The organism is Cellulomonas chengniuliangii, from assembly GCF_024508335.1.
Lineage (GTDB): Bacteria > Actinomycetota > Actinomycetes > Actinomycetales > Cellulomonadaceae > Cellulomonas_A > Cellulomonas_A chengniuliangii.
Genome location: NZ_CP101988.1, coordinates 1,654,568 through 1,712,238 on the forward strand (window position 1 = coordinate 1,654,568; position 57,671 = coordinate 1,712,238).

The window sequence follows — 57,671 nt, forward strand, 5'->3', positions numbered from 1 at the left end:
GTTGGGTAGCATTCTCGACGTCAACCACGGTGGACGGCCTGCGGGTCGTGCTCTCGTGACGACGGGCGATTGGCTCAGTGGTAGAGCGCCTCGTTCACACCGAGGAGGTCACTGGTTCGAACCCAGTATCGCCCACCATCGTTTGCGCAGGTCAGAGGCCGGTTCCCGAGTGCGGGGACCGGCCTTCGCGCTTCCCGGGACACCCGGGCGAGGTCAGGCATCGGACGCCTCAAGCGTGGGGGCCTCGGCGGGTGTCGCCGACGACGCGGGCGTCGGAGCCGCGAGCGAGGCGAGCAGCAGGTCGTCGCGCCGTCCCAGGGGTGGACGTCGTGCCGGGCCCACAGCCCTGCGGAAGGCCTCGCTCGCGACCGAGAGCTCCCCGACGATCTGGACGACTCGCGGGTCGCCGACGTCTGCGCCCGCCGACTGGTGGAATGCGGCCACCATGCCGCCCTGCGCCTTCTCGGAGTCGGGGCACAGGGCGGCCTCGGCCGGGTCCAAGAACACAGTGCGCAACCAGCTCTCGCCGACGCGGATGTTGGGCGAGATCGCTGTGACGAGCTCGTTGGCCACATGCGGGCCGTACGCGTCGGCGGTGTCGATGTGGGTGACCCCGAGCTCGACCGCCTCTCGGATCACCCGGATGGCCTGGTCGCGGTCACGGGGCGGCCCCATCACCCCGGGGCCCGTGAGCTGCATCGCGCCGTAGCCGGTGCGGGTGACGACCAGGTCGTCGCCGAGCCCTTGCGGCTGCTGCTCGGCTCGGACGCGCACGCGTACGCCCCCGCGAAGGTGGACCTGCTCCGTGACACGCTCGGGCGGTCCCGCCTGAGCGCCGTGGCCACCGACTTCGCGATGGCCTAGTGGGCCCCACGGAGGCTTGGCGGGCATCGCGGCCCGCCGTGCTCCGGCCCCCGGCTGGCGGTGGCGCAGGGCTCTAGGGCGCCCCGCCGGACGGGTCGGGCGCCAGGCTCGGTAGCATCGGGGGTGCGCCCGCCGCATCGGCAGGCCTGAACTGAGGAGATCGCACCCGTGCCCGAGGACATCACCCTGACCGTCGACGGAACGAGCACCACGGTCGAGGCGGGCACCACGGGCGCCGACCTGTTCGGCGCCCGGCGCGAGGTGGTCGTAGTCCGCGTCGACGGCGAGCTGCGCGACCTGTCGCTGCCGCTGCCGGACGGCGCCGTGGTCGAGGCCGTGACGATCGACTCGCCCGACGGGCTGTCCGTGCTGCGCCACTCGGCCGCGCACGTGCTCGCGCAGGCCGTGCAGGAGGTCAACCCGCAGGCGAAGCTCGGCATCGGCCCGCCGATCACCGACGGGTTCTACTACGACTTCGACGTCGAGACCCCGTTCACGCCCGAGGACCTCAAGGCCCTCGAGAAGGTCATGCAGCGGATCGTCAAGGAAGGTCAGACGTTCCGCCGCTGGGACGTGACCGAGGACGAGGCGCGCGAGGCGCTGGCCGACGAGCCGTACAAGCTCGAACTGATCGGGCTCAAGGGCACCGCGGCGGAGGCCGGCGAGGGCGCGAGCGTCGAGGTGGGCCTGGGCGGGCTGAGCATCTACCAGAACGTCCGCCGCAACGGCGACGTCGCCTGGCAGGACCTGTGCCGCGGCCCCCACCTGCCCAGCACCAAGCTCATCGCGAACGGGTTCCAGCTCACGCGATCGGCCGCCGCCTACTGGCGCGGGTCCGAGAAGAACCCGCAACTGCAGCGCGTGTACGGCACGGCGTGGCCCACCAAGGACGAGCTCAAGGCGTACCTCGAGCGCCTGGCCGAGGCCGAGCGCCGCGACCACCGCCGGATCGGCGCGGAGCTCGACCTGTTCTCGTTCCCCGACGAGCTGGGATCCGGCCTGCCGGTGTTCCACCCCAAGGGCGGCATCATCCGCAATGAGATGGAGGACTACTCGCGCCGGAAGCACATCGAGGCCGGGTACTCGTTCGTCAACACCCCGCACATCACGAAGGGGGCGCTCTACGAGGAGTCCGGCCACCTGGACTGGTACCGGGACGGCATGTTCCCCCCGATGCACGTGGACGCCGAGCTCAACGACGACGGCACGGTCCGCAAGCCCGGCCAGGACTACTACCTCAAGCCGATGAACTGCCCGATGCACAACTTGATCTTCCGGTCACGTGGGCGCTCCTACCGTGAGCTGCCGCTGCGGCTGTTCGAGTTCGGCTCGGTGTACCGGTACGAGAAGTCGGGTGTCATCCACGGCCTGACGCGCGTGCGCGGCATGACGCAGGACGACGCGCACATCTACTGCACCCGCGAGCAGATGAAGGACGAGCTCACGACGACGCTGCAGTTCGTGCTGGACCTGCTCAAGGACTACGGGCTCGACGACTTCTACCTCGAGCTCTCGACCCGCAACCCCGAGAAGTCGGTGGGCTCGGAGGAGGTGTGGGACGAGGCGACCCGCACCCTCGCCGAGGTCGCGGAGGCGTCCGGCCTCGAGCTCGTGCCCGACCCAGGCGGCGCCGCGTTCTACGGCCCGAAGATCTCGGTGCAGGCCAAGGACGCGATCGGCCGCACCTGGCAGATGTCCACCATCCAGCTCGACTTCAACCTGCCCGAGCGCTTCGACCTCGAGTACACCGCCGCGGACGGCTCCCGTCAGCGCCCGGTGATGATCCACCGCGCGCTGTTCGGCTCGATCGAGCGGTTCTTCGGTGTGCTGACCGAGCACTACGCGGGGGCGTTCCCCGCCTGGCTCGCGCCCGTGCAGGTGCTGGCCGTGCCCGTCGCCGAGCCGTTCAACGACTACCTCGCCGACGTCGTGGCCCAGCTGCGGGCGCAGGGCGTCCGAGCCGAGCTGGACACCGGCGACGAGCGCTTCGGCAAGAAGATCCGCAACGCCAGCACCCAGAAGATCCCCTTCGTGCTGATCGCCGGGGGCGACGACGTGGACGCGGGCGCCGTGTCGTTCCGCTACCGCGACGGGCGCCAGGAGAACGGGGTGCCGGTGGCCGAGGCCGTCGAGCGCGTCGTCGCGGCCGTGCGCGACCGCGTCCAGGTCTGAGCCCGCGGTGAGCGACGACGAGCACCGGCTCCAGGTGGAGGACGGCGACGACCACGCGGGGGTCCCGGACGGGTTCCAGCGGCTGTGGACCCCGCACCGCATGGCGTACATCGGCGGCGAGAACAAGCCGTCGGACTCCGGGGCGGGCGATGGGTGCCCGTTCTGCCGTGCTCCGGGCCTGAGCGACGACGAGGGCCTGATCGTCGCCCGCGGCGGCGCGGCGTACGTGGTGCTCAACCTCTACCCGTACAACTCGGGGCATCTGCTGGTGTGCCCGTACCGCCACGTGGCCGACTACACCGACCTCACGCCCGAGGAGGTCGCCGAGGTCGCCGAGCTCACCCGCACGTCGATGCGCGTTCTGCGCGAGGTGTACGGTCCGGACGGCTTCAACCTCGGCATGAACCAGGGGCACGTCGCGGGGGCCGGCATCGCCGCGCACCTGCACCAGCACGTGGTGCCGCGGTGGGGCGGGGACTCGAACTTCCTGCCGATCGTGGCGCGCACCCGCGCGCTGCCGGAGATCTTGAGCGACACCAGGGCGCGCCTCGCCGCAGCGTGGCCGTCTGACCAGAGGGGATGATCGAGGCGTGCTGAACCGACTGCGGGGGTTCATGACGCGGGTCATGACGCCCCTGGCTGACGCCCTGCTCAAGCGGGGCGTCTCCCCAGACGCCGTGACGATCGCCGGCACGGTCGCCGTGGTGGTGGTGGCGCTGTGGCTGTACCCGACCGGCCACCTGCTCGTCGCCACGCTGCTGATCGCGGCGTTCGCGCTCACCGACTCGCTGGACGGGGTGATGGCCCGCCGTGCTGGCCGCTCGAGCAGCTGGGGCGCCTTCCTCGACTCGACGCTGGACCGGCTCGCGGACGCCGCGATCTTCTCCGGTCTGGTCCTGTGGTTCTTCGGCCGGGGCGACGACGCGCTGGCGGGCGGCCTCGCACTGGCCTGCCTGGTGCTGGGCTCGGTGGTGCCGTACGCGAGGGCCAGGGCCGAAGGCTTGGGCATGACCGCGTCGGTGGGCATAGCCGAGCGCGCGGACCGCCTCGCCGCGGTGCTCACCGCGACGGCGCTCGTCGGGGTGGGGCTGCCGTCGGTGATCCTCACCGTGGTGCTCGGCCTCCTCGCCGTCGCCTCCGCGATCACCGTCGTCCAACGCATGGCGACGGTGCGCGCCCAGGTCAGGGCGGCCTCATGAGGGACGTCACGGCGCCGCTGATCACCTGGTGCTGGCGGACGGCGGGCAAGGCCCCCGAGGGCCTTCTGCGCGTGGCGAGCGCCGTGGGCGCCGACGCCGTCTGGCTGCTGCACGGCGCCGGGGTGCGCCGCCTTGAGAGCAACCTCCGGCGCGTGCGCCCCCACGCCTCGCCGCGTGAGCTGCGCCGGTTGAGCCGGGCTGGCATGCGCTCGTACTTCCGATACTTCGCGGAGGCCTTCTCCCTGAGCCGGGTCACTCCCGAGCAGGTGGCCGCCCGTGTGCGGCCCGTGGGCATGGAGCCCATCGAGCGCGAGCTCGACGCGGACCGTCCCGTCGTCCTGGCCCTAGGGCACATGGGCAACTGGGACCTCGCCGGCGCGTGGGGGACCGTGCGGCTGGGGCCGGTGACCACGGTCGCCGAGCGGCTCCAGCCGGAGGAGCTGTTCCAGGAGTTCATGGACTTCCGGCGAGGGCTCGGGCTGACGATCATCCCGCTCGACGCCGACGGCGGGGTGTTCCGCCAGCTGCTCCGCGCGGCCCGCGGCCAGCGCGCGATCATCCCCCTGCTCGCGGACCGCGACCTGTCCGCCCGCGGCGGGGTCGAGGTCGACCTGTTCGGGGAGCGCGCGCGGGTGGCCGCCGGGCCGGCGTCGCTCGCGATCGCCACGGGGGCGCCGCTCGCTGCCGTCACCGTGTCCTACGAGCGCCTCCGCGGTGAGCGCCGCCGCGCGGCGGCGTCGCCCTGGGGGATCGTCGTGGAGTTCCACCCCGTGGCGCCCGTGCCCGCGCAGGGCTCCAGCGCGGAGAAGGTCGCGGCGATGACCCAGGCGTGGGTCGACCAGCTCGCCGACGGCATCGCGCGAGCCCCGCAGGACTGGCACATGCTGCAGCGGGTCTTCGTCAGCGACCTCGACCCGGAGCGGTACGCCGCGACCCAGGCGGCAGACAGCGCGGCACGCGCCAGCACGCAGGACCCCGCATGAGCGCCCCCGCCGAGGCGGTCCCGGGCTCGCGGCCGCTGCGGATCGGCATCGTCTGCCCGTACTCCTTCGACGTGCCCGGTGGCGTCCAGTTCCACGTGCGGGACCTGGCCGAGGCGCTGATCGCCCGCGGGCACGAGGTGTCGGTGCTCGCCCCCGCGGACGACGAGACCCCCATCGCGCCGTACATGACGGCGGCCGGCCGTGCGGTGCCGGTGCGCTACAACGGGGCTGTCGCCCGCCTGACCTTCGGGCCCGTCACCGCGGCGCGGGTGCGGCGGTGGCTCGCGGCGGGGGAGTTCGACGTGCTGCACCTGCACGAGCCGGTGACGCCGAGCCTCGGCATGCTCGCGCTGTGGATCGCCGACGGGCCCATCGTCGCGACGTTCCACACGGCGTTGCTGCGCTCCCGCCCCCTGCAGCTGGCCTACCCCCTGGTGCGGCAGTCGCTCGAGAAGATCGGCGCCCGGATCGCCGTCTCCGAGGACGCCCGGCGCACGCTCGTGGAGCACCTCGGCGGCGACGCGGTGGTGATCCCCAACGGCGTGTACGTCGACACGTTCGCGGAGGCGAAGCCCGACGACCGCTGGGTGGGCACCGCCGAGGCCCCGACCGTGGCGTTCCTCGGCCGCCTGGACGAGGCGCGCAAGGGCCTCGCGGTGCTGCTCAGCGCGGTGCCGGAGATCCTCCGCCGTCGGCCGGGCACGCGCTTCCTCGTGGCGGGCCGCGGCGAGACCGGGCCTGATGACGTGCGCGCCCTGATCGGCGACGAGGCGGCCCGTGCCGTCGAGTTCCTCGGGGAGATCACCGACGAGGAGAAGGCCCAACTGCTCTCGTCCGTGGACGTGTACTGCGCCCCGCAGACGGGCGGGGAGAGCTTCGGCATCGTGCTCGTCGAGGCGATGAGCGCCGGCGCGGCGGTGGTCGCGAGCGACCTCGGGGCCTTCCGGCGCGTGCTGGCGGAGGGCGAGGCGGGCGTGCTGTTCCGCACCGGCGACTCGCAGGATCTGGCGCGCACGATGGTGCGCGTGCTGGGGGACGAGGACGAGCGGCGCGGTTTGGTGGCGAGGGCCGCTGAGGCGGTGCGCCGCTACGACTGGTCCTCGGTGACGCACGAGGTGCTGACGGTGTACGAGATGGTCGTCGAGGGACGCGACACGCCCGTGGTCGAGGACCCGTCCTCGCGCAGGGGAGCCCGGATGCTCGAGCGGCGCCGCGCGCGAGGGGAGTCCCGATGAGCTGGTCTGAGGCCGCGGTGCTCGTCGCCGCGCTGATCGCGTTGGCTGTGTGGTGGGTGTGGGTGGCCGCCTCCCGCCTCGACCGCCTGCACCGCAAGGTGGCGGCGTCGCTCGCGGTGGTGGACGCGCAGCTGCTGCGCCGCGCGTCGGCGGCGTCGCAGCTCGCGGCGTCGGGGCTGATGGACCCGGTGAGCTCGCTGCTCGTCGGCGAGGCCGCTTGGCGCGCGATGGTCGCGGGCGGCCAGGACGTCCCTGCCCTGACGACCCTGCCCCTCGAGCTGGACGGAGGTGCGGCGGCGAGGGTCCACGGCGCCGATCCGCACGCTCAGGCCGACCGTGGGATGGCCGAGAGCGAGCTGTCGGCGACGTTGCGCACTGTGCTCGACGACCCCGAAGAGGTCGCGGAGCTGCGCGAGGAGCCTGTCGGCAAAGAGCTGCTCGACGCCCTCGCGACCGCCTGGTACCGCGTGCAGCTCGCGCGAAGGTTCCACAACGAGGCGGTCGCGCAGACCCAACGGCTGCGCCGCGGATGGGCCGTGCGGATGCTGCGTCTCGCCGGCAGCGCCGCCTTGCCGCAGACCCTCGAGCTCGACGACGCCTGGCCCGACGCGCTCGGCAGGCCCGGGCTTCCCGCGGCGCCTACAGGGCGGACACCCTCCGCCGGCTGACAGGCCCGTGACTAGCATGGGCGGCGAAGCGCGCAAGCGCTCATCCTCTCGTCCACCACCTGATCTGCGAGGCCAGTGTGACCAGTGACTTCAGCACGTCCGCCGCAACTGCCTCCATGGAATCGGCCGTGGGCACCGCCCGCGTCAAGCGCGGCATGGCCGAGATGCTCAAGGGCGGCGTGATCATGGACGTCGTCAACGCCGAGCAGGCCAAGATCGCCGAGGACGCCGGAGCGGTTGCCGTCATGGCCCTCGAGCGGGTCCCCGCCGACATCCGCTCGCAGGGCGGGGTGGCGCGGATGAGCGACCCCGACTTGATCGACGGCATCATCGCCGCCGTCTCGATCCCCGTGATGGCGAAGGCCCGCATCGGCCACTTCGTCGAGGCGCAGGTCCTCGAGAGCCTCGGGGTGGACTACGTCGACGAGTCCGAGGTCCTGACGCCGGCCGACTACGAGCACCACATCGACAAGTGGGCCTTCACCGTGCCGTTCGTGTGCGGGGCGACGAACCTGGGCGAGGCGCTGCGCCGGATCACCGAGGGCGCCGCCATGATCCGCTCGAAGGGCGAGGCCGGCACGGGCGACGTCTCGAACGCGACGACCCACATGCGGACGCTGCGCGACCAGATCCGTCGGTTGACCTCGCTGCCGGAGGACGAGCTCTTCGTCGCCGCCAAGGAGTTGCAAGCGCCCTACGACCTGGTCAAGGAGGTCGCCCGCACCGGCAAGCTGCCCGTCGTGCTGTTCACGGCCGGCGGCATCGCCACGCCCTCCGACGCCGCGATGATGATGCAGCTCGGCGCCGAGGGCGTGTTCGTCGGATCGGGCATCTTCAAGTCGGGCAACCCGGCGGACCGCGCGGCGGCCATCGTCAAGGCGACCACGTTCTACGACGACCCGGCCGTGATCGCCAAGGTCTCCCGTGGGCTGGGCGAGGCCATGGTCGGGATCAACGTCGACGACGTGCCCGTGGGGCACCGCTTGGCCGAGCGCGGCTGGTGACGGACGCGGATCGCGGCCCGGTCCACGCCCTGGGCCCTGACTGGGTCCTGGGCGAGGACGGGCTGCGCTTCCGGCGGGCGGCGCGCGTGATCCTGCTCGACCAGCGCGACCGCGTGCTGCTGGTGCGCGGTCATGACGCGGACCAGCCGAGCCGGAGCTGGTGGTTCACCGTCGGGGGCGGCATCGACGCGGGGGAGGATTCCCGCGCGGCCGCCGTCCGCGAGGTGCGCGAGGAGACGGGGCTGGTACTGCGGCCCGAGCAGCTGGTGGGTCCGGTGTTCACCCGCTCCGCCGTGTTCGACTTCGTGGCCGAGCACTGCCGGCAGGACGAGGACATCTACGTGGCGCGCCTCGACGCGGGGGCCGCGGCGGAGGCTGCCGCGTTGAGCCGTGCGGGCTGGACCGACCTCGAGCGCGACGTCATCGACGAGCTCCGTTGGTGGGACCTCGAGGACCTCGCCCGGGAAGAGCTCGAGGTGTTCCCCGAAGGGCTCGCGGGACTGGTGCGCAGCCTGCTGCCGGGGTGGGACGGCCGCACACGGCGCCTGGGGCTGGGCGCCGCGTAAGCGCTCGCATCGTGGTCTTCTCGGTCTCACTCGGTGAATCACCGCAGTGACGCCGCAGGCTGGGGTTACCGTGCGGTACGTGCCGTCAAACATCTCTCCAGTCCTCCGGATGCAGCGCAGCGGCATCCGGCACCTCATGGAGCTCGCGATGCTGGACCCCACCGCCATCAGGCTGGAGCTCGGCGAGCCCGACGTGCCGACCCCTCCCCACGTGGTGGAGGCCGCGGCCCAGGACGCCCGCGACGGGCACACCGGCTACACCTCGAGCATCGGATCTCTCGAGCTGCGCACCGCGCTCGCGCAGAAGGTCGGCGAGTCCAACGGGCTGGCCGTCGGCGCGGACGACGTGGTGGTCACCCACGGGGCGATGCACGGCCTCGCGATGGCCATCAACGCCACCATGGGACCGGGCGACGAGATGCTCGTGCCCGACCCGGAGTTCCCGAACTGGCGTATGGCCGCAGCGGCCGTGGGCGTGGACGTGAGCACCTACCCCGCGCGCGCCGAGGCTGGCTTCGTGCCCACTCTCGCGGACATCGAGGCGGCGATCACGCCCCGCACCAAGGTCATCCTCGTCAACTCGCCCAACAACCCCACAGGCGCCATGTACCCGGCGGAGGTGCTGGCCGGCATCGTGGACATCGCGCGTCGGCACGACCTGTGGGTGTTCTCCGACGAGTGCTACGAGGCGATCACGTTCGGCGCCGAGCACGTGAGCCCGGCCTCGTTCGACACCGACGGCCGCGTCGTCACGTTCTTCACCTTCTCCAAGACGTACGCCATGACCGGCTGGCGGCTCGGCTACGTGGTCACCCGCGACCCGTCTGTGCACGACCTGCTGGGCCAGGTGGCCGAGGCCACCGTCGCGTGCCCGTCGACGGTGAGCCAGCGGGCGGCCCTGGCGGCCCTGCGCGGCTCCCAGGAGGACGTCGTGCGGGCGGTCGCCTCCTACCGCCGCCGCCGGGACGCCGCCGTCGCACTGCTCGACACCCGGGGCATCCCCTACGTGATGCCCGAGGGCGCCTTCTACCTGATGGTCGACGTGTCCCGGGCCACCCCGGACAGCGAGGAGTTCGCCCTCGCGCTGCTCCGCGACCGCCACGTGTCGGTGTCGCCAGGCTCCGCGTTCGGCGCGGGCGGCGAGGGCATGGTCCGGGTCTCCCTCGCCTCGGACGAGGCCGCGATCCTGGCCGGCCTGGGCCGGCTCGCGGACTACGTCGACGCATGGCAGGCAGAGCGTGAGGCCGCGGTCATCGCAGTGGGGACGTCCGCGCAGCTCGGCTGAGGCAGGCCCTAGGATCTGCTGCCGTGACGGCGACGATCGGGATCTTGGCACTGCAAGGTGATGTGCGCGAGCACGCCGCCGCCCTGGCGGCCGCCGGCGCGCGCGCCGTGCCCGTCCGCCGCGTGGCCGAGCTGGACGCGATCGACGGCTTGGTGATCCCGGGCGGCGAGTCCACCACGATCGACAAGCTGCTGCGCGCCTTCGACCTGTTCGAGCCGCTGCGGGACCGACTCCGCGGCGGGCTGCCGGCGTACGGGTCGTGCGCGGGGATGATCTTGCTCGCCGACCGGATCCTGGGCGGCGCCGCCGGCCAGCAGGTGCTCGGCGGGCTCGACATCACGGTGCGGCGCAACGCCTTCGGCCGCCAGGTCGACTCGTTCGAGACAGACCTGGTCATCGACGGCATCGAGGACAGCGCGACGTCCCCGCTGCACGCGGTCTTCATCCGCGCGCCGTGGGTCGAGGAGGTCGGTCCCGCGGCCGAGGTGCTCGGGCGCGTCGACACAGGGCCTGCCGCCGGTAGGATCGTCGCGGTGCGCCAGGGCCCACTGCTCGCGACCTCCTTCCATCCGGAGGTCACCGGCGACGCGCGGGTGCATCGACTGTTCGTGCAGATCGTCCGCGACAGCCTCTGACCCCGCCCGTCGCGGCGCTGATCGGGCTTCGTGGGCGGAGACGAAGGGGTAGCGATGTCGGGTCACTCCAAGTGGGCCACCACCAAGCACAAGAAGGCCGTCGTCGACGCCAAGCGGAGCAAGCTCTTCGCGAAGCTGATCAAGAACATCGAGGTGGCCGCCCGCACGGGCGGCGGTGACGTCGCGGGCAACCCGACGCTCTTCGACGCGATCCAGAAGGCGAAGCGGACCTCGGTCCCCATCGACAACATCAACCGCGCCGTCAAGCGCGGCTCCGGCCAGGAGGCCGGCGGCGCCGACTACGAGACGATCATGTACGAGGGCTACGGCCCCGGCGGCATCGCGGTGCTCGTGGAGTGCCTCACCGACAACCGCAACCGGGCGGCGTCCGACGTGCGCGTGGCGTTCACCCGCAACGGCGGCCAGATGGCCGACCCTGGCTCGGTGTCGTACCTGTTCTCCCGCCGTGGCGTCGTCATGGTGCCCAAGGAGGGCACGGACGAGGACTCCGTGATGGAGGCCGCGCTCGACGCCGGCGTCGAGGAGGTCAACGACTTCGGCGACTCGTTCGAGGTGCTCTCCGCCGCGACCGACCTGGTGCCCGTGCGCACGGCGCTCCAGGAGGCCGGTATCGAGTACGACTCGGCGGACGTCGTGTTCTACCCGTCGATGCAGATCGAGGTCGACGTCGAGGGCGTGCGCAAGATCATGCGCCTGATCGACGCGCTCGAGGACTCGGACGACGTGCAGAACGTGTACGCCAACTTCGACGCCTCCGACGAGGTCATGGCGGAGCTCGACGCCGAGTGAGCCGTCTGGGCGCGCCGGGCGGGCCTGCCGCCCGGCGGCCCGGCGGGCTGGGAGACTGAGCGCGTGCGCGTGCTCGGAGTCGACCCCGGCCTGACCCGCTGCGGCCTGGGCGTCGTCGACGGGCTTCCCGGGCGGAAGGCGCGCATGGTCGCCGTGGGCGTGGCGCGCTCGGACGCCTCCCACCAGATCGACCAGCGCCTGCTGGCCATCTCGGTGCAGCTCGACGAGTGGATCGAGGAGCACGCCCCGGACACGGTGGCCATCGAGCGCGTCTTCGCGCAGCACAACGTCAGCACCGTGATGGGCACCGCGCAGGTGGCGGGGCTCGCGATGCTCGCGGCGGCGCGCCGTCGCATCCCCGTGGCGCTGCACACCCCCAGCGAGGTGAAGGCCGCGGTCACGGGCAGTGGGCGCGCCGACAAGGCGCAGGTCCAGGTCATGGTGCAGCGGCTCCTCGCGCTCGACGAGCTGCCGCGCCCGGCGGACGCGGCCGACGCCCTCGCCCTGGCGATTTGCCACCTGTGGCGGCCCGCTGGCGCGCTCGGGGCCCCGCAGCGGGCTCCTGGGTCGATGACGGCGGCGCAGCGAGCCTGGGCGGCTGCCGAGCAGGCCGCGCGAGCCCGCGGCTGACCGCCCGCGCACGGGCTGCCGCGGCTGGCGGTCGCGTGTCGTTCGTACAGGTGTTCGTGCGCATGGGATAGTTCTGTCGGGCGCGCGTCGGTCGCGGTCCGAGGACGAGGGAGGACCACGGGTGATCGCGTCGGTACGAGGCACGGTGCAGGCTGTGCGGCTGGACGCCGCGGTCGTGGAGGTCGGCGGTGTGGGCATGCTCGTCCAGGCCACGCCGACCACGCTCGCCGGGCTGCGCGTCGGGGCCGAGGCCCTGCTGTGGACGTCCCTCGTGGTGCGCGAGGACTCGCTCACCCTGTTCGGCTTCGCTGACTCCGACGAGCGCGAGGTGTTCGAGGTGCTGCAGACCGTCAGCGGGGTGGGCCCACGGCTCGCCCTCGCGATGCTCGCGGTGCACAGCCCCGACGGGCTGCGACGGGCCGTCGCGGGGGAGGACCTCGCCGCGCTCAAGCGGGTCCCGGGGATCGGGCACAAGGGCGCCCAACGGATCGTGCTGGAGCTCGGCGGCCGGCTCGGGGCGCCCGCGACAGCGTCGGACGGGGCGTTCACGCCATTGCCCGTGACGGACCGGCGGGCGCAGGTGGTGGACGCGCTCGTCGGCCTGGGCTGGAACGCGCGCGCCGCCGAGGACGCGGTGGCGCAGGTCCTCGAGGCCGACGGCGGGGTGGACGCCAACGATGTGGCCGGCGTGCTGCGGGCCGCGCTGCGGTCGCTGGGCGGCGGCCGTGGCTGAGCTCGACGACGACATCCGCGACCTGGGACGTGACGGCCTGGCGTCGTCCGACGCCGAGGCGTCCGTCGTGCGGCCGGACGCGTCCGACCTGGAGCGCGCGGCGGAGGCCGCGCTGCGCCCGCGCCGGCTCGACGAGTTCGTCGGCCAGCACGTGGTGCGCGACCAGCTCTCGCTGATCCTCGACGCGGCCGCAGGGCGGGGGAAGGCGCCGGACCACGTGCTGCTGTCCGGCCCGCCCGGCCTGGGCAAGACGACGCTGGCCATGATCATCGCCGCCGAGCTGGGCACGTCGCTGCGCGTCACCAGCGGTCCCGCCATCCAGCACGCCGGCGACCTCGCGGCGGTGCTGTCGTCGCTCGAGGAGAACGAGGTCCTCTTCCTCGACGAGATCCACCGCCTCGCGCGACCCGCCGAGGAGCTGCTCTACGTGGCGATGGAGGACTTCCGGGTCGACGTGGTGGTGGGCAAGGGCGCCGGCGCGAGTGCGATCCCGCTGTCGTTGCCGCCGTTCACGGTCGTGGGCGCCACCACGCGCGCCGGCCTGCTGCCCGCCCCGCTGCGCGACAGGTTCGGCTTCACCGCCCACCTCGACTTCTACTCCGCCGAGGAGCTCGAGCGGGTGCTGTCCCGATCAGCGGGGTTGCTGGGCGTGCCCCTCGACGCCGAGGCCGCGGGCGAGATCGCCTCGCGGTCCCGGGGCACCCCGCGTATCGCCAACCGCCTGCTCCGCAGGGTGAGGGACTGGGCGCAGGTCCGTGGCGATGGACGGCTGTCCCTCGAGGCAGCCCGGGCGGCGCTCGAGGTCTACGAGGTCGACCCGCTGGGGCTCGACCGGCTCGACCGGGCGGTGCTGACCGCGCTGTGCATGCGGTTCGGCGGCGGGCCTGTCGGGCTCACAACCCTGGCCGTCGCCGTGGGGGAGGAGCCGGAGACCGTCGAGACCGTGGCCGAGCCATTCCTGGTGCGCGAGGGCTTGGTGGGCCGGACTCCCCGGGGGCGCATCGCGATGCCCGCGGCCTGGGAGCACCTCGGCCTCACGGCGCCCGCAGCCTCGGGGACGCTGTTCACGTAGTGCCCGCCGCCTCGGAACTGTGGGCGCGTGTGAAACGTTATGCAAGCCGTCGTGCGCGTTCCGCGTGCGGAGAAGGCCGCGAGAGGTTAGGCGCGCGCAGGTTGGGCGCCTAGACTACGGCGGACATCACGATCAGACCGGAGACGCACCCTTCATGGACTTCTCGTTCATCATCATCTTGGCCCTGGCCTTCGGAGCCATGTGGCTCATGACGAACCGGACGCGCAAGCAGCAGCGTCAGGCGGCTGACTTCCGCGCGAACCTCGAGGTCGGCCAGGAGGTCATGACCGGCTCGGGACTCTTCGGCACGGTCGTGGACATCGACGACGACATCATCACCCTGGAGTCGACGCCCGGCAACGAGTCCCGGTGGCTGCGCGCGGCGATCGCGAAGCTGGTCGAGCCCCCCGTCGACGAGGACGACGACGAGGAGTACGACGAGGACGAGGACGAGGCGGACGACGACGAGTCGTACGGCTCTGAGGAGGACTCGCAGGACGCCATCGACGTCCCCGACGACCTCTCCTCCATGCCGCCCGCCCGTCCGAGCAGCGACGACGACGACACCGAGAAGAAGTAGCTAGCCCTCAGCCCCGCGACGCCCAGCGCCGAGCGGGAACGGTCCCACCGCCCGGCGAGAGCCGGGCGGTGCGCGCACGAGAGAAGACACTCCGTTGGCTCAGCCACCCAGCCGCCGGCCCCGCCCGGTACGCACCCTCGCCGTGCTCGGCGCCGTCATCGTCGCGATCTTCGGCTCGCTCTTCGCGGGCACGCAGATGTCGGACGACGCCGCTTGGACGCCGAAGCTGGCCCTCGACCTCGAGGGCGGCACCCAGCTCATCCTGACGGCGGTGACGGAGAACAACGAGCCGATCACGTCGGAGACGATCTCGCAGGCGATCAACGTCATCCGGCAGCGCGTCGACTCCTCGGGTGTCGCCGAGGCCGAGATCACGAGCCAGGGCGGCCGCAACATCGTGGTCTCGCTGCCCGGCAGCCCCAGCGAGGAGACCATCGCGCTGGTGAGCAAGTCGGCGCAGATGACGTTCCGGCCGGTGCTGGCCATCGGGGCCCCTCAGGCGACGAGCGCCGACGGGACGACGGACGGCGCCACCGCGCCGCCGTCGGACGAGACCGCAGCTCCGGCGGACGGCGCCACCGACGGCGCCCCTGAGGCCGAGGAGGCGACGCCGCCGTCCGACACGCCGTCGAAGGCCGCCCCGGACAGCCCGAGCGACGTCGAGTACTACGTGACGCCCGCGGTCGAGTCGGCGTTCGACTCCCTCGACTGCACCAACCCCGACAACCTCATCGGCGGCGAGGTCGCCGACCCCGACAAGGCGCTGGCGACGTGTGACGAGGACGGCACGGCCAAGTACCTGCTCGGCCCGGTCGAGATCAAGGGCTCTGAGGTCTCCTCGGCGACCTCCGGCCTGCGGACCACGTCCACCGGGGCGACGACCAACGAGTGGGTCGTCGACATCAAGTTCAACTCGGAGGGCACGAAGCTCTTCCGCGACACCACGACGCGCCTGCAGAGCCTGGCCGCCACACCCCCGCAGAACCAGTTCGCGATGGTGCTCGACGGCCTCGTCATCTCGGCGCCGTCGCTGGACGCGGGCGTCATCATCAGCAACGGCGAGGCGCAGATCTCCGGCAGCTTCAACCGGGAGAGCGCCGCGACGCTCGCCAACCAGCTGAACTTCGGCGCGCTGCCGCTGACCTTCGACCTGCAGAGCCAGGAGCAGATCTCCGCGACGCTCGGCACCGAGCAGCTGCAGAAGGGCCTGATCGCCGGCGCCATCGGCCTGCTCCTGGTCGTCATCTACTCGCTGTTCCAGTACCGCGCGCTGGGCCTGGTCACGGTCGCCTCGCTGCTCATTGCCGGCATCGTCACCTACGGCGTCATCGCGGTGCTGTCCTGGACGCAGGGCTACCGCCTGTCGCTGCCCGGCGTCGCCGGCCTGATCGTCGCCATCGGCATCACCGCCGACTCGTTCATCGTGTACTTCGAGCGCATCCGCGACGAGCTGCGTGACGGCAGGAGCCTCGCGCCCGCCGTCGACCGCGGGTGGGACCGTGCCCGTCGCACGATCCTCGCCTCGGACGCGGTGAACTTCCTCGCGGCCGTGGTGCTGTACTTCCTGGCCGTCGGCGGCGTCCGCGGGTTCGCGTTCACGCTCGGCCTGACCACACTGATCGACCTGCTCGTCGTGTTCTTCTTCACGCACCCGCTGATGACGCTCCTGGCGCGCACCCGGTTCTTCGCGTCGGGCCACCGCTTCTCGGGGCTCGACCCGCGCCGTCTGGGCGCCGCCGCCACGCGCTACGTCGGCCGCGGCAAGGTCGTCCCCGGCGCGGCGACGGCCGGAGACGCGCACACGCTCGAGACGCCCGGGTCCCGGGTCCCCGTGGCCGCCGGTGTCCGCTCGGGCGCGGCGACGATGACCATCGCCGAGCGGCGCGCCGCGGAGCGCGCGGCCGCACAGGGATCCGGCTCGGAGCAGACCGCCCGTGACGAGCCGCAGCCCGGCCACGGTCGCGACAAGCCTGACGGCACGACACCCCCGGACGCGTCCGGTGAGCGCGGGTCCGACACGACCGAGGGGACTGAGAACTGATGGCTGTCGGATTCGCCCAGTGGGGCAACGACCTGTACACCGGGCGCCGCTCGTACGACATCGTCGGACGCCGCCGCACCTGGTACCTGATCTCCGCGGTGATCGTGCTGCTGTCGGCGGTCCTGTTGATCAAGCCCGGCCTCAACCCGGGCATCGAGTTCCGTGGCGGGTCGCAGTTCGTCGTGTCGGGCGTCTCCACGACCGACCAGACCCTGGCCGCGGACGTCGTCTCGGAGGTGGCTCCTGAGGAGGCGCCCCGGGTGACCACGGTCGGCGGCTCGGCGCTGCGCATCCAGACCCTCGCCCTTGACGAGGCGCGGCTCGCCGAGGCGCAGAAGGCGCTGGCCGAGGCCTTCGACGTCCCGGTCGAGAACGTGGCGAGCTCGTTCGTCGGCCCGTCGTGGGGCAAGGACGTCACCCAGAAGGCCCTCAACGGCCTACTCGTCTTCCTCGCCCTCGTCACGGTCGTCATGACGCTGTACTTCCGCAACTGGCGGATGGCCGCCGCAGCGCTCATCGCGCTCTTCCACGACCTGATCATCACCGTCGGCATCTACGCCGCTGTCGGGTGGGAGGTCACCCCCGCCACGGTGATCGGGTTCTTGACGATCCTCGGCTACTCGATCTACGACACGGTCGTGGTCTTCGACAAGGTGCGCGAGAACACCGCTGACGTGCTCGACCAGACGCGGTACACCTACGCCGAGAAGGCCAACCTGGCGGTCAACCAGACGCTGGTGCGGTCCATCAACACCTCGGTGGTGGCACTGCTCCCGGTGAGCGCGATCCTGTTCATCGGGGCGTTCCTGCTGGGCGCGGGCACCCTGCGCGACATCGCGCTCGCGCTGTTCATCGGGATGGCGGTCGGCACCTTCTCCTCGATCTTCCTGGCGACGCCCGCCGAGGTCACGCTGCGCGAGCGGGAGCCCAAGATCATCGAGCACACCGCCAAGGTCCTGGCGGCCCGCACGGCGGCGGAGGGCTCGCCGGAGGGCGCGCCCGTCGCGCCGGCCGTGGTCCACGTCGGCCAGCTCCGTCCCGGCGCCCATCTGGGGTCCGCGGCCCAGCCGAAGCGACGCAAGTCAGGGAAGAAGTAGCACCCCCATGCCTGCAGCAGCACTGCGCGGAGACGCGCTCATCACACGTATGCACGAGCTCATCCGCGACGTCCCCGACTTCCCGTCGCCCGGCGTCGGGTTCAAGGACATCACGCCCCTGCTCGCGGACGCTAAAGCGTTCGCGGGGGTCGTCGAGGAGATCGCCTCGCGGGTCGACGGTCCCGTGGACCTGGTGGCCGGCACGGAGGCGCGCGGGTTCATCCTCGCCGCGCCCGTGGCGGTGGCCCTCGGCGCCGGCTTCGTCCCGGTGCGCAAGCACGGCAAGCTGCCCGGGCCGACCGCCGCCGAGGAGTACGCGCTCGAGTACGGCACGGCGACGGTGGAGGTGCACCCGTTCACCGTCCCGCGCGGAGCCCGGGTCCTCATCGTCGATGATGTGCTGGCGACCGGGGGGACCGCGGGGGCGACCATCCGGCTGTTCGAGCACTGCGGCGCCCAGGTGGTCGGCCTGTCCTTCCTCGTGGAGCTCGAGTTCCTGCATGGGCGAGATGTGCTGGCAGGCCACCGCGTCGAGTCCCTCCTTGCGGTGAGTTGACAGGTCGGCGACGTAGACTCGTGCGGATCGGGCCCTCGGGCCCGCGGTGGTGATGTGACGCTCGTCCCCACCGGCGCCGGCCTCGCACCCAGCGAGGGACGGTTCATGGAGCTGCGGGAGGGGTGAGATGAGCGAGAACGTACGGACGACGCGCTCGGACGTCCCCACGGTCCCGACGGACGGCCAGTCCGCCAGCCGGGTGCGGTCGCGCCTGGCGAGGTTCGGCACACGTGGGCCTGCGACGTCCCCTGCGCTGGAGCCGCTGCTCCAGGCGATCCACACCAACCATCCGAAGGCCGACCTGTCGGTCATCGAGCAGGCGTACGTCGTCGCGGAGCGCGCGCACCGGGGCCAGCTGCGCAAGAGCGGCGACCCGTACATCACGCACCCCGTGGCGGTGGCCACGATCCTCGCCGAGCTCGGCATGACGCCGCCGACCCTCGCCGCCGCACTGCTGCACGACACGGTCGAGGACACCGACTACTCGCTCGACCAGCTCCGGGCGGAGTTCGGCCCCGAGATCGCGATGCTCGTCGACGGCGTGACCAAGCTCGACAAGGTGGCCTACGGGGACGCCGCGCAGGCTGAGACCGTCCGCAAGATGGTCGTCGCGATGTCGCGGGACATCCGTGTGCTCGTCATCAAGCTCGCCGACCGGCTGCACAACGCGCGGACCTGGAAGTTCGTCGCGTCGTCCTCCGCCGAGCGCAAGGCTCGCGAGACCCTCGAGATCTACGCCCCGCTCGCCCACCGCCTGGGCATGAACACCATCAAGTGGGAGCTCGAGGACCTGTCCTTCGCGACCCTGTACCCGAAGGTCTACGAGGAGATCGTGCACCTCGTGGCCGAGCGCGCCCCGGCCCGCGAGGAGTACCTCGCGGTGGTCCGGGACCAGGTCGGCGCGGACCTGCGGACCGCGAAGATCAAGGCCACGGTCACCGGCAGGCCGAAGCACTACTACTCGATCTACCAGAAGATGATCGTCCGCGGCCGTGACTTCGCGGACATCTACGACCTCGTCGGCGTCCGGGTCCTGGTGGACTCGGTGCGCGACTGTTACGCGGCGCTCGGCGCCCTGCACGCGCGGTGGAACCCCGTCCCCGGACGGTTCAAGGACTACATCGCGATGCCCAAGTTCAACCTCTACCAGTCGCTCCACACCACGGTGATCGGCCCTGGCGGCAAGCCGGTGGAGATCCAGATCCGCACCCACGACATGCACCGGCGCGCGGAGTACGGCGTCGCGGCTCACTGGAAGTACAAGGAGAGCGCGAAGAACGCCCAGAGCGGCGCCACGGACCCGGCCGGGAACGACATGACGTGGCTGCGGCAGCTGGTGGACTGGCAGAAGGAGACCGCCGACCCGAGCGAGTTCCTGGACTCCCTGCGCTTCGAGATCGCCGGCGCGGAGGTGTACGTCTTCACGCCGAAGGGCGACGTGGTCGCCCTTCCCGCCGGCTCCACCCCGGTCGACTTCGCCTATGCGGTCCACACCGAGGTGGGGCACCGCACGATGGGCGGCAGGGTCAACGGCCGGCTCGTGCCCTTGGACTCGGCCCTGGAGAACGGCGACGTCGTCGACGTGCTGACGTCCAAGTCCGAGACAGCAGGCCCGAGCCGGGACTGGCTGGGCTTCGTCAAGAGCCCGCGCGCGAGGAACAAGATCCGCCAGTGGTTCTCGAAGGAGCGCCGCGAGGAGGCCATCGAGCAGGGCAAGGACGCCATCGCCAAGGCGATGCGGAAGCAGAACCTGCCCATCCAGCGCCTGCTGTCGCACGAGTCCTTGGTCGCGCTCGCCAACGAGATGCGCTACGCGGACGTGTCCGCCCTGTACGCGGCGATCGGCGAGGGCCAGGTGTCTGCGGCGACCGTGGTGCACCGGTTGGTGCAGGCGATGGGCGGGGAGCCTGGGGCCGAGGAGGACATCGCCGAGACGGCGCGGCCTGGCAACACGGCCCGCCGGGTTCGCACCGGGGACCCGGGCGTGGTCGTGCGCGGCGTCGACGACATCTGGGTCAAGCTCGCCAAGTGCTGCACCCCGGTGCCCGGGGACGAGATCATCGGGTTCGTCACGCGAGGCCAGGGCGTCAGCGTGCACCGCACCGACTGCGTCAACGTGGACCAGCTGCGCGCGCAGCCGGAGCGGATCGTCGACGTGGAGTGGACCCAGGGGAGCAGCGCGCTGTTCCTGGTCCAGATCCAGGTCGAGGCGCTCGACCGCAGCCGCCTGCTCTCGGACGTGACTCGGGTCTTGTCCGACCATCACGTGAACATCCTGTCCGCGTCTGTGTCGACCTCGCGGGACCGTGTCGCCATGTCGAGGTTCGTCTTCGAGATGGCCGAGCCCTCGCATCTCGCGTCGGTGCTCTCGGCGGTCCGGAAGGTCGAGGGCGTTTTCGACGTCTACCGGATCACCGGCGCCAAGGCCGCCGAGGAGCCGGTCATCCGCGCCTGAGCCTCGGCTCGTCGCACAGGGCGGCGACGCGCGTCAGCGTCGAGCGCGCGTCCCGCACCCCGGCGTGCCCGGGCAGCGCGTCGAGGGCGCGCAGCGCCGCGGCCGGGTCGAACCCGGCCGCGCAGAGTCGCAGGAGCACGCGTCGCGCAGTCTCAGGTGACGCCCACCGCGCCACGTCGAGACCTGTGCGCTGCACGGTGGTCACCCTGACGCCCGCGACCACGACCACGTCCTGAGGGCCGAGGGCGCACTCGTGGGTCACCCGCAGCGGGTGCGGGTCTGGGCGCCGCCGACGCGGGCCGACGATCACCTCGGCCCGCGAGGGGGCCCGGCCGCCCGTGTGCACCCAGGCGGCCGTGCCGCGCCCGAGGACGGCGCGGGACGGGACCAAGGAGCCGAGGGCCGCGGCGCGGTGCTCGGCGGAGACCGCCACCCCTGCCGTGACGGCGAGCCCGCCCCACACGCGCAGCGCGTGGCCGTCCCGGAGCAGCGCGTCGAACGCCACCTCCCCGACCACCGCGGGGGACGTCGCGTCATCGGCGGGCGGCACAGGGGGACGAGGCATCCAGGGGGCGCTCACGCTGCCAGCATGCCCGCCGGCGGACGCGCGAGGCGTGGGGGAGAGGCGGCTGTGGACAGCGCGTGAGGCGCCGGACATGACGCGGCCCGGGGCGCCGCAGCCATCGCCGCGCCCCGGGCCGTGAGCCTCAGGCTCAGCCGCGCGCGTCCTGCGCGGCCCGCTGGACCTGCTCGAGCCAGGCCCGGCGCGCGTCGAGGGCGGCCTGGGCCTCCTCGACCTTGCGCTTGTCGCCCTTGGCCTGCGCGCTCGCCAGGTCGGCCTCGAGCGCTGCGATGGCGCTCTCGAGCTGCGCCGCGGCGCCCTCCGCGCGGGCACGCGTCTCGGGGTTGCTGCGCCGCCACACCGCCTGCTCGGCGTCGCGCACCGCGGTCTCGACGGCACGCATGCGCCCCTCGACCCGCTGCACGTCGCCACGCGGGACCTTGCCGGCGGCCTCCCAGCGGTCCTGCAGGGTGCGCAGCGTCGACTTGGCGGAGGCCAGGTCGGTCACCGGCACGAGGCGCTCGGCCTCGACCAGGATGGCCTCCTTGACCTCGAGGTTGGCCTGGTACTCGGAGTCGGTCGCGGCGGACTCGGCGTCGCGGGCGGCGAAGAACGCGTCCTGGGCGGCGCGGAAGCGGGCCCACAGCGCGTCGTCGTCGGCACGGCTGGCGCGCCCGGCAGCCTTCCACCGGGTCATCAGGTCACGGTAGGCGCCTGCCGTGTGGCCCCAGTCCGTGCTGGTCGAGAGCTTCTCGGCCTCCAGGACGAGGGCCTCCTTGGCCTGCTTGGCCCCGGCATTGCGGGACTCGAGCTCGGCGAAGAAGTGCCGGCGCTCACGGTCGAACGTCGTGCGCGCGTGGCTGAACCGCTTCCACAGCGCCTCCTCGGTCGGCCGGTCGATGCGCGGCCCGGACCGCTGGGCGTCCTTCCACTGCTCGAGCAGGAGTCGGAGCTGCTCGCCGGCGGGGCGCCACTGGATGCGCTCGGGGTCTGTCGAGGCGATCTTCTCGGCCTGCTCGACGATGTGGGTGCGGGCGGCGACCGCTGCCTCGCGTGCCGCGGCGCGCTCGGCCTCCGCCGCTGCCCGGCGCTCGGCTGCGAGCGTGCGCAGACCGTCCATGCGTGCCCGCAGGCCGTCGAGGTCGCCGACGGCGGCCGGCGCGGCCAACTCCTCCGTCAGACGAGCCAGCGTCTGGTCGATCTCCTTGATCGCCAGGTCGCGGGCGGTGAGGCGGGTCTCGAAGAGCACGACCTTGGCCAGCAGGTCGAGGTAGCGACGGACGTACAGCGCGAGCGCCTCGTCCGGCGTGGCGCCGGGGAACTGCCCGACGACGCGCTCGCCCGACGCCTCGCGGACGTAGACCGAGCCCTCCTCGTCGACGCGGCCGAACGTGGCGGCGTGCGCGGCCTCGGCGGCGTCCGCCGGGGGGACGACGCGCGCGGGCGCCTCCGCGGCGACGGCCGCCGGGGTGGGGGCGGCTGCCGGGCGGGGCCGCGGCATGGGCCGGGGCACGGGCCGCGGCGTGGGGGAGGCGCTCGGCGCCGCCGGCTCGGCAGCGGGCTCGTCGGCCGCCTCGGCGGCAGGCTCCTCGACGACCTCGTCGGCCGGCGCGGCGTCGGCGGCGGGGGCCTCCGACGTCGTCTCGGCCTCGGCCGCGGCCTCAGTGGGCTGAGGCGCCTCGACCTCCGCGGTCGCCGCCTGGGGGGCGTCGCCTTCCGCCACGATGGACTCGGCGACCTCGTCGCGCTCGCGCTCCTGGGCGGCAGGGTTCTCGGTCACTGGGTCTCCACTCCCTCGATGATGACGTCGAGGGCGGGAGCGACGCCGTCGCTCCCGTTCCCCGCGTCAGCGATTGCCTGCACCACGTCCAGACCGGACGTGATGCGGCCGAACACCGTGTATCCACCTGCCGCGTCGGACGGGATGGTCGAGTCCTCGTAGACGAGGAAGAACTGGCTGCCCATCGACGCGCCGTCGCCGCCCACGCGGGCCATGGCGATCGTGCCCGCGGGGTAGACGTCGTCCGCGGGGGCGTTCTCGATGGGGCCCCACGTGTAGCCGGGTCCACCGGTGCCGGTGCCCGTCGGGTCGCCGCACTGCAGCACGTGGATTCCCGTGGTCACCAGACGGTGGCACGCGGTCGAGTCGAAGAACGAGTCCTGAGCGAGCGAGACGAAGTTCGCCACGGCCTGGGGCGCACTGGCTCCGTCGAGCTCGAAGGCGACGTCGCCCTGGCTCGTGCGCAGGCTCCCGGTCCATGCGCGGCCCTCGGCCAGCGCGGGATCGGGCGCGAGCGCGTCAGAGGCCGGGGTCGAGGCGTCGGCCGCGGGGGGCGCGTCATCCGAGCCGCCGAGCGTCACGAGGGCCGCGGCGACGCCGACGCCCACCACGAGCACGCCCACGACGCCGGCGGCGATCAGGGCGCGCTGGCGCCGGCGACGCGCCTCACGCGCCGCCTGCCGCTGCTGCCACTTCTCGTACCGACGACGCTCGTACTCGCGCTTGCTCGGTGACACGCATACTCCTCGACGACGGGCGGCCTGCTGACACCGTGATCAGCGGTCCCGCGCTCCTGACCCCGACAGTCTAGGCAACCCGGGGCCCTGCGACGCCACGCCACGACGGGAGAGGCCTGGCGCGTTCGCCGGAAGCGTCGCCTCGCGCGCTCGGTACGGTGGCCTGATGCAGCTCATCACCGTCGTCGCCCCGGTCTTCGGGGCCAACTGCTACGTCCTGGCCGCTGACGACCGCACGTGCGTGATCGTCGACCCGGGCGGGGGGGCGGCCGCTGGGGTGCGGCGCGCTGTGCGGGAGCAAGGCCTGACCCCCGTGGCGGTCCTAGCCACGCACGGCCATGTGGACCACACCTGGGACGCCGCCGAGCTGTCCGAGGAGTTCGACGTCCCGGTGCTCCTGCACCGCGCCGACCAGTACCGCCTGGCGGACCCGTTCGGCACCCTGGGGCTGGGCGGCGCGCAGGATCCGGCTGGCCCGCTCGCGCAGTCGCTGCAGTCCCTGGGCATCGCCCCGGAGGACTACCGCGTCCCCGCGCGAGTCGAGCCCTTCGGCGGGGAGCCCGGGGCGGATGGCAGGTCCGCGGACGAGGTGCTCGACCTGGGCGGGCTGCGCCTGGTGGCGCGGCACGCGCCCGGGCACACCGAGGGCGCGACCCTGTACCTGCTCGACGTCCGGCCGGCGCCGGTGGCCTTCACCGGCGACGTGCTCTTCTCCGGCACCGTGGGACGCACCGACCTGCCGGGCGGCGACGACGAGGTGATGGCCCGCACACTGCGGGAGGTCGTGCGGACGCTGCCGGGCGACACGGTGGTGCTCCCCGGCCACGGCCCGGGCACCACGATGGACGACGAGCTGGGCCGTAATCCGTACCTGGCAAGATAAGGCCTCATGGCACGCCCCACCCCCCTGTCCGGATTCCCTGAGTGGTTGCCCGATGGGCGCATCGTCGAGCAGCACGTCCTCGACGTGCTGCGCCGCACCTTCGAGCTCCACGGCTTCGCCGGGATCGAGACCCGTGCCGTCGAGCCGCTCGACCAGCTGCTGCGCAAGGGCGAGACCTCCAAGGAGGTCTACGTGCTGCGTCGTCTCCATGACGACCCGGCCGCTGCGGAGGACGACCGCTCGGGCCAGCTGGGCCTGCACTTCGACCTGACGGTCCCCTTCGCGCGGTACGTGCTGGAGAACTCCGGCCACCTGGCGTTCCCCTTCCAGCGCTACCAGATCCAGAAGGTCTGGCGTGGCGAGCGCCCCCAGGACGGCCGGTTCCGGGAGTTCACCCAGGCGGACATCGATGTGGTGGGCGCCGGGGCGCTGCCGTACCACTACGAGGTCGAGCTGCCGCTGGTGATGGCCGAGGCACTCGGGTCGCTGCGCGACATCGGCGTGCCGCCGGTGCGCATCCTGGTGAACAACCGGAAGGTGGCCGAGGGCTTCTACCGCGGCCTCGGCCTCGAGGACGTCGAGGGGGTGCTGCGCTCGATCGACAAGCTCGACAAGATCGGCGCGGACGCCGTGGCGGCCCTGCTGGTCGCGGAGACGGGCGCCTCCGAGGATCAGGCTCGTGCCTGTCTCGAGCTGGCGGCGATCTCCGGCGCTGACGAGTCCGTGATCACGCGCGTGCGCGAGCTGGCCGAGTCCCGGTCGGTGTCCTCGGAGTTGCTGGACGAAGGGCTCGAGGAGCTCGGCGCCCTCGTCCGGGCCGCGGCCGAGCGGGCGCCCGGCGTCGTCGTCGCCGACCTGAAGATCGCGCGCGGCCTCGACTACTACACGGGGTCGGTGTACGAGACGGTCCTCGTCGGCCACGAGCAGCTCGGGTCGATCTGCTCGGGCGGCCGTTACGACACACTGGCGTCCGACGGTTCCACCACGTACCCGGGTGTCGGCCTGTCGATCGGCGTGTCCCGGCTGGTCTCGCGCCTGCTGGCCGGGGGACTGGTGCGCGCCTCGCGCTCCGTGCCGAGCGCCGTGCTGGTCGCGGTCGTCTCGGAGGAGGCCCGCGCCGCCTCGGACGCCGTGGCGGCGAGCCTGCGCAGCCGAGGCATCCCGGTGGAGGTGGCGCCGGCCGCGGCCAAGTTCGGCAAGCAGATCCGTCACGCGGACCGACGCGGCATCCCGTTCGTGTGGTTCCCCGGCGCCGTCGGCGAGGACGGCGTGCGCGGCGCCGACCAGGTCAAGGACATCCGCTCGGGCGAGCAGCACGACGCCGACGCGGCGACGTGGCAGCCGCCCGTCGAGGACTGGTGGCCCCGGGTGCAGCCCGCCGTCTGATCCCGCGCCGGCCTCCCGCGCCGCCCTGGCCAGGGCGGTTGACGGGTGATCGAACACGTGTTCGACTGGCGGCATGCGGTGGGACGGGCAGTCGGTGCGGTCGGGGGAGGACGGGGCGCTCCCCGGCCTCGCGCTGTCGGGCCTGCTGCGCAGCGTGCGCACCCCCGATTTCGCGGGTGTGACGTTTCACGAGGTGGCCGCCAAGAGCGCCTTGAACAAGGTGCCCGAGGCATCGTCCATGCCGTTCCGATGGACGGTGAACCCGATGCGCGGATGCGTGCACGCATGCGCCTACTGCTATGCGCGACCGACCCACGAGTACCTCGAGTTGGACGCCGGGCAGGACTTCGAGACGCAGATCGTCGTCAAGACGAACGTGGTCGAGGTGCTCCGCGCCGAGCTGGCACGGCCGTCCTGGCGACGCGAGCATGTGGCGCTGGGGACCAACACCGACCCTTACCAGCGCCCGGAGGGCCGTTATCGGCTGATGCCCGGCATCATCGAGGAGCTGGCGGCGTCGGGCACCCCCTTCTCGATCCTCACCAAGGGCCCGCTGCTGCGCCGGGACCTGCCCGTGCTGGTGGACGCCGCGCGACGGGTGCCGGTGGGGGTCGCGGTGTCGCTCGCGATGCTGGACCCGGAGTTGCAGCAGTCGGTCGAGCCGGGGACGCCCTTGCCCCGGGCGCGGCTGGACCTGATCCGCGCCGTGCGCGACGCGGGCTTGCCCTGCGGGGTCTTCGTGGCGCCCGTGATGCCATGGCTGACCGACTCGGAGGAGCATCTCGACGCCTTGCTGGCCGCGCTGGCCGACGCGGGCGCCTCAGGGGTGACAGTCCTGCCGATGCACCTGCGCGGATCGGTGAAGCCCTGGTTCCTGCGCTGGCTCGCGCAGGAGCGCCCGGAGCTCGTGCCCCGTTACCGCCGCCTCTACGGGCGCGGCGCCTACGTGCCCGTCGAGTACAAGAACTGGCTGTGGGCGCGGGTCCGACCCCTGTTGGAGGCGCATGGGTTCGACAAGCGCGCAGAGCGCCAGGCGGAGGGCGCCCAGCGCCGCCCGGAGGAGGGCGCCTACCCGGCTGGCAGCATCCCCGAGTTGGCGGCCGCCGGGGGAGCGGGCTTCGACGTGGACCAGCCGGCGCTCTTCTGACCAGCGCCGCCGAGCGTCCTCGAGTGCCGCGGCGCGATAGCCGCACCGCAAACGCTGCGATCGGCGCACGGGCGGACGTGCGGGCCGACTACTCAGTGTGCACTCCTGGCCTTGCCTGATAACGGAAGCACGCGCCTCGGCCCGGCCATCCGACCTCCTGCGTCTCTGCGCGCTCCGCGCGGCCGGGGACGGCAGGAGGTGGTTCCGTTATCATTGACGCATGACCATCAGCGCCGATGCGACGACCCCGCTCGGGGAAGTGGTCCAGATGTACCTCGACCGCCTCGACGCGGCGCCCTCGACCGTCCGTCAGCGACGGTGGGCGCTCCGCGACCTGCAGGTCTTCGCCGACGATCGCGCCGGGACGTGGGGGAGCACGGTCGCGCACGCGCTCGACGCCGGCACGCTGTCGGACTGGCTGGCCTCACGTGCCGACTCCACGGTGTCCGCGCAGAGGGCCCGGGCGAGCGCGGCCAGAGCCCTGGCCGCCTTCCTGCGCGACCACCTGGGCGCCACCGACCTGGCGGAGGCGAAGGGATCGTTGGCCCTGCCCGCCGCGCCCCCGGCCGAGCGGTCCGCGACTCGTGGACGCGCGCTGCTCGCCGCGACGGCCGCCGGGCGGCCCCGGCCGGTCCTCCCGGAGGTGTGGGCGCGGTTCGTCGCGCACGTGGGCCTGCTGGCGGCGACGGGAGCCGGAGAGGACGCCCTCGCCCGGCTCCGGGTGGCCGACGCCGTCGGCTCGAGCGTGCTGGGGAGGCCCGTGCCCGACGGCGCCCGGCACGCGGTCCAGGCGTGGCTCGAGGTGCGCTCCGAGGTGGTGCGCGGATTGCAGGGCAGCGATCCCGGCTCGCTGTGGGTGCGGGTGCACGCGGGCGCGGACCGGCGCACCGGCCACGTCGCCCCGGCAGGGCTGGCGATCAGCGCGCGCGGCCTGCGCTTGTCCTTCACGACGGTGCGTGACGCGCTGGCCGCCGTGGGCCACAGGGTCGGGGATGTCCAGGTCCGTGACGTCCGAGCAGTCGCCGAGCGCCCCTGAGGACGGCTCCGCCCAACAGTGTGGTCCTCCGGGTGCTCAGTCCTGCGCGAGCCGCGCGGGGAAGCCGCCCGTCGCGATGGGGCCCCACTGGTCGATCGTGACCCGGATGAGCGACTTGCCCTGGTGCGCCATCGCGGCCCGGTACTCGTCCCAGTCGGGGTGCTCGCCCGCGATGCACCGGTAGTACTCGACGAGCGGCTCGACCGACTCGGGCAGGTCCAGGACCTCGGCCGTGCCGTCCACCTGGACGTACGGCCCGTCGAAGTCGTCCGACAGCACGCACAACGACACCGCGGGGGAACGGCGGGCGTTCACCGCCTTCGCCCGGTCCGGGTAGGTCGAGATGACGATCCGCCCGGCGCCGTCGACTCCGCAGGCCACCGGCGACATCTGCGGCGCCCCCGAGGCGCGCTGTGTCATCAGCACCGCGTGATGGCGGACGCGGAGGAAGTCGAGCAGCTCCTCCCGCGGCACGCGTCGGGCTGTGGCGATGGCACGGGGCACGGTGATCTCCAACGGCGGAGCAGGTCAGGACGCCCTCATTATGCGGCCGCCCGTCCTGCCGCGCGGTCCCGTGGGGGCGTGCCTACCGTGAGGAGATGAGCCCACGAGCGGGTGGCGGGGAGCCCGGGCAAAACCCCGCCGGATGGACCGCGCTCGTCTTCATCGGGCTCGGCCTGTCGATGATCGTCATGGACGTGACCATCGTCAACGTGTCGCTGCCGCAGATCATCGAGGATCTCGACATCAGCTCGATCGACTCGGAGTGGGTCCAGTCGATGTACTCGCTGGTGTTCGCGGCCTTGCTGATCACCTTCGGCCGCTTGGGCGACAAGGTGGGGCGCCGGACGGTGTTCGTCATCGGGTCCGTGGTCTTCGGCGTCGCCAGCGCGATCGCCACGCAGGTCGACACGGGTGCGCAGCTCATCGCGGTGCGGGCGCTGCAGGGCGTCGGCGGAGCGATGATCTCGCCGAACTCCCTGTCCTTGCTCAACTCGCTGTACCAGGGCCGGCGCCGCAACGTCGCGTTCGCGGTCTACGGGGCGATCCTCGCCGGCATGGCGGGCATCGGCCCGCTGCTCGGCGGCTACCTCACCGAGTACTACTCCTGGCGGCACTCGTTCGGCGTGAACGTGCCCATCGCGATCGTCGTCATCATCGGCTGCCTGTGGTTCGTGCCGAACACCAAGGACGAGCACGCCCTCGGACGCGACTTGTGGGGGATGCTGCTCTCGGCCGTCGGCATCGGCGCACTGGTCTTCGGGCTGATCGAGGGCCGCACCGACGGGTGGTGGATCGCGATCCGCGACGTCCACCTGCTCGGCATCACGTTCACCGAGGGCGGCCTGTCCCCGGTGCCGATCGCGTTCGCCGTGGCCGTGGTGACCCTGGTCGGCCTGTGGTTCTTCGAGGAGGGGCGTCGGCGGCGCAAGGCGGCCCTGCTCATCGACATGACGTTGTTCAAGATCAAGTCGTTCGGGTTCGGCTCGCTCGTAGCGCTGATCGTCTCGCTTGGCGAGTTCGGCATCCTGTTCGCGCTGCCGCTGTTCGTGCAGAACGCCCTCGGGTACAGCCCGCTCAGCTCGGGGGCTCTCACGGCCTCGGTCGCGGCAGGGGCCCTGGTCGCGGGCGCCACGGCTGCCCAGCTCGCCAACCGCACGAGCCCGCGCGCCGTGACCCGGCTCGGCATGGCCCTCGAGGTCGCTGGGATCGTCAGCCTCGGCCTGGTGGTCTCGGCCCACGTTCCGCGCTGGCACATGGTGGTGTGCCTCGTCGTGTACGGCGTGGGCATCGGACTCGCCCAGTCCCAGCTCGTCAACATCATCCTGGGCAAAGTGCCTGTCGAGGAGAGCGGGCAGGCCTCGGGAACCGAGGCGACCGCGCGGCGGATCGGCACCGCGCTGGGCAGCGCCGTCGTCGGCACGGTCCTGTTCGTGGGCTTGCAGTCCGACACCGAGAGGAAGGTCGGCGAGGTCGAGGGCGTGACGGCGGAGCAGGCCACCGAGATCGGGAAGGCCGTGGAGGACTCCGACGGGGTGGCCATCTCCGAGCTCGCACGCCAGCCCGGGGGAGAGGCCGTCGCCGAGGCGTCGCGGGAGGCCTTCGCGGAGGCGTTGCGACGCACCGCGTTCGTCGCCGGTGGGCTGGTCGCGGTGGGCTTGGCCACCACCGCGGTGCTGCCGTCGGGGAGGCCCGAGGACACCGTGAGGCGGAGCCCCTCGGGGCCACGCCGGAGTCCGACCCGCACGTGAGCGTCCTCGCCTTCGACGGGCACATCGCGGCGCTGGGCGCAGTGAGCGGCGTGCGCCTAGTGGTCGGGCGCTGGCTGCGCAGCCCGTTCGGCCGCTTCGCCGACGTCATGGTGTCCCTCGCCGACGGCCGGCGGCTCCTGCTGGCGCCCACCGACGCGGTCGCCGATCTCGTCGCCACCACGTACTCCTTCGACGAGGTCCACCTGGCGCCCGTGGTGGTGGGCGCCGATCCGCGGCTCCGGACGTGGCGGGTGACAGCGGGACCGCTCGAGGCCCGGTTCCGCATCGGCGGACGCACCGCGCTGGGCCGGGTCCTGCACGCCGTGCCCGGCCAGGTCAGCGGCAGCCGCCTGTTCGCGGGCGCCGTCGACCCGATCGCGCGGGCCGTCCTCCCCGGGGTGCGCACGTCCGGAAGCGCCGGCCACGGGCGTCACGAGTGGTACGCGGCCTCTGACCAGCACGCCATCACCGACGCGCAGTGCTCGTGGGGAGGGCGGGACCTGGGGGGGCTCGCCGACGTCCACCCGCCGGTCGCCTTCGGATTCGGCTCGGCGCCCCGCCAGCCGTCCGTGACCCGGCTGACGACGTACGTGCGGGCGCCGGACGCGACCAGCGCCGTGCGTCCGCGCAATGCCGGACAGCGACGCCCCGGACCTTGACTAGGATCAGGTGGGCGCGTCCCCGCGCGCCTCCCCGTTCGTCCCGGAAGGACTCTTCGTGCTCCGCACCCACACCGCCGGCTCGCTCCGAGCCGAGCACATCGGCACCACCGTCACCCTCACGGGCTGGGTGGACCGGCGACGGGATCACGGTGGGGTGGCTTTCATCGACCTGCGCGACGCCTCGGGCATCGCCCAGGTCGTCATTCGTGACGAGGCCGTGGCCCACGGGCTCCGCAACGAGTACGTGCTGCAGGTGACCGGCCAGGTCGGCCGGCGCCCCGAGGGCAACGAGAACCCCAACCTCGCCACGGGCGAGATCGAGGTCGTGGCCGACGACGTCGTGGTGCTCAACGAGGCGGCGCCGCTGCCCTTCCAGGTGTCGTCCGCGCTCGACGAGTCCATCGGTGAGGAGGCGCGCCTCAAGCACCGCTACCTCGACCTGCGCCGCCCGGCCCCCGCGCACGCGATGCGGCTGCGCTCCAAGGCGAACCAGGCCGCGCGCCGCGTGCTCGACGCGCACGACTTCGTCGAGATCGAGACGCCGACCCTCACGCGGTCCACGCCCGAGGGCGCCCGGGACTTCGTCGTCCCCGCGCGACTGGCGCCCGGATCCTGGTACGCGCTGCCGCAGTCGCCCCAGCTGTTCAAGCAGCTGCTCATGGTCGCGGGCATGGAGCGCTACTACCAGATCGCCCGCTGCTACCGCGACGAGGACTTCCGCGCCGACCGGCAGCCCGAGTTCACCCAGCTCGACGTCGAGATGAGCTTCGTCGAGCAGGACGACGTCATCGCGCTGGGCGAGCAGATCCTGGTCGCCCTGTGGGAGCTGATCGGGTACACGATCCCCGCCCCGATCCCGCGCATGACGTTCGCCGACGCCATGAACCGCTTCGGCAGCGACAAGCCCGATCTGCGGTTCGGCCTCGAGCTCGTCGAGCTGACCGACTACTTCACCGACACCCCGTTCCGGGTCTTCCAGGCGCCGTACGTCGGCGCCGTGGTCCAGCCTGGCGGCGCGTCGACGCCGCGCCGTGGCTTCGACGCCTGGCAGGAGTGGGCCAAGCAGCGCGGCGCCAAGGGCCTCGCCTACGTGACCGTCTCCGAGACGGGCGAGCTCGCCGGCCCGGTCGCGAAGAACCTGTCGGAGGCCGAGCGCGCCGGGCTCGTCGAGGCCGTCGGCGCCAAGCCTGGTGACGCTGTCTTCTTCGCCGCGGGCAAGCGCACCCAGGCCCAGGAGCTGCTGGGCGCCGCCCGGCTCGAGATCGGGCGCCGCGCGGGCCTCATCGACCCGGACGCGTGGGCCTTCGTGTGGGTCGTCGACGCCCCACTGTTCAAGCCGACCGGCGAGGACGACGACGTGGCCGTCGGCGAGGGCGCCTGGACTGCGGTGCACCACGCGTTCACGTCCCCGACGCCCGAGTGGATCGACACGTTCGAGCAGGACCCGGGCTCGGCGCTGGCCTACGCCTACGACATCGTGTGCAACGGCAACGAGATCGGCGGGGGCTCCATTCGTATCCACCGCCGGGACGTGCAGGAGCGCGTCTTCCGGATCATGGGGATCGGCGAGGAGGAGGCCCAGGAGAAGTTCGGCTTCCTGCTCGACGCCTTCCAGTTCGGCGCGCCGCCGCACGGTGGGATCGCGTTCGGCTGGGACCGCATCGTCGCCCTGCTGACCCGGTCGGAGTCCATCCGCGACGTCATCGCGTTCCCGAAGTCGGGCGGCGGCTATGACCCGCTCACGGGAGCCCCGGCCCCGATCACGGCCGCGCAGCGCCGTGAGGCCGGCGTCGACGCCAAGCCGAAGCCCGCGGCCGTCGAGGCGGAGTGACCCGGGGCTGACCAGCGCGCTCTGCGGGGCCGGGAACCGCGTCACGCGGGTCCCGGCCCCTCAGCGTCGGCTCGATGGGCTCAGCCCGCCCGAGGGCGGCGAACGCCCGGACTAGAAGAGCGTGTCAGCGGTCCACGGGTCCACCGGGTCGGTGACCGCCGCAGCGACGAGGGGCGCCGCGCCGGGCGCCTCGTCGGAGGACGCACCGCGGGACGCGGCATCGTGGGGAGCGGCATCGCTGGCGCTCTCGGCGGGCTGCGGGGCGCCTTCGCGCGCCGCCGGCGCCCATGAGGAGGCGCCACGGCGGGGCGCGGGCTCGTCGACCCCGCACAGCACCCGCCCGGCGTACCCCACCAGAGAGGTCAGCTCGAGGGCGGCGAGGGCTGCGGTGACCTTGCCATGGTCCAGCGGCAGGTGGCCGACCCCGGCAGGCTCCCAGCCCAGACCCAGGGGGATGTCGGTGCGCATGGTCATGATCTCGACGTTGCCCCAGAACGCGGCCCGAGCCTCTGGGCTGGCCAGCTTCCCGACGACGGCCTTGCCCACCTCTGCGGCCACCCGCGCGCCGGCGTTCGTGTCGATGTCCGCGAGCGCGGCCTCGACGCTGCCGAAGGCGTTGAGCAGCTTGGTGGCGGTCTTCTCGCCGATGCCCCGTACGCCGGTGAGGTTGTCGGAGGTGTCGCCGCGCATCGCCGCGTACTGCCGGTACTGGCCGGGCTGGATGCCGATCATCATCGTCAGCCGCTCGGGGGTGAGGAGGGGGGAGGCCTCGATGCCGCCGTTGATGACGCGCAGCACGGAGGTGCTGGGGTCGATGAGGCCGAAGGAGTCGCGGTCGGAGGTGACGACGACGGTGGACCAGCCGGCGGCCCGGGCCTGCGCGGCCGCTGAGGCGAGGACGTCGTCGGCCTCGAGGCCCTCAGGGACCACGACCTCGACGCCGGCGTCGCGGAGCAGGTCGGCGGTGAGCTGGAGCTGGTGGACGAGCTCGGGGGCCTTGGGGCCGCGTGTTGCCTTGTAGTGGGGGTGGGCGGCCTTGCGGGCGCTGGTGGTGTGGTCGTCGAAGCCCACGACCAGGGCGTCGGCGCCGACCCGGTCGACTGCGCCGAGCAGCTGCGACACGAAGCCCTTGACGGCCCAGGTCGGGCGCCCGTCGCGGGTGGCGAGCTGGGTGCCGAGCAGGGCGTGGAACGAGCGGTGGACGAGGGAGTTCCCGTCCACCGCGAGGAGGGTGCGTGTCGCGGTCATGTCTCGGCTCTGTCGCAGGAGGGGTGTCGCAGGGTGCGCTGGGGTGTCAGTGGGTGATGGAGAGCTTGTCGTAGACCCGGCGCAGGAACGCTGGCGCCCACCAGTTGACGTTGCCGAGGATGGTCATGGTGGCGGGGACGAGCAGCATCCGGACGATGGTGGCGTCGATCAGCACGGCGACGGCGAGTGCGAAGCCGACCTCTTTGATGACCAGGAGCTTGCCGGCGATGAAGCCGGCGAAGACCACGATGATGATGAGCGCGGCGGAGGTGATGATGCGTCCGGAGCGTTGCAGGCCGAGTCGCACCGCGTCGTCGTTGGACAGGCCGGCGTCGTGGAGCTCCTTGATCCGGGAGAGCAGGAAGACCTCGTAGTCCATGGCCAGGCCGAAGGCGAACGCGACGACGAGGGCCACGACGTAGGTCTCGATGCCGCCGGTGGACGTGAAGCCCAGGAGGCCGGAGAGGTGGCCGTCTTGGAACGCCCAGACAAGAACGCCCAGGGAGGCCGCGATGGACAGCGCGTTGGTGAGGAGCGCCTTGATGGGGATCGCGACGGATCCGGTCATGAGGAACAGCAGCACGAGGGTGGCGACGGCGACGATGCCGATGGCCCACGGCGCGCGGTCGGCGAGCGCGGCGGTGAAGTCGATCTGGCCTGCTGCCTGTCCTGTGACCCAGCTGGGGAATGGCGGGTCGAGGTCTCTGATCTCGCGCACGACGTGCTGGGAGGTGCGGTCGCCAGGGTCGCTGGTGTCCGGGCGCACCCCGATGACCACGTAGGAGCCCATGGGGGTGGGCGTGTCGACCGAGGCGACGTCGTCGAGGGTGGCGATGTCGCCGGCCCAGGCGGTGGCCTCGTCGAGGGACGCCTCGGCGACGACCGTGACGGCCGCGGAGGTGGCCGCCGGGTAGTCGTCGGCGAGGGTGGTGACGTAGTCGCGCTGGGTGCTGCCGATGGGGAGCAGCTGGGTGGTGGAGTTGCGGAGCTCGATGTGGGCGAGGGGGGAGGCGAGGGCGCCGAGCAGGACGACGGTGCCGAGCACGACCCACCAGGGGTGGCGCTGCACCCTGGCGGCGAGCCGGGAGAAGGCGCCCTCCTCGGAGCGGACGTCGGCGGTGTGCCGGAGGATGCCGCGGGCGCCAGGGACCTTGGACAGCAGCCCTGGGCGTGCGAGGCGCCGGCCGAAGATGACCAGCAGCGCGGGGACGAGGGTGAGCGCCGTGGCGACGGCGACCAGCACGATGAGGACGCCGGCCGCGCCGAAGGCCCGCAGGATCTCGGGGCGGAAGGCCAGCAGGCCGGCGATCGAGATGGCGACCGTGAGCGCGGAGAAGGTGACGGTGCGCCCCGCGGTGGCCATGGTGCGGGTGAGGGCGGTGACCACGGTGCCGTCGCCGCGGCGGCGCCGGGCGCGCTCCCCGCCGTCGTCGTCGACGAGGTGGTGCAGCTCCTCGCGGAACCGGGAGACGATCAGCAGGCCGTAGTCGATGCAGAGCCCGAGTCCGAGCAACGTCACGACGTTGACCACGGACGAGTCGAGGTCCATCACATAGGAGATGCCCAGCAAGGCCCCGAGCCCGAAGGCGATGGACGCGATCGCGCCGACCATCGGCATGGCCGCGGCGAGGAACCCGCCGAAGACCAGCACCATGATCGCGAGGGCGACGGGAAGGGCGATGGCCTCGCCGGTGGCGAGGTCCTTCTCGACCTGGCTGGTGATGGCCTCGAAGATCAGGGTGGTGCCGCCGACGATGCCGGTCGCGCCCGGGGCGACCGCCTGCAACGTGCCCGGGAGGGTCTCGAGCACCTGCTCGACCTCGTCGAGCGCGACCTCCTCGTCCTCGGGGGACAGGTCCGGCTCGAGGGCGACGACGATGAGGAACCCGTCGCCGTCCTTGGCGATGAGCGGGGCGGCCGCGGGGTTGGCGGCGCCGTTGGGCAGGGCGAGCGGGTCGATGACGGACGCGACCCCGGGGATCTGCGCCAGCTCGTCGCGCGCGGGGGCCAGCGCCGTCGCGACCTCCGGATCGGCGGGATCGACCCCGCTGACCGCCAGATTGAGGACGGCGCCCGAGCCGTCGGCCTCGGCGAGGATCTCGTCGGCCTCGGCGCTCTGCGATCCGGGCACGGCGGGCGCGCCGGTGGCGAGCCTGTCGAAGAGGCTCTCGCCGTGGACGCCGAACACGGCGAGGCCGAGCCCGAGTGCGGTGAGGACCACCCAGACCAGGATGGTCAGTCGTGGGTGGTGGGCGACGCGGCGGCCGAGGCTTTCGAACACGCGGGCCAGCATCGCAGCATCGAGCCTCGGCGCGCACATCTGGGGGCGTGGTGGGACCTGTCGGGGGACGTGCGTAGGCTCGCGCCATGGACCTGTTCGACTCCGTCATCTCGACGGGGCAGGGGATCCCCGCGCCCGGCGCCGGCTCCCCCCTCGCCGTGCGCATGCGACCGCGCACCCTGGACGAGGTCGCCGGGCAAGGGCATCTGCTCGTGCCCGGGTCTCCGCTGCGTCGGCTCGTGGAGCCGGGCGACGGGGCTGCACGGCGCGCCGCCCCGAGCTCGGTGGTGCTGTGGGGGCCGCCCGGCACAGGCAAGACCACGTTGGCCTACCTCATCGCGACGACGTCGGGGCGGCGTTTCGTCGAGCTCTCCGCCGTGACGGCGGGCGTCAAGGACGTGCGCGCGGTCATCGAGGCCGCCCGCCGCCGGCTCGCCTCGGACGGGTCGGAGACGGTCCTGTTCATCGACGAGGTGCACCGCTTCACCAAGGCCCAGCAGGACGCGCTGCTGCCGAGTGTGGAGAACCGCTGGGTGACGCTCGTGGCCGCCACGACCGAGAACCCGAGCTTCTCCGTGAACTCCCCGCTGCTGTCCCGCTCGTTGCTGCTGACGCTGCGCCCGCTCGAGGTGGAGCACGTGCGGGCCCTGGTGCGCCGCGCGGTGGCCGACGAGCGCGGGCTGGGCGGCGCCGTCACGTTGGCGGACGACGCCGAGGAGCACCTGCTGCGACTGGCGGGAGGAGATGCCCGCAAGGCCCTGACGATCCTCGAGGCGGCCGCCGGCGCGGCCCTGTCCGACGGGGCCGATCGGGCTGACGGCGACGAGCCGGCGCCCGTGGGCATCGACCTGGCGACGATGGAACGGGCGATCGACGTGGCCGCGGTCCGCTACGACCGCGACGGCGACCAGCACTACGACGTGATCAGCGCTTTCATCAAATCGATGCGCGGATCGGACGTGGACGCCGCGCTGCACTACCTCGCTCGGATGATCGCCGCGGGGGAGGACCCGCGGTTCATCGCCCGGCGCATCGTCATCGCCGCCGCGGAGGACGTCGGGATGGCGGACCCGAGCGCGCTGCAGACGGCGGTGGCCGCCGCGCAGGCGGTCGCGCTGATCGGGATGCCCGAGGCCAGCCTCATTCTCGCCGAGGCGGTCGTCCACCTGGCCACCGCCCCCAAGTCCAACGCGTCCTACAAGGCCATCAACGCGGCGCTGGCCGACGTGCGCGCCGGGCGCATCGGCTCGGTGCCCGACCACCTGCGCGACGCGCACTACCCCGGGGCCGGCGCCCTGGGCCACGGCCGCGGGTACGTCTACTCGCACGACGAGCCGCACGCCGTCGCGGCCCAGCAGTACCTGCCCGACGAGCTCGCGGGATCGCGCTACTACCAGCCGTCCGACCGCGGGTTCGAGCGCTCCGTGACCGACCGCCTCGAGCGGATCCGGTCCATCCTCGACCAGGGCCGCTGACAGCGCCGCCCTTGCCGTGGCGGCCGATTGGGCCGTGCGGCGTCCCAGCCGGTAAGGTGGACCGGTCGTCAGGCGCGCATGCGCCCTGCGACCACCCTGGGGCCTCAGCCGCTACCACCAGGAACCTCCCTCAGCAGGATCAGGGGAGTGCCTGGCGTCCATGGTCGGCCCCACCCCGCGACACAGCTCCTGTGCGCGGGTGTGACGTCTACAACGACAGGAAGTACATCTGTGAGCAGTGTCACCCGCTCGCGTCGCCAGGTGCGCCTCTCGCGCGCCCTCGGCCTCGCGCTGACGCCCAAGGCCGTCAAGCACTTCGAGAAGCGCCCCTACCCCCCGGGCGAGCACGGCCGCGCCCGTCGCCGCACCGAGTCCGACTACGCGGTCCGTCTGCGCGAGAAGCAGCGTCTGCGCGCGCAGTACGCGCTGCGTGAGAAGCAGCTCGCCCGTGCGTACGAGGACGCCCGCAAGGCCCCGGGCCTGACCGGTGAGGCTCTCGTCGAGAACCTCGAGACCCGCCTGGACGCGCTCGTCCTGCGCGCCGGCTTCTCCCGCACGATCCTCCAGGCCCGCCAGACGGTCGTGCACCGCCACGTCCTCGTCGACGGCAAGATCGTGGACCGTCCCTCGTTCCGGGTGAAGCCCGGCCAGACGATCCAGATCAAGGCCAAGAGCCAGGCCACCGTGCCGTTCCAGGTCGCCGCCGCCGGCGCCCACCGCGACGTGCTGCCCACGCTCCCCGGGTACCTCGACGTGCAGCTCGAGAAGCTGACCGCCGTGCTCGTCCGCGCCCCCAAGCGCGCCGAGATCCCCGTGACCTGCGAGGTCCAGCTGGTCGTCGAGTACTACGCCCGCTGACGCGAGCCGCTCGTCATCCGAACGCCCCGTGTGCGCCGGCCTCTCGGCGCACACGGGGCGTTCGGCTGTCCGGGTAGGGTTTCGCAAGGCCGGGCGACTGCCCGGCACCGACGCACCCCGGCGCCACCGTCCACCAGGGACACGCCGGCGCCGGCGGCATAGACGATCCGGGCCTGGGCCCAGGGAGGACAGCACATGTCACTCGGAGACGTGGCGAGCCTGATCGCCGCGATCGCGTTCGTGCTGCTGGTCGGCCTGCTCGCGCTGCCGTTGGTCAAGCTCGGCAAGGTCCTCGACGAGACGAGGGCCTCCGTCAAGGAGCTCACCGACCACACCCTCCCCGTGCTCGACGAGACCGCCAGCGTCGTGGCGTCCACCAACACCCAGATCGAGCGCGTCGACACGATCACCACGTCGGCGGCCCAGGTCTCGGAGAACGTCTCGGCGCTCACCTCGCTGTTCGCCGCGACGGTCGGCTCGCCCATGATCAAGCTCGCCGCGTTCTCCTACGGGGCACGGCGGATGTTCTCCGGGGCGGCGGACGGGCTGCGGGGCAAGCGATGAGACGGCTGGTATGGGTGGCCGTCGGCGTCGGCCTGACCATCGTGGTGATCCGCAAGGCCGGTGACGTCGTCGACCGCTACGCCCCGCCGGGAGCCCGGCAGGCCGCCGGCGCGCTCAACCAGGCCACCACCGTCGCGAAGGGGGCCAAGGCCGAGTTCCTCGCCGCGATGCGCGAGCGCGAGGAGCAGCTGCGCCGGGACCTGGTCGGAGACGTGGACGTCGACGCCGTTCGCGAGGACCGCGCCAAGCACCGCGCCTCGCAGGCCGAGACGCGGCGGCAGCGAGCGGCAGCCCAGCGCTGGGCCGACGAGCCCACCGAGGACCCCGAGGACGACGCGAACGTGCCCTACTCGTTCTTCTGACGGGCGGGGCGGAACACTGGGGCGGCTCCGAGCGCTGCACCACATGAGGAACGACGGCTGGCCCCACGGCCGGCTTCACCGGAAACACGAACACCGAGGACATCATGCGCACCGCCGAGATCCGTAAGCGTTGGCTCGACCACTTCGAGGCCCGCGGCCACACCGTCGTGCCGTCCGCCCCGCTGATCTCCCCGGATCCGTCGACCCTGTTCGTCATCGCCGGCATGGTGCCCTTCATCCCGTACATGCTCGGCGAGCAGACCGCGCCGTGGCCGCGCGCGACCAGCGTGCAGAAGTGCGTGCGGACGCTCGACATCGAAGAGGTCGGCAAGACCACCCGGCACGGCACGTTCTTCCAGATGAACGGCAACTTCTCGTTCGGGGACTACTTCAAGGAAGAGGCGATCACCTTCGCCTGGGAGCTGATCACCAACCCCCAGGACCAGGGCGGCTACGGCTTCGACCCCGAGAAGATCTGGGTCACCGTCTTCCACGACGACGACGAGGCAGCCGCGCTCTGGAAGAAGATCGCCGGGATGCCCGACGAGCGGATCCAGCGACGCGGCATGAAGGACAACTTCTGGTCCACCGGCGCCCGGGGACCGGCGGGGCCCTGCTCCGAGATCTACGTGGACCGCGGACCCGCGTACGGCGCCGAGGGCGGTCCCGTCGTCGACGAGGACCGGTACATCGAGATCTGGAACCTCGTGTTCATGCAGTACGAGCGCGGCGATGGAGGCGGCAAGGACGACTTCCCGATCCTCGGCGAGCTCAAGCAGAAGAACATCGACACCGGCATGGGCCTCGAGCGCGTCGCCTACCTGCTGCAGGGCGTCGACAACATGTACGAGATCGACGAGGTCTTCCCGGTCATCCAGGCCGCGCAGGAGCTCTCCGGCCGCCGCTACGGCGCCGACCACGAGGACGACGTGCGGATGCGCGTCGTCGCCGACCACGTGCGCAGCGGGCTCATGCTCATGGGCGACGGCGTCACGCCCTCGAACGAGGGCCGCGGGTACGTGCTGCGCCGCCTGCTGCGCCGCGCGGTCCGCGCGATGCGGCTGCTCGGCGTCGACGAGCCGGCCCTGCCGTCGCTGCTCCCCGTGAGCAAGGACGCGATGAGCGCCTCCTACCCCGAGCTCGCGCAGAACTTCGAGCGGATCAGCCGGATCGCCTACGCCGAGGAGGACGCGTTCCGTCGCACCCTCGTCGCGGGCACCACCATCCTCGACACCGCGGTGCAGGAGCTGAAGGGCTCGCAGCCGACGGCCGACGCGCGCCCGCTGCTCTCCGGCGCGCAGGCCTTCCAACTGCACGACACCTACGGCTTCCCGATCGACCTGACCCTCGAGATGGCCGCCGAGCAGGGTGTGGCCGTCGACGAGACCGCGTTCCGCTCCCTCATGCAGGAGCAGCGCCAGCGCGCCCGCGCCGACGCCCTGGCCAAGCGCGCCGGGCGCGCGGACACCGCCGCCTACCAGGAGCTGCACTCCACGCTCAGCTCCTCGCAGGGCGGCCCGGTCCAGTTCCTCGGGTACACCGACCTGACCTCGCGCTCGCGCGTCGTCGGGCTGCTCGTCGACGGCGTGCCCGCCCCCGCGGCGGTGGCCCCCGCCGACGTCGAGGTCGTGCTCGACCGCACCCCCTTCTACGCCGAGGCCGGCGGCCAGCTCGCCGACCACGGCGTCATCGTGCTCGACGGCGGCGCGCGGATCGAGGTCGACGACGTGCAGGCGCCGGTCAAGGGCCTGTCCGTGCACCACGGCCGCCTCGTGGACGGGACGCTGACGGTCGGCGAGTCCGGCACGGCCACGATCGACGTCGCGCGCCGCAAGGCCATCAGCCGCGCCCACACGGCGACGCACATGGTGCACAAGGCGATCCGCGAGGCGCTGGGCGACACCGCCACGCAGGCCGGCTCGGAGAACGCCCCCAGCCGCATCCGCTTCGACTTCCGCTCGGGCGCCGCGGTGCCCGCCGGCGTGCTGTCCGAGGTGGAGGAGCGGGTCAACACCCAGCTCGCCGAGAACCTCGAGGTCACCGACCAGGTCATGCCGATCGCCGAGGCGCGCGCCCTCGGCGCGATGGCGCTGTTCGGGGAGAAGTACGGCGACCGCGTCCGCGTGGTCTCGATCGGCGGCGACTGGTCCCGCGAGCTGTGCGCCGGGACGCACGTGCAGAGCTCGGGGCAGCTGGGCCTCGTGACGCTGCTCGGCGAGGCGTCCATCGGCTCGGGGGTGCGCCGCATCGATGCGCTCGTCGGCGCCGGAGCCTACGGCTTCCAGGCCAGGGAGCACGCGCTGGTGGGGCAGCTCAGCGGCCTGCTGGGCTCGCGCCCGGACGAGTTGGGCGACCGTGTCTCCTCGCTGCTGACCCGGCTCAAGGAGTCGGAGAAGGAGCTCGCCGCGCTGCGCCAGGCGCAGGTGCTCGCCGGCGCCGCGGCGCTCGTGGCGTCCGCCTCCGACGTCGACGGGGTGCGTGTCGTCGCCCATGACGCGGGCGAGGTCGGCTCGGCCGACGACCTGCGGACGCTGGTCCTCGACGTGCGCGCGCGCCTCGGAGACTCCACGCCCACGGTCGTCGCCGTCGGCGGCGTCAGCAAGGACCGGCCCGTCGTCGTCGTCGCCACCAACGCCCCGGCACGGGAGCGCGGCATCCGCGCGGGTGTCCTGGTCAAGAGCGCCTCCGGCGTGCTCGGCGGAGGAGGCGGCGGAAAGGACGACCTCGCGCAGGGCGGCGGCTCGGATGCGGCCAAGCTTCCCGAGGCGCTGGACGCGGTCCGCTCCGGGGCGCGTGCGGCGGGCTGACGTGGGCGACGAGCTCGTCGTCCGGGGCGCCCGACTGGCGGTCGACGTCGGCAGCGTCCGAGTCGGGGTGGCCGCCAGCGACCCGGACGGCCTGGTGGCGACACCGGTCGAGACGCTCGCCCGCGACACCCGTCGTCCCGCGCCCGGCGCCCTGCCCACCGACTTGGCCCGACTGGTCGACGAGGTCACCGAGCGACCGGCGGCCGTGGTGTACGTGGGGCTCCCGCGGCATCTCTCTGGCCAGGAAGGCGCGGCATCTGCTGCCGCACGCGCGTACGCTGTGACGTTGGCGCAAGCGATCGCACCGGTTCCGGTGCGGCTCGTGGATGAGCGGATGAGCACGGTGTCCGCCCATCAGGCGCTGCGAGCGGCCGGCAGGTCGAGTCGCCATCACCGGCAGGTCGTCGACCAGGCGGCCGCGGTGGTGATCTTGCAGACCGCGCTCGACGCGGAACGCGCCACGGGCCACCGGCCCGGCGAACGGGTAGTCGTCCCGATCGCAGGCGCCTCCGACGGGCGCGAGGGGGGCTGCGGGGTCGAGCAGGACCAGCAAGCAGAGAGTCTGCCTGCCCGGCAGCATGCCGACGACGCACCGGAGGGTCGACCAGGTGAGTGACCTCTTCCTTGGGACGGTGTCCCAGCACGAAGCCGAGCAGCCGCTCCCGACCCGCAGGAGCCGTTCCCGGCAGGACGGCAAGGCGCGCCGCAATCGGCAGCGTCGCAACCGCCGCCGTCGTTCTGTGCTCGTCATCATCATGGCGATCTGCCTCGTCGGCGGCGCCGGGTACGTCGTGACCAGCATCTTCAGCGACTTCTTCGGCGGCCTGTTCGGCGGCTCCTCGGACACCGCGGAGATCTCCGATTACGAAGGCCCGGGCACCGGCGAGGCAACGGTCACCGTGGTCAGCGGCGACACCGGCGGCGCCATCGGCGAGAAGCTCGTGGAGGCCGGCGTCGTGGCGACGACGTCCGCCTTCACCAAGGCCTACGCTGCCAACCCGCTTGCCACGCAGATCCAGCCCGGCGCCTACAAGCTGCGCCTGCAGATGCGCGCGTCAGACGCGGTCGACGCGCTGCTCGACTCCGCGAACCGGGTGTCGCTCAAGGTCACGGTCAACGAGGGCCTCGCGATGTCGCAGATCTTCGAGAAGGTCTCCGGCATCACGGCCATCCCCGTCGCGGACCTCGAGGCTGCCGCCGCGGACCCCGCGGCACTCGGCCTGCCCGCCGAGGCGAACGGCTCGCTCGAGGGGTGGCTGTTCCCCGCCACCTACCAGATCGAGCCGGGCGCCACCGCCACCGCACTTCTCTCGCACATGGTCGGGAAGACCGTCGAGGTGCTCACCGCCAACGGCGTCCCGCAGGACCAGTGGGAGACCGTGCTGATCAAGGCCTCGCTCGTGGAGCGCGAGGGCAAGTCCCCCGAGGACAGGGCCAAGATCGCGCAGGCGATCGAGAACCGTCTGGACCGGGGCATGCGGCTGGAGATCGACGCCGTCCTCGCCTACGGGCTCGGCAAGCCCGGCACCGCGCTGACGAACGCCGACAAGGAGGTCGACAGCCCGTTCAACTCGTACCGGAACATCGGCCTGCCGCCGTCCCCGATCGCCTCGCCTGGCGAGGTGTCGATCCAGTCCGTGATGAACCCGACGCCGGGGCCGTGGATCTTCTGGTGCACCGTCAACCTGGAGACCGGGGAGACGAAGTTCGCCGAGACCTTCGGCGAGCACCAGCAGAACGTTGCGGAGCTGCGTGCCTGGGAGGCAGCGAACTCCAAGTGACCGCGACCTCCTCCGCGCCGCAGCCGGCGCGCCGGGCCGCCGTGCTCGGGCACCCCATCGCCCATTCGCTCTCCCCGACGCTCCACCGCGCCGCCTACGCGGCGCTGGGCGTGACGCACTGGCGCTACGACGCCGTGGACGTCACCGAGGACCAGCTCGAGGGCTTCGTCGCGGCACTCGGCCCCGAGTGGGCCGGGCTGTCGCTGACGATGCCGCTCAAGCAGACGGTCCTGCCGCTGCTCGACCACATCGAGCCGCTCGCCGAGGTGGTCGGCGCCGTCAACACGGTGCTCATCCAAGCCGGCGGGGGAGGGCGGCCCATCCTCACCGGGGCCAACACCGATGTGCACGGCCTGGTCGCGGCGCTGCGCGAGGGGCTGCCGAGCGCGGAGGCGCCCGGCGCGACCCGCACCGCCGCGGTGCTGGGCGCCGGAGCGACGGCCGCCTCCGCCCTCGCGGCGCTCGCCCAGCTCGGCTGCACCACCCCGGTGGTGTACGTGAGGTCGATGGGCCGCATCGGCTCCCTGATGCGCTCCGCCCACCGGATGGGGGTCGAGCCCCGGTACGCGCTCCTCACCGCGGCAGCCGCGGAGATCCCGCGCGCCGACCTCGTCGTCTCGACGCTGCCGCCACGGGCTGCCGACCAGATCGCCGCCGAGCTCACCGCCGCAGGCGCGCGCGCCGCGGGTGTCCTGATCGATGTCGCCTACGACCCGCGGCCCACCGAGCTGTCCACGGCATGGGCAGCCGCGCACGGCGTCATGGTGCAGGGGGAGCGCATGCTCCTGCACCAGGCAAGCGAGCAGGTCCGGCTCATGACCGGGCATCCGGCGCCGCTGGCAGCGATGGACGCGGCGCTCACCGCCCGACTCGTCTAAGAGATCACCCCGCCGGGGCTCACGCTCGCGGGGCAGCCTGCCGATCAACTCAACGGGCATCACGCGCGAACCCGGCGCGACCCGGACGAGAGGACGATCGGTGAAGCAGCTCGGCGAGATCCTGCTGGACGAAGGACTGGTCACCGAGGCCCAGCTGATCGCGGCGCTCGACGAGCAGAACAGCCGTGGGCAGTCGATGGGCCGCACGCTGGTCGAGATCGGGGTGCTCACCGAGGGGCAGCTCGTCTCGGCGCTGGCGCGGCAGGTCGGCATGGACTTCATTGACCTCGACGAGTACCCCGTGGACCGCGTCGCGGTGGCGCTGGTCCCGGCGAGCCTGTGCCGGCGGTACACCGTGCTCCCGGTCAGGCTCGAGAACGGCACGCTCATCCTCGCCACGGCCGACCCGGGCAACGTGGTGGCCGTCGACGACGTCCGCACCGTGTCGGGCATGCAGGTGCGCCCCGTGGTGGCGACGTTCGACAACCTGTCCCGCGCGATCGACCGGTTCTGCCGCGCCGACGGCGAGATGGAGGACCTCTCCTCGGCGTTCGAGGAGGAGTCGCGGCAGACAGCCGCCGAGGCAGACCTGTCCCGGATCGGCGACTCGATCGACGACGACGCGCCCATCGTGCGGTACGTCAACCTGCTCGTCACCCAGGCCATCACCGACCGCGCCTCGGACATCCACATCGAGCCCACCGAGCACGACCTGCGCGTGCGCTACCGCATCGACGGCGTGCTGCACGAGATGCAACGCTCGCCCAAGCAGATCCAGGGCGGCGTGATCAGCCGCGTGAAGATCCTGTCCGACATCGACATCGCCGAGCGCCGCAAGCCGCAGGACGGGCGCATGTCCGTGAACCACAACGGGCGCAAGATCGACCTCCGCGTGGCGACGCTGCCCACCGTGTGGGGCGAGAAGATCGTCATGCGTATCCTCGACAACTCCACGGCGAGCCTGGACCTGCGCGACCTGTCGTTCCTCGACGAGAACTACGCCACGTACCACGAGGCGTTCACCAAGCCCTACGGGATGATCCTGGTGACCGGCCCCACCGGCTCCGGCAAGTCCACGACCCTGTACGCGACGCTCAACGCCGTCTCCAAGCCGGAGATCAACGTCATCACCGTCGAGGACCCCGTCGAGTACCGGCTCGCGGGCATCAACCAGGTGCAGGTCAACCCCAAGGCCGGCCTGACCTTCGCTGGGGCGCTTCGCTCGATCCTGCGCTCGGACCCCGACGTGGTGCTGCTCGGTGAGATCCGCGACCACGAGACCGCGCAGATCGCGATCGAGGCGGCCCTCACCGGCCACCTCGTGCTGTCAACGCTGCACACCAACGACGCCCCGTCCGCCGTGACCCGGCTCGTCGAGATGGGCATCGAGCCCTTCCTCGTCGGATCCGCGCTCGACGCCGTCGTCGCCCAGCGCCTCGCGCGCAAGCTCTGCGACAAGTGCAAGGTGCCGTACACCCCCTCCGAGGTGGAGATGGTGGGCGCCCGCTTCCCCTGGGTGCCGGGGGAGCCGATCCCCGAGCTCTACCGCCCTGGCGGCTGCGTCACGTGCTCGAAGACGGGTTACCGCGGGCGCATCGCGCTCCACGAGGTCATGCGCGTCACCGAGGACATCGAGCGGCTCGCTGTCGCGCACGCCTCCGCCGCCGAGATCGGCGCCACCGCGCGCAAGCAGGGGATGATCCAGCTCCGCGACGACGGCTGGCACAAGGTCGCGCTCGGACAGACGTCGATCGAGGAGATCCTGCGCGTCGTCGCGTGATCGTCCGGTTTGTCTCTCAAGGGGCGCCAGCGCTCCGCCGATGAACCCCATGACGGCCGTGCAGGCCTCGCGCAGTGTGCGCTGAACGTGCCCAGAGGTGGAGGCAGTGCTGTGAACAATCCGTACTGGAGCCCGGCAGGTCAGCCGGCAGGTCAGCCGGCAGGGCCGCCGGCGACCTTCCTGCCTGCTGGGCCGCCGCCCCCGGCTCCGGCCATGCCGGCCGCGGCCCCGGTGGCGCCTGCGGCCCGGCCGGCTGTGCCCGCTCAGTCCCCGGTCCGGGACCGCGCGGCGCGCGTGGGGATGAGCCAGGCCCGCGAGACCGAGGACGTGGCACTCGACGGGGCGTTGATCGAGATGATCCGCCTCGGCGCCTCGGACATGCACCTCACGGCGGGAGCCCCACCGATGGTGCGCCTGGCGGGCTCGCTCCGCCCGCTGGACAACTTCGAGCAGCTCGAGGCCGAGTCGCTGCGCCGCACCATCTACAACATCCTCACGCAGCGCCAGCGGGAGAAGTTCGAGGCCGAGCTCGAGCTCGACTTCGCCTACTCGGTGCGGGGGCACGCGCGGTTCCGAGTGAACCTCTACGTGCAGCGGGAGTCGATCGGGGCCGCGTTCCGTGTGATCCCCTACGAGATCAGGCCGCTCGAGGCACTTGGTGTGCCGAACGTCGTCGGCAACTTCGCCGGGCTCCCGCGTGGTCTGGTGCTCGTCACCGGCCCCACAGGCTCCGGCAAGTCGACCACCCTCGCCGCCATCGTGGACCTCGCGAACCGCACCCGCGAAGACCACATCATGACGGTCGAGGACCCGATCGAGTTCCTGCACCGGCACAAGAAGTGCCTCATCAACCAGCGTGAGGTCGGCGCCGACACGCACTCATTCGCCAACGCGCTCAAGCACGTGCTGCGGCAGGACCCCGACATCATCCTGGTCGGCGAGATGCGCGACCTGGAGACGATCTCGGTCGCGCTGACAGCGGCCGAGACCGGTCACCTCGTCTTCGCCACCCTGCACACCCAGGACGCGGCCCAGACGATCGACCGCGTGATCGACGTCTTCCCCTCGCACCAGCAGGCGCAGGTGCGCACCCAGCTCGCGGGCGCGATCCAGGGCGTCGTCTGCCAGACGCTGTGCAAGACGGCCGACGGACGCGGCCGCGCCGTCGCGACCGAGGTGATGATCGCGACACCCGCCATCCGCAACCTCATCCGCGAGGGCAAGACCCACCAGATCTACTCCTCGATGCAGGCTGGCACGGAGCACGGCATGCACACGCTCGACCAGAACCTCGCGGACCTGGTCAAGAGCGGCAAGATCACCTACGAGGTGGGCATCGAGAAGGCTCACCACGTCGAGGACTTCAACAAGCTCGTGGGCCGCACCGCTCGCATGAACCAGGGAGCCGCCATGCTCAACAACGGCGCCCTCGGGGCTCAGGGCTTCGGCGGGGGGTTGAGCTGATGGCCATCGCGCGCACCTACGAGTACGCGGTCCGGGACCGCAACGGCAAGACGGTCAAGGGCCGCATCGACGCTCCCAACGAGGGCGCCGTCGTCAATCGCCTCCGCACCATGGGCCTTGCCCCCACGTCCATCACCGAAATCACGAACACCGGTCTCCAGCGCGACATCAAGATCCCCGGGATGGGCGAGAAGGTCGGGCTCAAGGACCTCGCCGTGATGGCCCGGCAGATGGCCACGATGATCTCGGCCGGTCTCTCGCTGCTGCGGACGCTCTCGATCCTCGCCACGCAGACCGAGAACAAGATGCTCGCGAAGGTGCTGAACCAGACGCGGTCGGACGTCGAGGCTGGCGGGTCGTTCTCGGAGTCCCTGGGACGGCACACGACCGTGTTCCCCCCGCTCATGATCAACATGGTCAAGGCGGGTGAGGTCGGCGGCTTCCTCGAGCAATCGCTCCAGTCGATCGCGGAGAACTACGAGTCGGAGGTCAAGCTCCGGGCTCAGATCAAGTCGGCGATGACGTACCCCGTGATGGTGTTCGCCATGGCGATCCTCGCCGTCGTGGGCATGCTGCTGTTCATCGTCCCGATCTTTGAGCAGATGTTCACGGACCTGGGGGGGAGCCTGCCCTGGGCCACGCAGATCCTTGTGCACTTGTCGAGCATGATGAAGTGGCTCGGGCCGCTCCTCCTGGTCGTGATCGTGGCCTTCAGCGTCTGGTGGGGGAAGCACAAGAACGACGACGCCGTGCGCTCCAAGGTGCAGCCGGCGTTGCTGAAGATGCCGATCTTCGGGCCGTTGTTCCAGAAGGTCGCGTTGGCCCGGTTCACCCGGAACTTCGGCACCATGATGGGCGCCGGCGTCCCGATCCTGCAGGCGCTGGACATCGTGGGGGAGACGAGCGGCAACTGGGCGATTGAACGAGCCGTGAAGGATGTGCAGGAGAGCGTCCGCACCGGCCAGTCGCTCGCCGGGCCGCTCGCCCAGCACCCGGTGTTCCCGCCCATGGTGGTGCAGATGGTCGCCACCGGCGAGGACGCCGGGGCGCTCGAGACGATGCTTGCGAAGATCTCCCAGTTCTACGACGAGGAGGTCACCGCCACGACCGAGCAGCTGACCTCTCTCATCGAGCCGCTGATGATCGCCATCCTCGGCGTGATCGTGGGCGGGATGATCGTCGCCCTGTACATGCCGATCTTCTCGATCTTCACCCTTGTGGAGTGACTTCTTCCTCACGTGCGCTTTATGTCCGAAACCGGGTCGGATGAATACACCCGAACGGACCATCAAGTGGTCATCTCGGCGCCCCGATGAACTCTCTGTAGGACTCAACGCCGGTTGGCCGGCATTTCTCAACGACTCAGACAAGAGGGATCATGAACGCTCACATCCGCTCGACCATGGAGAAGCGCGCACGGGGCGAGAAGGGCTTCACCCTGATCGAGCTCCTCGTCGTCGTCATCATCATCGGCATCCTCTCCGCGATCGCCATCCCGGCGTTCCTCAAGCAGCGTGAGAAGGCCTGGGCCGCCCAGGTCACGTCGGACATGAAGAACGCGACGACCGCCGCCGAGGCGTACGCCACCGAGAAGAGCGGGACGTACACCGGTCTCACGCTCGACAAGCTCAAGGAGAACGGCTACACGGCGACCCCCGAGGTGACCATCGAGCCGACGCCCACCGGCACGGGCGACGTGAGCTACACGCTCAAGGGCACGCACGCGAAGCTGAGCGGTTCCGAGTGGACCTACAACAGCACGGACGGCCTGATCAAGAAGACCCCCTGACCTATCGGTCAGATGTGCGGGGCGTCGCCATGGCGGCGCCCCGCACGTTCGCCAAAGCGGCATTGCCCGGACGAGAGGTGGGACGCGACAGTGCGACTGGTGCGTGAGCGGCTGGCCCGTCCGGACGACGAGGACGGGATGAGCCTGGTCGAGGTGATCGTGGCGATGTTCATCTTCGCGATCATCTCGAGTGGGATCATCTACGCGATGTCCTCGGTGCTGGTGCTGACCCGGGACTCCCGGGCTCGGCAGGTGGCGGCCAACCTCGCCGCCGAGGAGATCGACCTCGTGCGCGACTCCGCCGACCTCTTCGCCCTCCTCGACGCCGACCGGGTCGAGACGCTCAACGGGGACAAGTTCACCGTCCACCGAGCGACGCAGTGGGTCACCGACCCGGCGCAGGAGATCGTCTGCGGGGCCGGTGGCGGCGGCGCGCTGCGGTACAAGCGCGTCAATGTGACCGTCACCTGGGAGAACATGCGGACCGGCACTGACCCGGTGCGCTCGGACACCGTGGTGCAGCCGGACGACAAGATCAACGACCCCGCGAAGGGCACGATCCTCGTCTCGGTGCTTGGCGCAACGGGCACGGGCTCATCCGGGGTGACGGTCACGGCCACGCCGGGCTCGCCGGCGAACGGAGCCACGCCGCTGACCACTGCTCCTGCGAACACCGACGCGCAGGGCTGCACGTACATCCTCAAGGTCAACCCCGGCAACTATGACGTCAAGGTGTCACGGCCTGGATACGTCGACTCCGACCAGAAGACGTCATCCGTCCAAACCATCGGTGTGGCCGCAGGCGAGTCGGCCGCAGTCTCCTTCCAGTACGACAAGCAGGGGACGTTCGACGTCACCTACGCCGCGGGGTACACCCCCGCGCCCGCGGAGACGCTGCGTGTGCCGGCAGTGCCGACCACGAGCTTCGTGAGCACCTACGGGGTCTTCACCGCCACCCCGGCCTCCAGTGCAGGCCGAACGCGGTCGCTACAGCTCCACCCGTTCGCCTCCGGCTATGACGTCTTCGCAGGCACCTGCGCCGCCGCCGACCCTGCCGCCTGGCCCGAAGGCACGGATGACCTCGGTCAGGTGATCACAGCGGAGCGGATTGCTGGTGTGTCCGCTACGCCGGGCGGCAACGTGGCGGTGGAGGTGCCGATGGGCGTGGTCAAGCTGGCGTTGGGGCCGCAGGGGGCGACCCGGTACCTGCGGGCGGTCTCCGCCAACGCGCCAGCGACCGGCGACCCGGGATGTGACTCTCCTGTCGAATACTCGTTCGGCGCTGCCAGCGGCTACGGCATCCCTGCGAACGGGAACCTGACCGTCGCTCTTCCCTACGGTTCGTGGAAGCTCTTCTCCGGGACAGGGGGCACGCCGTCGAACTGGAACACGGTGGTGGGCGCAGGCCAGATCACCCCAGTCGGCATGCCTGCCCGCACCACCGTTGACGCGGCTGGAGTGGTGACTTTCGACCCGCGGGTGGTGGCGCCGTGAACGCGTTGCGGCGTCGGTCGAGCCTCGAGGACGAGAAAGGGCTCTCGCTCGCGGAGATGCTCGTCACCATGATGGTGCTCTCGCTCTTCATGATCATGGTGACCTCCATGTTCAGTTCCGTGACGCGGACCTTCACCCGGGACCGCGCGGCGAGCGACTCGACCAGGATCGCGTCGATCGCCATGAACGAGGTCACACGGGTGCTCCGCTCAGGCACGGAGATCCAGGTCGCGAACGCTGTGAACGACCCCGTGTTCCTCCTCGCCACCGACGAGTCGGTCGTGCTGCGCGCGTACCTGGACACCGATTCCGCGGATCCGCGGCCTATTGTCGCCCGTTTCGAGGTCACAGCGGCGCGCAACCTCGTCGAGAAGCGGTGGAACGCCAACCCGTCGTCCGGCCCCTACTGGAAGTTCGTCTCTTTGCCGACGGCGCCATTCCCGGTCGCCGCGAGCTCGTGGACGAACCCGGCGTACGAGCGCATGATCGCTCAGAAGATCACCCCCGCTGCCAGCGGGGCTCCAGCGTTGTTCCAGTACTACGACGCGGCAGGCGTGCGCATCGTGCCCCCGCCTGCGGGCAAGCTCACCGACGATCAGCTCAAGACGATCGCGGCAGTGAGGGTGACCATGTCGGTCCAAGCAGACCTCACGGATCGTGCTCGGCCGGTCGTCGTCCGGAATACTGTCGGCATCCCAAATCTGGGAATCTCGCGAGTGGGGCCTTGAAATGATCAGTCGCATACGTCGTGCTCGCGCCCAGGAGCCGGAGTCCGGTCTCGCGATGATCATGGTGATCGGCATCTCAGCCATTCTCGCCATCTTCATGGTCGCGGCGATCGCATTCTCGGTCGGGTCGCACAGGTCAGCCCGCAGCACGCAGGATTGGAACAGCGCTTTGGCGGCGGCGTACGCCGGCATCGAGGAGTACCAGAGCCGGCTCGCGAACGACACGACCTATTTCCAGTACGGGAACCCGGCGGCCACCTTCGAGCCCGCTTCCGACGTGACGCTTCCCACCGGAGCCTCCACGAACCCGGCCTTCGGTGTCGGCGCGGGGGGGACATGGGCCGATGTCGCCGGCAGCAACGGCAAGGCGAGCTTCCGGTACGAGGTCGACAACTCGAAGTACTACGCCGACGGGACGCTCCGGCTGCGGTCGACTGGCATGGCGGGCGGGGAGACGCGGACGATCGTCGCGGACCTCAAGCAGCAGGGGTTCATCGACTTCCTCTACTTCACCGACTACGAGATCCAGGACCCGGAGATCAGTGGCGCGAGCGTCAGCACGTGCGTGAAGTACGGGTGGGCGGGGCGCCCGACCTCTGGGTGCTCCGAGATCGCGTTCGGAAGCGGTGACACCATCAAGGGCCCGCTGCACTCCAACGACACGCTTCGCATCTGCCAGGCCACCTTCCAGGGTCCCGTGACCACTTCCTACAACCCTCCGGCGGGCCTGAAGTACCTGAAGCAGGACTCGAACGGATCGGGCTGCAGTGGGCAGTCGCTGCTGACTGGGTACCCGGCGTACAGCCCGGTCATCGCGATGCCGCCGACCAACTCGCAGATCAAGCGCGAGGTGCGCTCGGACCGTCCCGGCGACGTCCCCCGCCCGGGCTGCCTGTACACCGGTCCGACGACCATCAAGTTCAACAGCAACGGGACCATGACGGTCCGGTCGCCATGGACGAAGTTCACGAACGTGAAGAATGACACCCCCGGCCCCAGCGACGGCTCGCTCAACCCGGACTGCGGCACGCCCGGCACCGGGGCCAACCAACTCGGTAGCGCCGGCGGACAGACCCTGACGGTCCCCGAGAACAACGTCATCTTCGTGCAGAACGTGCCGACGAGCACCACCGACCCGAATTATCGGTCTGGCACGCCTTCCGGGCTCAGCGTGTCAAGCGGGGCCAACGGGAGCAACGGCCTGGGATATCCGATGTCGCAGGAGACGACGCCGAAGGGTGCGACATCGACGAGGCCCGCCTATGGCTTCAAGAACGGCGATGTCTTCGTGCAGGGCACGCTCAAGGGCCGGGTGACCGTTGCGGCCGAGAACTACATCTACGTGACGGACGACGTGAAGTACGGCGACTCCAGCCGCGACATTCTGGGCCTGATCGGCAACAACGCAGTGTGGGTGTGGAACCCGGTGAAGAACTCCACCAAGCTCCTGAGCGGCTCGAACCGTCGAATCGACGCGGCGATTCTCTCGGTGGCGCACACCTTCCAGGTGCAGAACTACGACACGGGCGGTGACCGGGGGACCCTCACCGTGAATGGGGCGATCGCGCAGAAGTTCCGTGGCATCGTGCGCAGCGGGAGCCACGGGTACAAGAAGGACTACAACTACGACAACCGGTTCCGCTACACGGCGCCTCCGAAGTTCCTGTCGCCCGTCACCACGACCTACGGCGTCAACGTGTGGGTCGAGGTCAGTCCTGTGATGGACAGCGACGGCACCTATCGATGAGCCTCCAGACCCCGGAGGCCATCGGCCTCCTGGCGCTGCTGGGAGTGCTCGGCCTCGCCATCGGCTCGTTCCTCAACGTGGTCGTCTGGCGAGTCCCACGTGGCGAGTCGGTGGTCAACCCTCCGAGCGCGTGCCCGAGGTGCGGGTCGGCGATCCGGCGCCGTGACAACATCCCGGTGCTCTCGTGGCTGCTGTTGCGCGGGAAGTGCCGGGACTGCGGCGGGGCGGTCGCCGCGCGGTACCTCGTCGTCGAGGTGCTGACTGCCGCTCTCTTCATCCTTGTCGGCGCCCGGTTCTTGGAGCAGCCCTGGGCGCTTCCGGCGTACCTCTACCTCGCCTCGATCGCTGTGGCGCTCGCCCTCATCGACATCGACACCCACCGGCTGCCGAACACCATCGTCCTTCCGTCGTACGCCGTGGCCCCCATCCTGCTGCTGGTGGCCAGCGCGCCCGACGGTGACTGGGGTGCGTTGCTCCGGGCAGGTGTGGCGGGGGCGGCACTGTGGCTCGCCTACGCGGTGATGTGGTTCGCCTACCCGTCGGGGATGGGCTTCGGCGACGTGAAGCTCGCTGGGGTGCTGGGCATGCTGCTCGGTTGGGTCGGCTGGGGGCCGCTCGTGGTGGGGGCATTCTCGGCCTTCCTCGTGGGCGGTGTGTTCGCCCTCGCGCTGCTTGTGCTGCGACGTGCCGGGCGCAAATCGGGAATCCCCTTCGGGCCGTGGATGCTGCTGGGCGCCGGCGTCGGAATTGCGTGGGGTGAGCAACTCTGGGACGCCTATCTGCGCGCCGCCGGCCTCGCCTGAGGCGAATTCGGCAGGTCCGCCCGCCCCGCTGGCTCAAGGTCACGTGAGGCACTCCCGATAGTTCTCTGAGAGCTGCACGAACAAGGAAAGGGACGTGAACGTGGCCACATCGCGAGTCATCGGACTCGATATCGGCACCACGCGGGTGCGGGCGGCCGAGCTCGAGTTCGGCAGCGGGGGGCCATCGCGCACCGCACAACCGACCGTGCTTCGTGTCGGCGAGGTTCCGCTTCCCCCGGGAGCGGTCAAGGACGGCGAAGTCGCGGAACTGTCGACCGTGTCCTCCGCGCTGCGGCAGCTGTGGGCGCAGGCCAAGTTCAGCCACAAAGAGGTCGTGCTCGGCGTCGGCAATCAGCGCGTGATCGTCCGCGACCTCGAGCTGCCGGCGATGCCGCTCAACGAGGCGCGCGCCTCGTTGCCTTACCAGGTGCAGGACCTGCTCCCGGTGGCGGTCGACGACGCGTTGCTGGACTACGTGCCCACCGGAAGCTCGGTCGGTGAGCACGGGGCCCTCATGCAAGGCCTGCTGGTCGCCGCCACGAAGGAGACCGTTCTCGCCAACACGGCGGCCGCCGAGGCGGCAGGCCTGAAGCCGATGATGGTCGACCTGACGGCCTTCGCGCTCAGCCGCGTCATGGCACGAGGCGAGCTGGCCCAGCGGACCATCGCCGTGATCGACATCGGTGCTCGAATGACCACATTGGCGATCGTCGCGCAGGGTGTGCCGCGGATGGTCCGACTGATCCCGTCGGGCGGTCAGAACGTGACTGATGTCGTCGCCTCCACCCTGGGACTCACCACGGCCGACGCTGAGAACGCCAAACGGCAGATCGGCGTCGGATTCACCGTCCCGCCAGAGGCACAGGCTGCGGCGCAGGCGGTCGGCGAGGTCGCGACGTCGCTGATCGAGGCCATTCGGAACACCTTCGTGTACTACGCAGGCTCGCACCCCGGCGCCGCCGTCGAGCACATCGTGCTCACCGGTGGTGGAAGCCAACTGCCAGGGCTCGGCCAGTACCTCTCCAGCGCGAGCCGGATCCCCGCGAGCATGGGCCAGCCTTTGGACACCTTGCGCCTTGGGCGCGGCGCCCCGGTTCCCGCCCACCTCGTGGAGCACCAGCACGAGCTGGCGATCCCGCTCGGCCTCGCTTTTGGAGTTGCCTCATGACCTCGCTCCTTGACCGCTCGTCCCGACGTGGAGGGCCCAGCCCGACGGTCGGAGGACTCCCTCAGGTCAACCTGCTCCCGCCCGAGATCCGCGCTGCCCGTGCGTTGTATCGCGTCAAGCGCTTGCTGGTCATGGGCCTGGCCGGGGTCCTGGTCCTCGTGGCCGTCGGATACGGCGTCGCCTCCCTGCGGGTGCTCGCAGCCGAGGACGAGCTGGCGGAAGCCCAGGACGTGTTCGCCACCCTCACGGAGCGCAAGCAGGAGTACGCCGAGGTCCCCGTCGTCCTCAACAGGTTGCGCGCTCTTGAGAACGCCCGCGAGGTTGGATTCTCCACCGAGATCCTCTGGACCCCGTACTTCGACGCGATCTTCGTCGTGATGCCGCAAGAGGTGTGGATCTCCTCGATCGAGGCCTCTGGAGTGACACCCATGCAGGCCGCCCCTGAAGTTGTCGACCCGCTGCAGGACCCGTCGGTGATGACCCTGAAGTTCACGGGGCGCAGCCTGACGGTCCCCAAGGCCGGTGACTGGCTCGAGAAGTTGAACTCGATCCCCGGCTTCTCCCACGCGTGGGTGTCGGCGGTCGAGACCGCGGAAGACGACGAGGACGGCGTGTACTACGTGATCCAGTCGAGCGTGCAGGTCGACGCATCAGCGTTCGAGCACCGGTTCGTCGAAGGCGAGGAGTGAGATGGAGGCCAAGACCTCGACCTGGGTGGGAGGCGCCACGGTTGTCGCGGTGCTGCTCGGATTCGGCGGCTGGTCGCTGGCGATCTCCCCAGCTCTGACCACGGCGTCTGACACGCAAGCCGAGGCTCTCGACGTGACCGCCCGCAATGAGGCTCTCGAGCGCGAGCTCGTGAGGTTGAAGGAACAGCACAAGAACCTCGACGCCTACCGCGGCGAGGTGGCGGCGATCGAGGCGCAGATCCCGGCCTCCGCCGAGCTCGACGCCTTCCTGCGACAGGTGGGGGCGCACGCTGAGGCCACCGGCGCCTTCGTGGTGAGTGTCGCGGCGGCCGTCCCGATCAACTTCGCCCCTGGCGAGCCAGTAGCGCCTGCGGCGGCTGCGCCGGCCGAGGGTGAGGGAGATGCTGAGTCGGACGGATCGACGGATTCGGCAGCAGAGACGGCGGCTCCAGCCGCCGCCCCGTCCATCGACGGCTTCGTCGCGGTCCCGGTCGACATCACGCTCCTGGGCAACGTCTTCAACGTCACCCGCATGCTCGCCGCGCTGCAGGGCGGCGACCAGCGTCTCTTCATGGTGACCTCCTTCACCGGCAAGGGGACCGATGAGGAGGAAGCCGGTGAGGGGCGGCCCGCGACCGCCAAGGGCGACCTCGAGCTGACGGTCTCCGGCTACCTCTACGTGCTGAAGGGCCCGGTGGTCACTGCGCAGGACGGCGAGGACGCCCCGGCAGCGCCACTGCCCTCGGGCGCGTTGGAGGGCAACCCGATGACGGGGGCCTGAGTAGCGCTGTCAACGCCGCGTGGGGTGTGCCCAACTTGAGGTCGGGCACACCCCACGCGGCGTTCCTGTCGGAAGGCCATCCCGCGGTCCATTCGACGGACCTCGGAACGGGC

52 protein-coding genes and 1 tRNA gene are annotated in these 57,671 nt (G+C 71.5%); 46 read left to right on the plus strand and 7 right to left on the minus strand.

Annotated features, from left to right (window positions below; genetic code table 11):
- Window positions 1–63: 63 nt before the first annotated feature.
- Window positions 64–138: transfer RNA gene (locus NP064_RS07675), tRNA-Val, on the plus strand.
- Between the two features lie 75 nt (window positions 139–213).
- On the opposite strand, the gene NP064_RS07680 is transcribed toward NP064_RS07675, so the two are convergent.
- A complete protein-coding gene (locus NP064_RS07680) occupies window positions 214–699 on the minus strand; it encodes an aldo/keto reductase (RefSeq protein ID WP_227569186.1) in 486 nt (161 codons plus the stop codon).
- Between the two features lie 333 nt (window positions 700–1,032).
- Between NP064_RS07680 and thrS the strand changes: the two genes are divergently transcribed.
- The 19 genes from thrS (at window position 1,033) to NP064_RS07775 (ending at window position 20,585) form a co-directional block, all read left to right on the plus strand.
- Window positions 1,033–3,036, plus strand: coding sequence for a threonine--tRNA ligase (thrS, locus tag NP064_RS07685; RefSeq protein WP_227569034.1), 2,004 nt, complete (start codon window positions 1,033–1,035; stop codon window positions 3,034–3,036).
- A 7-nt stretch (window positions 3,037–3,043) separates the two neighbouring features.
- The gene (locus NP064_RS07690; RefSeq protein ID WP_227569035.1) at window positions 3,044–3,619 is read left to right on the plus strand and encodes an HIT family protein; all 576 of its coding nucleotides are present in this window, start codon (window positions 3,044–3,046) and stop codon (window positions 3,617–3,619) included.
- A gap of 7 nt (window positions 3,620–3,626) precedes the next feature.
- Entirely contained in the window at window positions 3,627–4,235 is a 609-nt protein-coding gene (pgsA, locus tag NP064_RS07695) for a phosphatidylinositol phosphate synthase (protein ID WP_227569036.1), read from the plus strand.
- Complete coding sequence (locus NP064_RS07700) at window positions 4,232–5,218, plus strand: phosphatidylinositol mannoside acyltransferase (protein ID WP_227569037.1); 987 nt, start codon at window positions 4,232–4,234, stop codon at window positions 5,216–5,218. Before pgsA ends, NP064_RS07700 begins: the two co-directional genes overlap by 4 nt.
- On the plus strand, window positions 5,215–6,453 hold the full coding sequence (locus NP064_RS07705) for a glycosyltransferase family 4 protein (RefSeq protein ID WP_284439691.1): 1,239 nt from the start codon (window positions 5,215–5,217) through the stop codon (window positions 6,451–6,453). Before NP064_RS07700 ends, NP064_RS07705 begins: the two co-directional genes overlap by 4 nt.
- Window positions 6,450–7,121, plus strand: coding sequence for a LemA family protein (locus tag NP064_RS07710; protein ID WP_227569038.1), 672 nt, complete (start codon window positions 6,450–6,452; stop codon window positions 7,119–7,121). The genes NP064_RS07705 and NP064_RS07710 overlap by 4 nt, the downstream gene beginning before the upstream one ends.
- A gap of 116 nt (window positions 7,122–7,237) precedes the next feature.
- A complete protein-coding gene (gene pdxS / locus NP064_RS07715) occupies window positions 7,238–8,125 on the plus strand; it encodes a pyridoxal 5'-phosphate synthase lyase subunit PdxS (RefSeq protein ID WP_227569039.1) in 888 nt (295 codons plus the stop codon).
- Entirely contained in the window at window positions 8,122–8,691 is a 570-nt protein-coding gene (locus tag NP064_RS07720; protein WP_227569040.1) for an NUDIX hydrolase, read from the plus strand. The genes pdxS and NP064_RS07720 overlap by 4 nt, the downstream gene beginning before the upstream one ends.
- A gap of 109 nt (window positions 8,692–8,800) precedes the next feature.
- Window positions 8,801–9,976: a pyridoxal phosphate-dependent aminotransferase gene (locus NP064_RS07725; RefSeq protein ID WP_256813839.1), complete on the plus strand. Its 1,176-nt coding sequence runs from the start codon at window positions 8,801–8,803 to the stop codon at window positions 9,974–9,976.
- 23 nt (window positions 9,977–9,999) lie between these two features.
- Entirely contained in the window at window positions 10,000–10,611 is a 612-nt protein-coding gene (gene pdxT, locus NP064_RS07730; RefSeq protein WP_227569042.1) for a pyridoxal 5'-phosphate synthase glutaminase subunit PdxT, read from the plus strand.
- A 54-nt stretch (window positions 10,612–10,665) separates the two neighbouring features.
- Window positions 10,666–11,421, plus strand: a complete 756-nt coding sequence (locus NP064_RS07735; RefSeq protein WP_227569043.1) for a YebC/PmpR family DNA-binding transcriptional regulator — start codon at window positions 10,666–10,668, stop codon at window positions 11,419–11,421.
- Window positions 11,422–11,484: 63 nt separating this feature from the next.
- Window positions 11,485–12,051, plus strand: a complete 567-nt coding sequence (ruvC, locus tag NP064_RS07740) for a crossover junction endodeoxyribonuclease RuvC (RefSeq protein ID WP_227569044.1) — start codon at window positions 11,485–11,487, stop codon at window positions 12,049–12,051.
- Between the two features lie 121 nt (window positions 12,052–12,172).
- Window positions 12,173–12,784 (plus strand): Holliday junction branch migration protein RuvA, encoded by a 612-nt coding sequence (gene ruvA, locus NP064_RS07745; RefSeq protein ID WP_227569045.1) that lies wholly within the window; start codon window positions 12,173–12,175, stop codon window positions 12,782–12,784.
- Window positions 12,777–13,856, plus strand: coding sequence for a Holliday junction branch migration DNA helicase RuvB (ruvB, locus tag NP064_RS07750; protein ID WP_372456361.1), 1,080 nt, complete (start codon window positions 12,777–12,779; stop codon window positions 13,854–13,856). The genes ruvA and ruvB overlap by 8 nt, the downstream gene beginning before the upstream one ends.
- A 154-nt stretch (window positions 13,857–14,010) precedes the next feature.
- Window positions 14,011–14,436, plus strand: coding sequence for a preprotein translocase subunit YajC (gene yajC / locus NP064_RS07755; RefSeq protein WP_227569046.1), 426 nt, complete (start codon window positions 14,011–14,013; stop codon window positions 14,434–14,436).
- 196 nt (window positions 14,437–14,632) lie between these two features.
- Window positions 14,633–16,477: a protein translocase subunit SecD gene (gene secD, locus NP064_RS07760; protein ID WP_227569189.1), complete on the plus strand. Its 1,845-nt coding sequence runs from the start codon at window positions 14,633–14,635 to the stop codon at window positions 16,475–16,477.
- The gene (secF, locus tag NP064_RS07765) at window positions 16,477–17,574 is read left to right on the plus strand and encodes a protein translocase subunit SecF (protein WP_227569047.1); all 1,098 of its coding nucleotides are present in this window, start codon (window positions 16,477–16,479) and stop codon (window positions 17,572–17,574) included. The genes secD and secF overlap by 1 nt, the downstream gene beginning before the upstream one ends.
- 7 nt (window positions 17,575–17,581) lie before the next feature.
- Complete coding sequence (locus NP064_RS07770) at window positions 17,582–18,130, plus strand: adenine phosphoribosyltransferase (protein WP_227569048.1); 549 nt, start codon at window positions 17,582–17,584, stop codon at window positions 18,128–18,130.
- 127 nt (window positions 18,131–18,257) lie between these two features.
- Window positions 18,258–20,585, plus strand: a complete 2,328-nt coding sequence (locus tag NP064_RS07775) for a RelA/SpoT family protein (RefSeq protein WP_227569049.1) — start codon at window positions 18,258–18,260, stop codon at window positions 20,583–20,585.
- Here NP064_RS07775 and NP064_RS07780 read toward each other — a convergent pair.
- The 3 genes from NP064_RS07780 to NP064_RS07790 all read right to left on the minus strand — a co-directional run bounded on the left by NP064_RS07780 (window position 20,572) and on the right by NP064_RS07790 (window position 23,664).
- Window positions 20,572–21,150: a hypothetical protein gene (locus NP064_RS07780; RefSeq protein ID WP_227569050.1), complete on the minus strand. Its 579-nt coding sequence runs from the start codon at window positions 21,148–21,150 to the stop codon at window positions 20,572–20,574. The genes NP064_RS07775 and NP064_RS07780 overlap by 14 nt on opposite strands.
- A gap of 148 nt (window positions 21,151–21,298) precedes the next feature.
- A complete protein-coding gene (locus NP064_RS07785) occupies window positions 21,299–22,927 on the minus strand; it encodes a DUF349 domain-containing protein (protein ID WP_227569051.1) in 1,629 nt (542 codons plus the stop codon).
- Window positions 22,924–23,664: a peptidylprolyl isomerase gene (locus NP064_RS07790; protein ID WP_227569052.1), complete on the minus strand. Its 741-nt coding sequence runs from the start codon at window positions 23,662–23,664 to the stop codon at window positions 22,924–22,926. Before NP064_RS07790 ends, NP064_RS07785 begins: the two co-directional genes overlap by 4 nt.
- Before the next feature lie 166 nt (window positions 23,665–23,830).
- On the opposite strand from NP064_RS07790, the gene NP064_RS07795 reads away from it, so the two are divergent.
- The 4 genes from NP064_RS07795 (at window position 23,831) to NP064_RS07810 (ending at window position 28,116) form a co-directional block, all read left to right on the plus strand.
- Entirely contained in the window at window positions 23,831–24,547 is a 717-nt protein-coding gene (locus NP064_RS07795) for an MBL fold metallo-hydrolase (RefSeq protein ID WP_227569053.1), read from the plus strand.
- A gap of 6 nt (window positions 24,548–24,553) precedes the next feature.
- Window positions 24,554–25,933 carry a histidine--tRNA ligase gene (gene hisS, locus NP064_RS07800; RefSeq protein WP_227569054.1) on the plus strand — a complete coding sequence of 460 codons (1,380 nt, stop codon included), beginning with the start codon at window positions 24,554–24,556 and terminating at the stop codon, window positions 25,931–25,933.
- 73 nt (window positions 25,934–26,006) lie between these two features.
- The gene (locus tag NP064_RS07805; protein ID WP_227569055.1) at window positions 26,007–27,080 is read left to right on the plus strand and encodes an Rv2578c family radical SAM protein; all 1,074 of its coding nucleotides are present in this window, start codon (window positions 26,007–26,009) and stop codon (window positions 27,078–27,080) included.
- Window positions 27,081–27,300: 220 nt separating this feature from the next.
- Complete coding sequence (locus NP064_RS07810; RefSeq protein WP_227569056.1) at window positions 27,301–28,116, plus strand: hypothetical protein; 816 nt, start codon at window positions 27,301–27,303, stop codon at window positions 28,114–28,116.
- Between the two features lie 36 nt (window positions 28,117–28,152).
- Here the strand turns inward: NP064_RS07810 and NP064_RS07815 are convergent, their stop codons facing one another.
- Window positions 28,153–28,620 (minus strand): PPOX class F420-dependent oxidoreductase, encoded by a 468-nt coding sequence (locus NP064_RS07815; RefSeq protein WP_227569057.1) that lies wholly within the window; start codon window positions 28,618–28,620, stop codon window positions 28,153–28,155.
- Window positions 28,621–28,715: 95 nt separating this feature from the next.
- On the opposite strand from NP064_RS07815, the gene NP064_RS07820 reads away from it, so the two are divergent.
- From NP064_RS07820 to aspS, 3 genes are read left to right on the plus strand one after another with little or no spacing between them, the layout of a single operon-like run.
- Window positions 28,716–30,368 (plus strand): MFS transporter, encoded by a 1,653-nt coding sequence (locus NP064_RS07820; protein ID WP_227569058.1) that lies wholly within the window; start codon window positions 28,716–28,718, stop codon window positions 30,366–30,368.
- Window positions 30,365–31,027 (plus strand): hypothetical protein, encoded by a 663-nt coding sequence (locus NP064_RS07825; RefSeq protein WP_227569059.1) that lies wholly within the window; start codon window positions 30,365–30,367, stop codon window positions 31,025–31,027. The genes NP064_RS07820 and NP064_RS07825 overlap by 4 nt, the downstream gene beginning before the upstream one ends.
- 58 nt (window positions 31,028–31,085) lie before the next feature.
- A complete protein-coding gene (gene aspS / locus NP064_RS07830) occupies window positions 31,086–32,861 on the plus strand; it encodes an aspartate--tRNA ligase (RefSeq protein WP_227569190.1) in 1,776 nt (591 codons plus the stop codon).
- A 111-nt stretch (window positions 32,862–32,972) separates the two neighbouring features.
- On the opposite strand, the gene NP064_RS07835 is transcribed toward aspS, so the two are convergent.
- Both NP064_RS07835 and NP064_RS07840 read right to left on the minus strand, forming a co-directional pair.
- On the minus strand, window positions 32,973–34,109 hold the full coding sequence (locus NP064_RS07835) for a 5'-3' exonuclease (RefSeq protein ID WP_227569060.1): 1,137 nt from the start codon (window positions 34,107–34,109) through the stop codon (window positions 32,973–32,975).
- Window positions 34,110–34,155: 46 nt separating this feature from the next.
- Window positions 34,156–36,402: an MMPL family transporter gene (locus NP064_RS07840; RefSeq protein WP_227569061.1), complete on the minus strand. Its 2,247-nt coding sequence runs from the start codon at window positions 36,400–36,402 to the stop codon at window positions 34,156–34,158.
- A 74-nt stretch (window positions 36,403–36,476) separates the two neighbouring features.
- Between NP064_RS07840 and NP064_RS07845 the strand changes: the two genes are divergently transcribed.
- The 19 genes from NP064_RS07845 (at window position 36,477) to NP064_RS07935 (ending at window position 57,558) form a co-directional block, all read left to right on the plus strand.
- Window positions 36,477–37,865 (plus strand): replication-associated recombination protein A, encoded by a 1,389-nt coding sequence (locus NP064_RS07845; protein ID WP_227569062.1) that lies wholly within the window; start codon window positions 36,477–36,479, stop codon window positions 37,863–37,865.
- 231 nt (window positions 37,866–38,096) lie between these two features.
- Entirely contained in the window at window positions 38,097–38,723 is a 627-nt protein-coding gene (gene rpsD, locus NP064_RS07850; protein ID WP_227569063.1) for a 30S ribosomal protein S4, read from the plus strand.
- 195 nt (window positions 38,724–38,918) lie between these two features.
- On the plus strand, window positions 38,919–39,287 hold the full coding sequence (locus NP064_RS07855) for a DUF948 domain-containing protein (RefSeq protein WP_227569064.1): 369 nt from the start codon (window positions 38,919–38,921) through the stop codon (window positions 39,285–39,287).
- Window positions 39,284–39,649, plus strand: coding sequence for a hypothetical protein (locus tag NP064_RS07860; protein WP_227569065.1), 366 nt, complete (start codon window positions 39,284–39,286; stop codon window positions 39,647–39,649). The genes NP064_RS07855 and NP064_RS07860 overlap by 4 nt, the downstream gene beginning before the upstream one ends.
- A 104-nt stretch (window positions 39,650–39,753) precedes the next feature.
- The gene (alaS, locus tag NP064_RS07865; protein ID WP_227569066.1) at window positions 39,754–42,456 is read left to right on the plus strand and encodes an alanine--tRNA ligase; all 2,703 of its coding nucleotides are present in this window, start codon (window positions 39,754–39,756) and stop codon (window positions 42,454–42,456) included.
- A gap of 1 nt (window position 42,457) precedes the next feature.
- Window positions 42,458–43,072, plus strand: a complete 615-nt coding sequence (ruvX, locus tag NP064_RS07870) for a Holliday junction resolvase RuvX (protein ID WP_227569191.1) — start codon at window positions 42,458–42,460, stop codon at window positions 43,070–43,072.
- Window positions 43,065–44,237: an endolytic transglycosylase MltG gene (gene mltG / locus NP064_RS07875; protein WP_227569067.1), complete on the plus strand. Its 1,173-nt coding sequence runs from the start codon at window positions 43,065–43,067 to the stop codon at window positions 44,235–44,237. Before ruvX ends, mltG begins: the two co-directional genes overlap by 8 nt.
- Window positions 44,234–45,115, plus strand: coding sequence for a shikimate dehydrogenase (locus NP064_RS07880; protein ID WP_227569068.1), 882 nt, complete (start codon window positions 44,234–44,236; stop codon window positions 45,113–45,115). Before mltG ends, NP064_RS07880 begins: the two co-directional genes overlap by 4 nt.
- Before the next feature lie 100 nt (window positions 45,116–45,215).
- Window positions 45,216–46,895 carry a GspE/PulE family protein gene (locus tag NP064_RS07885; protein ID WP_227569069.1) on the plus strand — a complete coding sequence of 560 codons (1,680 nt, stop codon included), beginning with the start codon at window positions 45,216–45,218 and terminating at the stop codon, window positions 46,893–46,895.
- A gap of 213 nt (window positions 46,896–47,108) precedes the next feature.
- Window positions 47,109–48,359 (plus strand): type IV pilus twitching motility protein PilT, encoded by a 1,251-nt coding sequence (locus NP064_RS07890; RefSeq protein ID WP_227569070.1) that lies wholly within the window; start codon window positions 47,109–47,111, stop codon window positions 48,357–48,359.
- Entirely contained in the window at window positions 48,359–49,585 is a 1,227-nt protein-coding gene (locus tag NP064_RS07895) for a type II secretion system F family protein (RefSeq protein WP_227569071.1), read from the plus strand. Before NP064_RS07890 ends, NP064_RS07895 begins: the two co-directional genes overlap by 1 nt.
- Window positions 49,586–49,737: 152 nt before the next feature.
- Window positions 49,738–50,148, plus strand: coding sequence for a type IV pilin protein (locus NP064_RS16715; protein ID WP_348519200.1), 411 nt, complete (start codon window positions 49,738–49,740; stop codon window positions 50,146–50,148).
- Window positions 50,149–50,247: 99 nt separating this feature from the next.
- Complete coding sequence (locus tag NP064_RS07905; protein WP_227569072.1) at window positions 50,248–51,642, plus strand: prepilin-type N-terminal cleavage/methylation domain-containing protein; 1,395 nt, start codon at window positions 50,248–50,250, stop codon at window positions 51,640–51,642.
- Complete coding sequence (locus tag NP064_RS07910) at window positions 51,639–52,370, plus strand: PilW family protein (RefSeq protein ID WP_227569073.1); 732 nt, start codon at window positions 51,639–51,641, stop codon at window positions 52,368–52,370. Before NP064_RS07905 ends, NP064_RS07910 begins: the two co-directional genes overlap by 4 nt.
- 1 nt (window position 52,371) lies before the next feature.
- A complete protein-coding gene (locus tag NP064_RS07915) occupies window positions 52,372–54,117 on the plus strand; it encodes a hypothetical protein (RefSeq protein WP_227569074.1) in 1,746 nt (581 codons plus the stop codon).
- Window positions 54,114–54,920 (plus strand): prepilin peptidase, encoded by an 807-nt coding sequence (locus NP064_RS07920; protein ID WP_227569075.1) that lies wholly within the window; start codon window positions 54,114–54,116, stop codon window positions 54,918–54,920. The genes NP064_RS07915 and NP064_RS07920 overlap by 4 nt, the downstream gene beginning before the upstream one ends.
- Before the next feature lie 100 nt (window positions 54,921–55,020).
- Window positions 55,021–56,088 carry a type IV pilus assembly protein PilM gene (gene pilM, locus NP064_RS07925; RefSeq protein ID WP_256813840.1) on the plus strand — a complete coding sequence of 356 codons (1,068 nt, stop codon included), beginning with the start codon at window positions 55,021–55,023 and terminating at the stop codon, window positions 56,086–56,088.
- The gene (locus NP064_RS07930) at window positions 56,085–56,777 is read left to right on the plus strand and encodes a PilN domain-containing protein (RefSeq protein ID WP_227569077.1); all 693 of its coding nucleotides are present in this window, start codon (window positions 56,085–56,087) and stop codon (window positions 56,775–56,777) included. The genes pilM and NP064_RS07930 overlap by 4 nt, the downstream gene beginning before the upstream one ends.
- A 1-nt stretch (window position 56,778) precedes the next feature.
- Window positions 56,779–57,558: a hypothetical protein gene (locus NP064_RS07935; RefSeq protein ID WP_227569078.1), complete on the plus strand. Its 780-nt coding sequence runs from the start codon at window positions 56,779–56,781 to the stop codon at window positions 57,556–57,558.
- Window positions 57,559–57,671 lie beyond the last annotated feature (113 nt).

Coding starts and splice junctions, on each gene's coding strand:
- NP064_RS07935 (WP_227569078.1), top strand. CDS start 56,779: ATGGAGGCCAAGACCTCGACCTGGGTGGGAGGCGCCACGGTTGTCGCG.
- secF (WP_227569047.1), top strand. CDS start 16,477: ATGGCTGTCGGATTCGCCCAGTGGGGCAACGACCTGTACACCGGGCGC.
- yajC (WP_227569046.1), top strand. CDS start 14,011: ATGGACTTCTCGTTCATCATCATCTTGGCCCTGGCCTTCGGAGCCATG.
- hisS (WP_227569054.1), top strand. CDS start 24,554: ATGGCACGCCCCACCCCCCTGTCCGGATTCCCTGAGTGGTTGCCCGAT.
- NP064_RS07805 (WP_227569055.1), top strand. CDS start 26,007: ATGCGGTGGGACGGGCAGTCGGTGCGGTCGGGGGAGGACGGGGCGCTC.
- NP064_RS07700 (WP_227569037.1), top strand. CDS start 4,232: ATGAGGGACGTCACGGCGCCGCTGATCACCTGGTGCTGGCGGACGGCG.
- NP064_RS07795 (WP_227569053.1), top strand. CDS start 23,831: ATGCAGCTCATCACCGTCGTCGCCCCGGTCTTCGGGGCCAACTGCTAC.
- NP064_RS07840 (WP_227569061.1), bottom strand. CDS start 36,402: ATGCTGGCCCGCGTGTTCGAAAGCCTCGGCCGCCGCGTCGCCCACCAC.
- NP064_RS07895 (WP_227569071.1), top strand. CDS start 48,359: ATGGCCATCGCGCGCACCTACGAGTACGCGGTCCGGGACCGCAACGGC.
- NP064_RS07890 (WP_227569070.1), top strand. CDS start 47,109: ATGCCGGCCGCGGCCCCGGTGGCGCCTGCGGCCCGGCCGGCTGTGCCC.
- NP064_RS07680 (WP_227569186.1), bottom strand. CDS start 699: ATGCAGCTCACGGGCCCCGGGGTGATGGGGCCGCCCCGTGACCGCGAC.
- pdxS (WP_227569039.1), top strand. CDS start 7,238: ATGGAATCGGCCGTGGGCACCGCCCGCGTCAAGCGCGGCATGGCCGAG.
- NP064_RS07820 (WP_227569058.1), top strand. CDS start 28,716: ATGAGCCCACGAGCGGGTGGCGGGGAGCCCGGGCAAAACCCCGCCGGA.
- NP064_RS07780 (WP_227569050.1), bottom strand. CDS start 21,150: ATGCCTCGTCCCCCTGTGCCGCCCGCCGATGACGCGACGTCCCCCGCG.
- NP064_RS07710 (WP_227569038.1), top strand. CDS start 6,450: ATGAGCTGGTCTGAGGCCGCGGTGCTCGTCGCCGCGCTGATCGCGTTG.
- NP064_RS07915 (WP_227569074.1), top strand. CDS start 52,372: ATGATCAGTCGCATACGTCGTGCTCGCGCCCAGGAGCCGGAGTCCGGT.
- NP064_RS07835 (WP_227569060.1), bottom strand. CDS start 34,109: ATGACCGCGACACGCACCCTCCTCGCGGTGGACGGGAACTCCCTCGTC.
- NP064_RS07930 (WP_227569077.1), top strand. CDS start 56,085: ATGACCTCGCTCCTTGACCGCTCGTCCCGACGTGGAGGGCCCAGCCCG.
- NP064_RS07735 (WP_227569043.1), top strand. CDS start 10,666: ATGTCGGGTCACTCCAAGTGGGCCACCACCAAGCACAAGAAGGCCGTC.
- NP064_RS07705 (WP_284439691.1), top strand. CDS start 5,215: ATGAGCGCCCCCGCCGAGGCGGTCCCGGGCTCGCGGCCGCTGCGGATC.
- secD (WP_227569189.1), top strand. CDS start 14,633: ATGTCGGACGACGCCGCTTGGACGCCGAAGCTGGCCCTCGACCTCGAG.
- NP064_RS07770 (WP_227569048.1), top strand. CDS start 17,582: ATGCCTGCAGCAGCACTGCGCGGAGACGCGCTCATCACACGTATGCAC.
- NP064_RS16715 (WP_348519200.1), top strand. CDS start 49,738: ATGAACGCTCACATCCGCTCGACCATGGAGAAGCGCGCACGGGGCGAG.
- NP064_RS07920 (WP_227569075.1), top strand. CDS start 54,114: ATGAGCCTCCAGACCCCGGAGGCCATCGGCCTCCTGGCGCTGCTGGGA.
- NP064_RS07775 (WP_227569049.1), top strand. CDS start 18,258: ATGAGCGAGAACGTACGGACGACGCGCTCGGACGTCCCCACGGTCCCG.
- NP064_RS07845 (WP_227569062.1), top strand. CDS start 36,477: ATGGACCTGTTCGACTCCGTCATCTCGACGGGGCAGGGGATCCCCGCG.
- NP064_RS07860 (WP_227569065.1), top strand. CDS start 39,284: ATGAGACGGCTGGTATGGGTGGCCGTCGGCGTCGGCCTGACCATCGTG.
- alaS (WP_227569066.1), top strand. CDS start 39,754: ATGCGCACCGCCGAGATCCGTAAGCGTTGGCTCGACCACTTCGAGGCC.
- NP064_RS07855 (WP_227569064.1), top strand. CDS start 38,919: ATGTCACTCGGAGACGTGGCGAGCCTGATCGCCGCGATCGCGTTCGTG.
- NP064_RS07810 (WP_227569056.1), top strand. CDS start 27,301: ATGACCATCAGCGCCGATGCGACGACCCCGCTCGGGGAAGTGGTCCAG.
- NP064_RS07725 (WP_256813839.1), top strand. CDS start 8,801: ATGCAGCGCAGCGGCATCCGGCACCTCATGGAGCTCGCGATGCTGGAC.